Annotated in this window: 53 protein-coding genes and 2 pseudogenes (1 of these 55 running past the window's edge); 27 read left to right on the top strand and 28 right to left on the bottom strand. The window is 73.2% G+C overall.

What is annotated here, in order from left to right; translation table 11 throughout:
• Window positions 1–73, top strand: the 3' portion of a protein-coding gene (locus B056_RS0132015) for a DUF4394 domain-containing protein (RefSeq protein ID WP_035753540.1). 863 nt of this gene lie to the left of the window's left edge; only the last 73 of its 936 coding nucleotides appear in the window; its start codon lies beyond the left edge, outside the window; its stop codon occupies window positions 71–73.
• A 179-nt stretch (window positions 74–252) separates the two neighbouring features.
• Window positions 253–837, top strand: coding sequence for a class I SAM-dependent methyltransferase (locus tag B056_RS0132010; RefSeq protein WP_018505926.1), 585 nt, complete (start codon window positions 253–255; stop codon window positions 835–837).
• Window positions 838–894: 57 nt separating this feature from the next.
• Here B056_RS0132010 and B056_RS0132005 read toward each other — a convergent pair whose 3' ends face one another.
• The gene (locus tag B056_RS0132005) at window positions 895–1800 is read right to left on the bottom strand and encodes a TIGR03620 family F420-dependent LLM class oxidoreductase (RefSeq protein WP_018505925.1); all 906 of its coding nucleotides are present in this window, start codon (window positions 1798–1800) and stop codon (window positions 895–897) included.
• A gap of 143 nt (window positions 1801–1943) precedes the next feature.
• On the opposite strand from B056_RS0132005, the gene B056_RS0132000 reads away from it, so the two are divergent.
• Both B056_RS0132000 and B056_RS43280 read left to right on the top strand, forming a co-directional pair.
• Window positions 1944–2549, top strand: a complete 606-nt coding sequence (locus B056_RS0132000) for a TetR/AcrR family transcriptional regulator (RefSeq protein WP_018505924.1) — start codon at window positions 1944–1946, stop codon at window positions 2547–2549.
• A gap of 60 nt (window positions 2550–2609) precedes the next feature.
• A complete protein-coding gene (locus tag B056_RS43280) occupies window positions 2610–2759 on the top strand; it encodes a hypothetical protein (RefSeq protein ID WP_230203295.1) in 150 nt (49 codons plus the stop codon).
• 505 nt (window positions 2760–3264) lie between these two features.
• Here the strand turns inward: B056_RS43280 and B056_RS0131990 are convergent.
• Complete coding sequence (locus tag B056_RS0131990) at window positions 3265–4272, bottom strand: AraC family transcriptional regulator (protein ID WP_018505922.1); 1008 nt, start codon at window positions 4270–4272, stop codon at window positions 3265–3267.
• A gap of 87 nt (window positions 4273–4359) precedes the next feature.
• Here B056_RS0131990 and B056_RS0131985 point away from each other — a divergent pair, with 87 nt between their 5' ends.
• Window positions 4360–5082 carry an SDR family oxidoreductase gene (locus tag B056_RS0131985; protein WP_018505921.1) on the top strand — a complete coding sequence of 241 codons (723 nt, stop codon included), beginning with the start codon at window positions 4360–4362 and terminating at the stop codon, window positions 5080–5082.
• Between the two features lie 38 nt (window positions 5083–5120).
• Here B056_RS0131985 and B056_RS0131980 read toward each other — a convergent pair whose 3' ends face one another.
• Both B056_RS0131980 and B056_RS0131975 read right to left on the bottom strand, forming a co-directional pair.
• A complete protein-coding gene (locus B056_RS0131980) occupies window positions 5121–5987 on the bottom strand; it encodes a DUF4097 family beta strand repeat-containing protein (protein WP_018505920.1) in 867 nt (288 codons plus the stop codon).
• A gap of 65 nt (window positions 5988–6052) precedes the next feature.
• Window positions 6053–6619 (bottom strand): toxin-antitoxin system HicB family antitoxin, encoded by a 567-nt coding sequence (locus B056_RS0131975; RefSeq protein WP_018505919.1) that lies wholly within the window; start codon window positions 6617–6619, stop codon window positions 6053–6055.
• 78 nt (window positions 6620–6697) lie between these two features.
• Between B056_RS0131975 and B056_RS0131970 the strand changes: the two genes are divergently transcribed.
• Both B056_RS0131970 and rox read left to right on the top strand, forming a co-directional pair.
• Window positions 6698–8182, top strand: coding sequence for an ArnT family glycosyltransferase (locus B056_RS0131970; protein WP_020572823.1), 1485 nt, complete (start codon window positions 6698–6700; stop codon window positions 8180–8182).
• Window positions 8183–8486: 304 nt separating this feature from the next.
• A complete protein-coding gene (rox, locus tag B056_RS38830) occupies window positions 8487–9983 on the top strand; it encodes a rifampin monooxygenase (protein WP_035753536.1) in 1497 nt (498 codons plus the stop codon).
• Here the strand turns inward: rox and B056_RS0131960 are convergent.
• The gene (locus B056_RS0131960; protein WP_230203299.1) at window positions 9908–10318 is read right to left on the bottom strand and encodes a GNAT family N-acetyltransferase; all 411 of its coding nucleotides are present in this window, start codon (window positions 10316–10318) and stop codon (window positions 9908–9910) included. The two genes, rox and B056_RS0131960, sit on opposite strands and share 76 nt — an antisense overlap.
• A 223-nt stretch (window positions 10319–10541) precedes the next feature.
• Between B056_RS0131960 and B056_RS41325 the strand changes: the two are divergent.
• Window positions 10542–11173: pseudogene (locus tag B056_RS41325) on the top strand (phosphotransferase); the annotation flags it as partial.
• Here B056_RS41325 and B056_RS45105 read toward each other — a convergent pair.
• The 3 genes and pseudogenes from B056_RS45105 to B056_RS0131950 all read right to left on the bottom strand — a co-directional run bounded on the left by B056_RS45105 (window position 11081) and on the right by B056_RS0131950 (window position 13811).
• Complete coding sequence (locus tag B056_RS45105) at window positions 11081–11620, bottom strand: hypothetical protein (RefSeq protein WP_230203294.1); 540 nt, start codon at window positions 11618–11620, stop codon at window positions 11081–11083. The pseudogene B056_RS41325 and the gene B056_RS45105 overlap by 93 nt on opposite strands.
• A gap of 297 nt (window positions 11621–11917) precedes the next feature.
• Window positions 11918–12722 (bottom strand): annotated as a pseudogene (locus tag B056_RS46275) (DUF1731 domain-containing protein); the annotation flags it as partial.
• 159 nt (window positions 12723–12881) lie between these two features.
• The gene (locus B056_RS0131950) at window positions 12882–13811 is read right to left on the bottom strand and encodes a putative protein N(5)-glutamine methyltransferase (RefSeq protein WP_051105794.1); all 930 of its coding nucleotides are present in this window, start codon (window positions 13809–13811) and stop codon (window positions 12882–12884) included.
• On the opposite strand from B056_RS0131950, the gene B056_RS45595 reads away from it, so the two are divergent.
• Together B056_RS45595 and B056_RS0131940 are read left to right on the top strand one after the other, a co-directional pair.
• Complete coding sequence (locus B056_RS45595; RefSeq protein ID WP_268258405.1) at window positions 13810–13932, top strand: hypothetical protein; 123 nt, start codon at window positions 13810–13812, stop codon at window positions 13930–13932. The two genes, B056_RS0131950 and B056_RS45595, sit on opposite strands and share 2 nt — an antisense overlap.
• A gap of 311 nt (window positions 13933–14243) precedes the next feature.
• The gene (locus B056_RS0131940; protein WP_018505913.1) at window positions 14244–15476 is read left to right on the top strand and encodes a coiled-coil domain-containing protein; all 1233 of its coding nucleotides are present in this window, start codon (window positions 14244–14246) and stop codon (window positions 15474–15476) included.
• A gap of 31 nt (window positions 15477–15507) precedes the next feature.
• Here B056_RS0131940 and B056_RS0131935 read toward each other — a convergent pair whose 3' ends face one another.
• Window positions 15508–16254: a dienelactone hydrolase family protein gene (locus B056_RS0131935; RefSeq protein ID WP_026240381.1), complete on the bottom strand. Its 747-nt coding sequence runs from the start codon at window positions 16252–16254 to the stop codon at window positions 15508–15510.
• Between the two features lie 239 nt (window positions 16255–16493).
• Here B056_RS0131935 and B056_RS0131930 point away from each other — a divergent pair, with 239 nt between their 5' ends.
• The 6 genes from B056_RS0131930 to B056_RS0131905 all read left to right on the top strand — a co-directional run bounded on the left by B056_RS0131930 (window position 16494) and on the right by B056_RS0131905 (window position 21343).
• On the top strand, window positions 16494–17960 hold the full coding sequence (locus tag B056_RS0131930) for an MFS transporter (protein WP_018505911.1): 1467 nt from the start codon (window positions 16494–16496) through the stop codon (window positions 17958–17960).
• Between the two features lie 116 nt (window positions 17961–18076).
• Window positions 18077–18766: a TetR/AcrR family transcriptional regulator gene (locus B056_RS38820; protein WP_018505910.1), complete on the top strand. Its 690-nt coding sequence runs from the start codon at window positions 18077–18079 to the stop codon at window positions 18764–18766.
• Between the two features lie 50 nt (window positions 18767–18816).
• Complete coding sequence (locus B056_RS38815; RefSeq protein ID WP_035753533.1) at window positions 18817–19518, top strand: hypothetical protein; 702 nt, start codon at window positions 18817–18819, stop codon at window positions 19516–19518.
• Window positions 19519–19646: 128 nt separating this feature from the next.
• On the top strand, window positions 19647–19991 hold the full coding sequence (locus B056_RS0131915; protein ID WP_018505909.1) for a PadR family transcriptional regulator: 345 nt from the start codon (window positions 19647–19649) through the stop codon (window positions 19989–19991).
• Complete coding sequence (locus tag B056_RS0131910; protein ID WP_018505908.1) at window positions 19988–21016, top strand: hypothetical protein; 1029 nt, start codon at window positions 19988–19990, stop codon at window positions 21014–21016. Before B056_RS0131915 ends, B056_RS0131910 begins: the two co-directional genes overlap by 4 nt.
• Before the next feature lie 132 nt (window positions 21017–21148).
• Complete coding sequence (locus B056_RS0131905) at window positions 21149–21343, top strand: hypothetical protein (protein ID WP_018505907.1); 195 nt, start codon at window positions 21149–21151, stop codon at window positions 21341–21343.
• 21 nt (window positions 21344–21364) lie between these two features.
• Here the strand turns inward: B056_RS0131905 and B056_RS0131900 are convergent, their stop codons facing one another.
• Window positions 21365–21847 carry a winged helix-turn-helix transcriptional regulator gene (locus B056_RS0131900; protein WP_018505906.1) on the bottom strand — a complete coding sequence of 161 codons (483 nt, stop codon included), beginning with the start codon at window positions 21845–21847 and terminating at the stop codon, window positions 21365–21367.
• A gap of 54 nt (window positions 21848–21901) precedes the next feature.
• On the opposite strand from B056_RS0131900, the gene B056_RS0131895 reads away from it, so the two are divergent.
• From B056_RS0131895 to B056_RS0131875, 4 genes are all read left to right on the top strand, one after another.
• The gene (locus B056_RS0131895; protein ID WP_018505905.1) at window positions 21902–23320 is read left to right on the top strand and encodes an MFS transporter; all 1419 of its coding nucleotides are present in this window, start codon (window positions 21902–21904) and stop codon (window positions 23318–23320) included.
• 236 nt (window positions 23321–23556) lie between these two features.
• Window positions 23557–24318: a 3-oxoacyl-ACP reductase FabG gene (gene fabG / locus B056_RS0131885; RefSeq protein WP_018505903.1), complete on the top strand. Its 762-nt coding sequence runs from the start codon at window positions 23557–23559 to the stop codon at window positions 24316–24318.
• Between the two features lie 91 nt (window positions 24319–24409).
• Complete coding sequence (locus B056_RS38805; RefSeq protein WP_018505902.1) at window positions 24410–25669, top strand: magnesium and cobalt transport protein CorA; 1260 nt, start codon at window positions 24410–24412, stop codon at window positions 25667–25669.
• A gap of 75 nt (window positions 25670–25744) precedes the next feature.
• Window positions 25745–26980 (top strand): sensor domain-containing phosphodiesterase, encoded by a 1236-nt coding sequence (locus B056_RS0131875; RefSeq protein ID WP_020572820.1) that lies wholly within the window; start codon window positions 25745–25747, stop codon window positions 26978–26980.
• A 22-nt stretch (window positions 26981–27002) separates the two neighbouring features.
• Here the strand turns inward: B056_RS0131875 and B056_RS0131870 are convergent, their stop codons facing one another.
• Complete coding sequence (locus B056_RS0131870; RefSeq protein WP_026240380.1) at window positions 27003–27449, bottom strand: nuclear transport factor 2 family protein; 447 nt, start codon at window positions 27447–27449, stop codon at window positions 27003–27005.
• Window positions 27450–27782: 333 nt separating this feature from the next.
• Between B056_RS0131870 and B056_RS0131865 the strand changes: the two genes are divergently transcribed.
• Window positions 27783–28394: a choice-of-anchor P family protein gene (locus tag B056_RS0131865; protein WP_018505899.1), complete on the top strand. Its 612-nt coding sequence runs from the start codon at window positions 27783–27785 to the stop codon at window positions 28392–28394.
• Window positions 28395–28626: 232 nt separating this feature from the next.
• Here the strand turns inward: B056_RS0131865 and B056_RS0131855 are convergent, their stop codons facing one another.
• Genes B056_RS0131855 through B056_RS0131840 form a run of 4 tightly spaced genes read right to left on the bottom strand, consistent with a single transcriptional unit; the run spans window position 28627 to window position 31946 of the window.
• Window positions 28627–29100 carry an ester cyclase gene (locus B056_RS0131855; protein ID WP_018505897.1) on the bottom strand — a complete coding sequence of 158 codons (474 nt, stop codon included), beginning with the start codon at window positions 29098–29100 and terminating at the stop codon, window positions 28627–28629.
• Between the two features lie 43 nt (window positions 29101–29143).
• Window positions 29144–29920 carry an SDR family NAD(P)-dependent oxidoreductase gene (locus tag B056_RS0131850; protein WP_018505896.1) on the bottom strand — a complete coding sequence of 259 codons (777 nt, stop codon included), beginning with the start codon at window positions 29918–29920 and terminating at the stop codon, window positions 29144–29146.
• A 45-nt stretch (window positions 29921–29965) separates the two neighbouring features.
• On the bottom strand, window positions 29966–31030 hold the full coding sequence (locus B056_RS0131845; RefSeq protein ID WP_018505895.1) for an NAD(P)-dependent oxidoreductase: 1065 nt from the start codon (window positions 31028–31030) through the stop codon (window positions 29966–29968).
• Between the two features lie 16 nt (window positions 31031–31046).
• Window positions 31047–31946: a LysR family transcriptional regulator gene (locus B056_RS0131840; RefSeq protein WP_018505894.1), complete on the bottom strand. Its 900-nt coding sequence runs from the start codon at window positions 31944–31946 to the stop codon at window positions 31047–31049.
• Between the two features lie 460 nt (window positions 31947–32406).
• Here B056_RS0131840 and B056_RS0131835 point away from each other — a divergent pair, with 460 nt between their 5' ends.
• Window positions 32407–33807 carry an LLM class flavin-dependent oxidoreductase gene (locus B056_RS0131835; RefSeq protein ID WP_018505893.1) on the top strand — a complete coding sequence of 467 codons (1401 nt, stop codon included), beginning with the start codon at window positions 32407–32409 and terminating at the stop codon, window positions 33805–33807.
• Window positions 33808–33811: 4 nt separating this feature from the next.
• Complete coding sequence (locus tag B056_RS0131830) at window positions 33812–34366, top strand: flavin reductase family protein (protein ID WP_018505892.1); 555 nt, start codon at window positions 33812–33814, stop codon at window positions 34364–34366.
• A gap of 61 nt (window positions 34367–34427) precedes the next feature.
• Here B056_RS0131830 and B056_RS0131825 read toward each other — a convergent pair whose 3' ends face one another.
• The 10 genes from B056_RS0131825 to B056_RS0131780 form a co-directional block, all read right to left on the bottom strand.
• The gene (locus B056_RS0131825; RefSeq protein ID WP_026240379.1) at window positions 34428–35525 is read right to left on the bottom strand and encodes an LLM class flavin-dependent oxidoreductase; all 1098 of its coding nucleotides are present in this window, start codon (window positions 35523–35525) and stop codon (window positions 34428–34430) included.
• A gap of 43 nt (window positions 35526–35568) precedes the next feature.
• Window positions 35569–36504 carry a TauD/TfdA dioxygenase family protein gene (locus B056_RS0131820; protein ID WP_018505890.1) on the bottom strand — a complete coding sequence of 312 codons (936 nt, stop codon included), beginning with the start codon at window positions 36502–36504 and terminating at the stop codon, window positions 35569–35571.
• A gap of 67 nt (window positions 36505–36571) precedes the next feature.
• Window positions 36572–37630 carry an ABC transporter substrate-binding protein gene (locus B056_RS0131815; RefSeq protein WP_018505889.1) on the bottom strand — a complete coding sequence of 353 codons (1059 nt, stop codon included), beginning with the start codon at window positions 37628–37630 and terminating at the stop codon, window positions 36572–36574.
• A gap of 41 nt (window positions 37631–37671) precedes the next feature.
• The gene (locus tag B056_RS0131810; RefSeq protein WP_018505888.1) at window positions 37672–38436 is read right to left on the bottom strand and encodes an ABC transporter ATP-binding protein; all 765 of its coding nucleotides are present in this window, start codon (window positions 38434–38436) and stop codon (window positions 37672–37674) included.
• Window positions 38409–39317 carry an ABC transporter permease gene (locus B056_RS0131805; protein ID WP_018505887.1) on the bottom strand — a complete coding sequence of 303 codons (909 nt, stop codon included), beginning with the start codon at window positions 39315–39317 and terminating at the stop codon, window positions 38409–38411. Before B056_RS0131805 ends, B056_RS0131810 begins: the two co-directional genes overlap by 28 nt.
• Window positions 39318–39761: 444 nt before the next feature.
• On the bottom strand, window positions 39762–40592 hold the full coding sequence (locus B056_RS0131800; RefSeq protein WP_018505886.1) for a TetR/AcrR family transcriptional regulator: 831 nt from the start codon (window positions 40590–40592) through the stop codon (window positions 39762–39764).
• Window positions 40593–40684: 92 nt separating this feature from the next.
• On the bottom strand, window positions 40685–41323 hold the full coding sequence (locus B056_RS0131795; protein ID WP_018505885.1) for a TetR family transcriptional regulator: 639 nt from the start codon (window positions 41321–41323) through the stop codon (window positions 40685–40687).
• 135 nt (window positions 41324–41458) lie between these two features.
• Window positions 41459–43126 (bottom strand): CocE/NonD family hydrolase, encoded by a 1668-nt coding sequence (locus B056_RS0131790; RefSeq protein ID WP_018505884.1) that lies wholly within the window; start codon window positions 43124–43126, stop codon window positions 41459–41461.
• Between the two features lie 116 nt (window positions 43127–43242).
• Entirely contained in the window at window positions 43243–44844 is a 1602-nt protein-coding gene (locus B056_RS0131785) for a hypothetical protein (RefSeq protein ID WP_018505883.1), read from the bottom strand.
• Between the two features lie 71 nt (window positions 44845–44915).
• Window positions 44916–45530, bottom strand: a complete 615-nt coding sequence (locus tag B056_RS0131780; RefSeq protein ID WP_026240377.1) for a TetR/AcrR family transcriptional regulator — start codon at window positions 45528–45530, stop codon at window positions 44916–44918.
• 100 nt (window positions 45531–45630) lie between these two features.
• Between B056_RS0131780 and B056_RS0131775 the strand changes: the two genes are divergently transcribed.
• The 3 genes from B056_RS0131775 (at window position 45631) to B056_RS0131765 (ending at window position 48311) form a co-directional block, all read left to right on the top strand.
• The gene (locus tag B056_RS0131775; protein ID WP_018505881.1) at window positions 45631–46569 is read left to right on the top strand and encodes a daunorubicin resistance protein DrrA family ABC transporter ATP-binding protein; all 939 of its coding nucleotides are present in this window, start codon (window positions 45631–45633) and stop codon (window positions 46567–46569) included.
• Window positions 46569–47450 (top strand): ABC transporter permease, encoded by an 882-nt coding sequence (locus B056_RS0131770; protein WP_018505880.1) that lies wholly within the window; start codon window positions 46569–46571, stop codon window positions 47448–47450. The genes B056_RS0131775 and B056_RS0131770 overlap by 1 nt, the downstream gene beginning before the upstream one ends.
• A gap of 72 nt (window positions 47451–47522) precedes the next feature.
• Entirely contained in the window at window positions 47523–48311 is a 789-nt protein-coding gene (locus tag B056_RS0131765; RefSeq protein ID WP_018505879.1) for a Clp protease N-terminal domain-containing protein, read from the top strand.
• Window positions 48312–48318: 7 nt separating this feature from the next.
• Here the strand turns inward: B056_RS0131765 and B056_RS45590 are convergent, their stop codons facing one another.
• From B056_RS45590 to B056_RS0131750, 3 genes are all read right to left on the bottom strand, one after another.
• On the bottom strand, window positions 48319–50658 hold the full coding sequence (locus tag B056_RS45590; protein ID WP_018505878.1) for a serine/threonine-protein kinase: 2340 nt from the start codon (window positions 50656–50658) through the stop codon (window positions 48319–48321).
• Entirely contained in the window at window positions 50583–52883 is a 2301-nt protein-coding gene (locus B056_RS0131755; protein ID WP_018505877.1) for a protein kinase domain-containing protein, read from the bottom strand. Before B056_RS0131755 ends, B056_RS45590 begins: the two co-directional genes overlap by 76 nt.
• A gap of 79 nt (window positions 52884–52962) precedes the next feature.
• Window positions 52963–55518, bottom strand: coding sequence for an NHL domain-containing protein (locus B056_RS0131750; protein WP_018505876.1), 2556 nt, complete (start codon window positions 55516–55518; stop codon window positions 52963–52965).
• A gap of 566 nt (window positions 55519–56084) precedes the next feature.
• Here B056_RS0131750 and B056_RS0131745 point away from each other — a divergent pair.
• A partial coding sequence (locus B056_RS0131745; protein ID WP_018505875.1) for a carbonic anhydrase occupies window positions 56085–56717 on the top strand: 633 nt, incomplete at its 3' end.

The raw sequence follows: 56717 nt of genomic DNA, 5'->3' as shown, positions 1-56717 counted from the left end.
CAGAGCCCAATCCCTCGGCCGTTTTCCCGTGAACAGCCAGGTGTTCGACCTCGCTTTCCCGCTGAACCAGTAGCGGTCCCGCCCGCACCCCGACGGGAGGACACCACCCGCCACCTTCCGCCCGTCCCGGAAACGATCCTCGGGTTCTCCCTGCCCGCCGCCGACCGGCATGCCAGCCCGGTCGACGGCGGGGCCCCACCCGATCCCCCGGAAGCCCCGGCACCGCGGGCCCCCGTGGGCTAGAAAGGGCAGATGGCACAGCAGTACCACTTCGACCCGGCGACCTACCGGGACATGGTCATCGCCGAGGTACCCGCCTACGAGGACCTGCAGAACGAGGTGGCCCGGGCGAGCGCCGACACGGCGACCACGCGACTGCTCGACCTCGGCGCCGGCACGGGCGAGACCAGCCTGCGGGTTCTCGCCCGTCACCCCCACGCAGACCTGACCGCCCTCGACGAGAGCGCCGCGATGCTCGCCCGGGCCCAGGCGCGTCTCCCCGCCGCGCACCCGCACGTCAGCCGGCTGCAGGACCCGCTGCCCACCGGCCCGTTCGACCTGGTGGTGTCCGCGCTGGCCGTGCACCACCTCGACGGCCCCGGGAAAGCGGACCTGTTCATCCGGATCGCGGCGGTCCTGCGCCCAGGCGGCCGGTTCGTCCTCGGTGACGTGGTGATCCCCGACGATCCCCGCGACGCCCGTACTCCCGTCAACACCGACCATGACAAGCCCAGCGGCGTACCCGAACAGCTCGACTGGCTGCACGCGGCCGGTTTCCGCGCCGCGATCACCTGGCAGCGCCACGACCTGGTGGTCCTCACCGCCGACCTGCTCTGACCCGGCCCCACCCACGCCGTCACCCGCCCCGGGGCCGAGGCGGCCCCGGGGACACGGTCACACCGGGTCGACCAGCAGGGGAGCGAGCCGTTCCAGCTGGTCGACGGCCGCGGGAAGGTCCATCGCCGCGAACGGATTCACCAGCACATGATCGGCACCGGCGTCGAGATGCGCGGTCAGCCGTGCCGCGACGGCAGCCTCATCACCCCAGGCCAGAACATCGTCGACGAGCCGGTCACTACGCTGCCCCGCCAGATCCGCCTCGCTGTACCCGAGCCGCCGGTAGTGCGCGGTGTACGGCGAATCCGCGGCCCCGACACCCAACGCGAAGATCGCCCGCAGCCGCCCCCGGGCCGCGTCCGGGTCGGTGTCGAGCACGACCGCCTGATGGGGGATGACCAGAGCGTCCGGGCCGACGGCCACCCGGGCCGCCGCCGTGTGCGCCACCGGCTGCAGGAACGGATGCACACCGTCCGCGCGCTCCGACGCCAGCTGATGGGCCCGCGGCCCGAGCGCGGCGAACACCCGCGGATAGGCCGGTAGCCTCGTCAGCGTCCCCGCCGACCGGTCCATCGCGTCGAGATACTCCCGGAGCCGGGCCAGGGGCCGGGCACCGGTGTGGCCCCCCAGACCCAGCACGAACCGCCCCGGATACGCCTCGGCCAGCGTCGCGGCACCGGTGTGCATCGCACCCGCCGTGCGGATACCGATGTTCGCGATACCCGTCCCGACGACGATCCGCTGTGTCGCCGCGAGCATCAACCCGTGCTGGGTGAACACCTCCCGGCTCCCCATCGGCGCACCCGGCGGTGTCTCCCCACTCCACAGCGAGCCGTACCCGAGCCGTTCGATCCGGGCGAACTGCTCACGCTGCACCGCCACCGGGGTGTCGAGCAGGGTGAACGGGGCCACCCACACCCCGAACCTGCCCAGCCGCCGTCGGGTCTGCGTCACCGCCACCATCGCTACCCACTTCCCTCCCGCCACCCCCACACCGAAACGGAGGCTGCCTCCTGTAGGCGGCCACACCGTAACAGGAGGCGGCCTCCGCATGTGCGCGCGGGGTGGAGGTAGCCTCCGATCCTCGACAGGGGGAGGGAACGGCGGTGAGTGGAGCGACCCGGGCACGGCCCCTGCGCGCCGACGCCCAAGCCAACTACGAGCGGCTGCTGACCCAGGCCCGGCTCGCCTTCGCCGAAGCGGGCACCGGGGCGTCCCTGGAAGACATCGCCCGACGCGCCGGTGTCGGCACCGGCACGTTCTACCGCCATTTCCCGTCCCGGGAAGCCCTGCTCGAAGCCGTCCTCCACGACCGGTTCGACCAGCTCACCGCCCGCGCCGACGAACTGGCCGCCGCCACCACCCCCGAGGCGGCACTGACCCGCTGGCTCGGGGAGTTCCTCGAGGCCACCAGCGTCTACCGGGGGCTCACCGCCACGCTGACGCAGACCCTGCGCGACCCCTCCACCGCGCTGCACGCCGCCTGCGTGGCCCTGCGCGCGGCCGGCTCGGCCCTGCTCACCGCCGCCCAGCGCGCCGGGGACATCCGCTCCGACCTGACCGCCCTCGAGCTGTTCACCCTGGTCGGCGGCCTGGCCTGGAGCTGCGAGCAGGCCTCGGCGGCCGTCCCCGGCGGTGTCACCGTCGACCGGCTGCTGGCACTCACCCTCGACGGCCTCAGGGCGACCGACACAGCCCGCCGATCGGACTGATCCCGCCGGGCTCACAGAAGGTGTCGACGACGACGGGTGCGGTTCCGCCAGGATCGGCTGGTGGTCGACGAGCTTCCCGGCGGCCTGGTGATGCGCCATCCCCACGCCGGCGATCAGCGGCGTGTCCTTGAGCGGTACGCCAGTCTCTGCGCAGCGAAGGACGTTCCCTACGCCAGCGTGTTCACCGCGCCGGCAGAGCAGCCGTCCTGACAGCGGGGGATCACCGACAGCGCGTCACCGCGACCGGCGTCGAGATCGTTCGACGATCTCGACGCCGGTCCCGCCGCGCGGCACCCGGACACCGGGCGGATCTCACCTCTCGCCGGAGCGCGCCGCCACCCCCGTGCCACCCGCGGCCGTACCACGCGGCCACCCCCTCTCCGACATCGTTACGTATCGAAGTAACGTCACCACACGACGAAAAACGAAACGAAAAAGGTCGGCTCGACACCCGACGTAGCCGCCACTCCCCCGATTTCTGACGCCCGAGAAGGGAGGCTTATCGGGCGTCAGGATGTGGGGGAGTCCTGGTAGCTCTACGTATCCACCCCCGTCGTTCCGTTCCATTTTGTTTTGTTTCCGCAACGGAACGGAACGGAAGAGGGTGGGTGGCGATGATGATCGGCCCCCGCCCGACCCCGGACGAGATCGGGACGGAGGAACCCGTGGGGTACTGAGGCGTGGCCCTGGGCCGCGTCACCGTCCCGGGCGGTTCCTACTCCGGCGGGAGGACGAGACCGCGCCGCGCGAGGCCGGCCGCACCCTGTTCGACCCCGCCATGCCACCGGCGCGATCCGGTACCGCTCCCGCGCGCCGTCTGCCGGTAGCGCCCCGGCGGGGCGCCACGGGCCCGACGAAACGCGCGGCTGAACGCGTAGACCGAGCTGTACCCGACCGACCGGGCCACCACGTCCAGCGACTCCTCGGTGTCCCGCAGACGCAACGCCGCCAGATCCATCCGCCACCGGGTGAGGTAGACCCCCGGGCTCTGCCCGAGCGCGGCGGCGAACCGCCGGGCCAGCGTCGCCCGCGACACCACGACCACCCCGGCCAGGCTCGCGGTCGTCCAGGCCCGCGCCGGATCGGCGTGCAGCTCCCGCAGCGCGGCGGCGACCACCGGATCACCCAGCGCGCCCAGCCACGACGTCCGCGGACGGTCGGGGGCACCGGCGAGCCAGACCCGCAGCAGCTGCACGAGCAGAACATCGACGAGACGGTCCAGGACCACGGCACCGCCGATCCGCGGATCGGCCAACTCCCGACCCAGCAGCCGCACCGTGTCATCCAGGCCGGTCCCGCCGGGACACCCACGGATGTGGACGATCTCCGGCAGCAACCCCAGAACCTGCGTGGTGACCGCCGGATCATGGGTGTAGTGCGCACACAGGATGTGGGTGCGGACCGGACCCACACCGATCCGCACCGTCCCGTCACCGGCCCGTTCCCACGAGTCGGAGCGATGATCACCACCACGGGCCGCGATCCGCTCGTCACCGGCCAGCAGATGCTCCGTCCCGGTCGGGAGCAGGACGACGTCACCGGGCAGCAGCTCACGCGGCGGCTGCCCGGGCAGACCCAGCCAGGCGGTTCCCGCGGTCACGGCGTGGAACGCGGCCCCGCGGACGTCCCGCGCCCACCATCCCCACGACGACCCGGCCCTGATCCGGGCGGCGACCGTGCCACGCACCCCGGACACCGCGAGAACATCCGCCAGCAGATCCATGACAGCGACCCTAGCGAGTCAGACGGATATGAATCTGACTCACAGACGCATCGACCGGCGCATCACCGGCTCCCTACGGTCGTAGGCATGGAAATCGCCGGAAGCATCGCGCTCGTCACCGGAGCCAACCGCGGGATGGGCCGCCACTTCGTCACCCAGCTCCTCGACCGCGGCGCGGCCAAGGTCTACGCCACCGCCCGCACCCCCGAGACGATCACCAGCCGCCGGCCCGGAGTCGTCGCCCTGCCCCTGGACATCACCGACCCGGCGTCGATCACCACCGCGGCCGCCACCGCCACCGACGTCACCCTCATCGTCAACAACGCGGGGATCTCCACCCGCACCAACCTCGTCACCGGCGACCTGCCCGCGATCCACCGGGAGATCGAGACGAACTACTTCGGGCCGCTGCACGTCATACGCGCCTTCGCCCCCACCCTCGGACGCAACGGCGGCGGGGCGATCCTCACCATGCTCTCCGCCCTGTCCTGGATGTCCCACGACGGCGCCAACGCCTACGCGGCCGCCAAAGCGGCGGCCTGGAGCCTGACCAACGGTGTACGCCTCGAACTCGCCAGCCAGGGCACGCTGGTCAGCGGCCTGTTCGTCGGCTCCGTCGACACCGACATGATGGCCGGCTGGGACGTGCCGAAAAGCGACCCCGCCGCGGTGGTACGCACCGCGCTGGACGGCCTGGCCGCCGGCCGGCTCGAGATCCTCGCCGACGCGGGCACCGTCGCCCTCAAAGCGGCACTGAGCCAGGACCCCCGCGCCCTGTACCCGCAGCTGTCCACCCTCGGAACCACCTGAGGGATCCGCCCGGCCGGCGCGCCCACCGGGCGCGGCGCTCACCCGAGGGTCTTCACCACCGCGGGCGCCGCCCGGCGGATCACGATGTCACCATGGCCGGTGCGGGCATGCACGGCGACGGTGTCCTCGTCCGCGCCGGGCCCGTCGGTCTCGGTCAGCTCGTTACGGACCCGCCCGTGCCCGGACAGCAGATCCACCAGCGCCGCGGTGCCCGCCCGGATCCCGACCTCCAACCGGCCGTGACCGGAGGCGAGCGTGACCGTGCCGGCGGCGACCTCCCCGAGGTGGATCGCGGCGTGCCCGGTGCGGGCGTCGACGTCACCACCGGCCCGGTCGACGGTGATCGGCCCGGCGCCGCTGGCGACCCGCACCGGGCCGTCGACCTGCCCGAGGTGGATCTCCCCGCGGCCGGTCCGGACCCGCGCGCCGCCCACGACCCGCCCGATCCGCAGCGGACCGCGGGCGGTGGCGATGTCGGCGTCGCCGTCCACCCTCCCCACCGACACGGCGGCGTGAGAGGTTCGCAGCCGCAGGGCACCGGTCCACTCGACGCTCACCTCACCGGCGGCGTGCAGCTGGCAGTCCCCGAGCCGGCCGCTGGTGGTGAGGGCGGCCGCGGTGCGGGCCTCGACACCCGACCCGGCCGGCAGGCTGATCGTCACCTCCACCGCGCCACCGGCACCGAACAGCGACCGCACCCGCTGGACCGGGCCGCGGACCACCAGCCGGCCGTCGGTGTACTCGACGGTGGTCGCTTCGGCGGCCCGGGTGTCCTGGTCGCTGCCCGGGTCGCGGGGGTGGACTGTCACCACGGTGTCCGCGCGGTCCTGCGCGTCGATCCGGACGGTGCCAGCGCCCACGTCGAGCACGGCGCGGATCGGGGTCGGGGTGTCGAACGTCGCCATGGCAGGTCTCCTCATGAGGGGGGTGGGGGGACAGGTGTGTGGGAGGGGGTGGGTCGGCCGACGGGTCAGCGGACCCAGCCGCGGTAACGGTGCCCTCGCGGCGCCTCGGCACGCGGTGGCCTGACGGCAGCCGGATCGAGGGCGGTGGTGAGTGCCTGCACCAGCCAGGTGTTCACCGACAGGCCCGCCCGGGCGGCGGCCTCGTCGATGCGGGGTTTGAGATGCTCCGGCACCCGCAGCGTGACCCGCGCCGTGCGGCCGTCACCGGCACCCGGCACCTCCGCGCCCGGGCTCGGGCTCGGGCTCGTCGTGCCGGCCCCGGGCGGCACCGCGGGCCCGCCGGCGGCGCCCGCACCACCACCGGTGTCACCGGTGACGTCGTCACCTGGCCATGGTGACGTCACGACGAAATCGGGGTCGCTGCCCCGCAGCCGCACATCCACCGAACCGGGCGCCAGCTCGCAGCTGATCTCCTCCGCGGCGGCCGCGAGCGCCTCCAACAAGACAAGCCGGGCCGCCGACTCCAGGGGGGCGACGAGCCGTTCCGCCAGCGCCAGCGCCTCCTCTCCTCCCGCTTCCGCGGCGACGGCGAGGTCCCGGCGCAGACTGTCGACATACGACGCAAGCTCCATGACGCCATTGTGGCGTCACAGTGACGTCATTTGCAAGAGGGGTGTCGTCATCGGTCCCTGCCGTGGCACGATGAGCCGGTGCGTTCCGCGGCACACCACCTCGAAGTACCCCACCAGCTCCGCCCCGCCGCCGCATACCGTGGATTGGCGGCACTCGCGCTCGCCGTCGTCGCGTTGCTGCTCGCCGTCAGCGGACGCTACGGCTACCACCGCGACGAGCTGTACTTCATCGCCATCGGCGCCCATCCCGCCTTCGGCTACGTCGACCAGCCACCCCTGGCCCCACTGCTCGCCCACGCCCTCGACACCGCCCTGCACCACAGCCTGGTCGGGCTACGCACCCCCGCCGCGCTCGCCGGCGGCACCGTCGTCGCCCTCACCGGCCTGATCGCCCGCGAACTCGGCGCACCGCCACGCGCCCAACTGTTCGCCGCCGCCTGCATGACCGCCGGCGGCACCCTGACCGCGATCAGCCACCTCGCCACCACCTCGGTCTACGACCTGCTGTGCTGGACGGCGCTGAGCTGGCTGATCCTGCGCGGCCTACGCGACGACGGCCCGGTGTGGCTCGCCACCGGCGCCGTCGCCGGCCTCGCCCTGCAGAACAAGACCCTGCCCGCCTTCTACCTGTTCGCGCTCCTGATCGGCGTCCTCGCCGGCGGGCCCCGCGAGGTGCTGCGGTCGGGCTGGCTGGGGGCCGCCACCACGATCGCCGCCCTGGCGTGGTTCCCGAACCTCCTCTGGCAGGCGACCCACGGCTGGCCGCAGCTCACCCTCAGCCGCGCGATCGCCGCCGGGGCGTCGGGCACGAGCCAGCCACGCTGGCAGTTCCTCCCGATGCAGTTCCTGCTCCTCGGCCTACCCCTGGCCCCGGTGTGGATCACCGGGCTGATCCGCCTCGCCCGCTCCCCGTGGCGACTGTTCCCCCTCGCCTACGCCGTGCTGGTCGTGCTGTTCCTGGCGACCGGAGGCAAGCCCTACTACCTCGTCGGCATCTACCCGGTGCTGTTCGCCGCCGCCGCCGAACCCACCCTGCGCTGGGCGGCACACCACACCGCCCGGACCGCGCTCCTCGGTGCGGCCGTCGTGCTGTCGTTCGTACCATCCATGATCGTCACGCTGCCGATCGTGCCGGTGTCCGTCCTGCACGACACCCCGATCGCGGCGGTGAACTACGACGCGGGGGAAACCGTCGGCTGGCCCGCCTTCGCCGACACCGTCGCCGCGGTGGCACGTACCCAGCCGACCGGCACCGTCGTGGTCACCGCCAACTACGGCGAGGCCGGCGCGCTCCTCCGTTTCCGCCCGGACGTCGGACCCGTCCACGCCCGGCAGAACAGCCTGTGGGATCAAGGGCCACCCGCGGACACCGCGACCGGGGTCATCGTCATCGGTTTCACCCCACGCGACCGCGACCGCTGGTTCAGCGACTGCCACGAAGCCGCCCGCATCGACAACACCGTCGACGTCGACAACGACGAACAGGGCCGGCCCGTCGACGTCTGCGCCGGCCCCCGCCAGCCATGGTCCACGCTGTGGCCGCGGCTACGCCGCTACGGCTGACCCCACGCCGACGCGGCACCACACACATACACCGGCCGCCCGGCCGCCGCGGCGAAACTTCTCCCACCCACGACGGCCCAGGAAAGACAAAAGCAGGGAGGTTCACCCACTCCCCGCCACTTTCAAGATATAGCACACCGGGGGGCTTGCGGCAAGACCCGGGTCATGCCGCAGAATCTCCAGCCGAAGCCAGGACCCGCGGAAAAGGAACCGCGAAGCATCCGCGGATACACGGACACGCAGACGCGCGACCGACCTCCGCGACACATCTGGCCGAAACGGCACTCCCGGTGAATGAGGATTCATGATCGATGTGATAGTGGTGGGCGGCGGACCGACCGGACTGATGCTCGCCAGCGAACTGCGCCTACACGGCGTCGACGTGCGGATCCTCGAAAAGGACCCCGAACCGACCCCGGTCGTGCGCTCCCTCGGCCTGCACGCCCGCAGCATCGAGATCATGGACCAGCGTGGCCTGCTCGACCGGTTCCTCGCCCTCGGCACCCGACACCCCGTCGGCGGTTTCTTCGCCGGCATCAGCAAACCCGCACCCGACCAGCTCGACACCGCACACCCCTACGTCCTCGGTATCCCCCAGCCCACCACCGACCGCCTCCTCGCCGAACACGCCACCGCCCTCGGCGCCGACCTCCACCGCGGCCACGAACTGGTCGGACTCGACCAGAACGACGACACGGTCACCGCGCACCTGGCCGACGGCACCCACCTCCACGCCCGCTACCTCGTCGGCTGCGACGGCGGCCGCAGCACCGTCCGCAAACTGCTCGGCGTCGCCTTCCCAGGCGAACCCACCCGACACCAGACGCTCCTCGCCGAAGTGGAACTGACCGCCCCACCGGAAACAATCAACGCCATCGTGACCAAGGTCCGCGAAACCCACAAACGATTCGGCGCCGGCCCGCTGGGAAACGGGCTGTACCGCCTCATCGCACCCGCCGACGGCGTCGTCGAGGACCGCACCCCACCCACCCTCGACGAACTCAAACAGCGGATGCGCGCACTCGCCGGCACCGACTTCGGCGCACACTCACCCCGCTGGCTCTCCCGCTTCGGTGACGCCACCCGCCAGGCCGAGCACTACCGCACCGGCCGGGTCCTGCTCGCCGGCGACGCCGCGCACATCCACCCACCGACCGGCGGCCAGGGACTCAACCTCGGCGTGCAGGACGCGTTCAACCTCGGCTGGAAACTCGCCGCCACCATCAACGGCTGGGCACCAGCCGGACTGCTCGACACCTACCACACCGAACGACACCCGGTCGCCGCCGACGTCCTCACCAACACCCGCGCGCAGATGGAACTGATGTCCCTCGACCCCGGCCCGCGGGCGGTACGCCGACTCCTGACCGAACTGATGGACTTCGACGACGTCAACCGGCACCTCACCGAGAAAATCATCGCGATCGGAATCCGCTACGACTTCGGCGCCGGCCACCGGCTGCTCGGCCGGCGGATGCGCGACATCGCACTCAAACACGGCCGCCTCTACCCGCTGATGCACCACGGCCGCGGACTGCTCCTCGACCAGACCGGCCAGCTCTCCACCGCCGGCTGGACCGACCGTGTCGACCACGTCATCGACGTCAGCGACGAACTCGACGTCCCCGCCGCGCTCCTACGCCCCGACGGCCACATCGCCTGGGTCGGCGACGACCAGCACGACCTGCTCCACCACCTACCCACCTGGTTCGGCACCGACACCGGTCAGCCGAGAGCCCGCCCGAACCGCACCATCCTGTCCCGGACAGAACCATCCGGCTCCCACCCCAGACCCGAGTAGAAACGCATCGCCCGCGTGTTCACCGCCAGCACCCACAACACCGCGGACGTGCAACCAGCCGCACGCAGCCCACGAACCGCGGCCGCCATCAGACAACCCCCGACATCCCGCCCCCAGCAGGCCGGCAGAACATAGAACGCGGTGATCTCACCCACCCCCACCGCACCCAGATCCCCATCCCGCGCGGGACACAGCTCCACGAAACCGACGACAACCCCCGCATCGTCCGCGACCAGAACACCCCGCCCCGGCCATCCCGCCTGCCGCACCGCCTCGGCCCACCGGGGCACCCGCTGCGCCGGCCGCAGACCGTCGAGCAACGGCTGCGGCAACATCCCCCGATACCCGGCCCGCGACGACAGCACATGGACCCGCGCGATCCCCTCCACATCGGCCACCGCAGCCCGCCGGACATCCACCCGACGATCATCCCACCGAAGCGCCCACCGGCCAGCCCTGATCAATACACTCCATCGTCTCCTACGCGAGCAGCGCGACCACCCTGCGGACCACCGCGACCGCGCAGTACCCACACGGCCCAGGAGAGGCGGAGGCACCATGTCCGAGCCCGACCGGAGAACGCACACCCACGAGGTCATCACCAATGCGCTGGTGGGCCGATTGATCGCCGCACAGTTCCCCGCGTGGGCAAGCCTTCCTCTCCAACCGGTCCGCTCCACGGGCACTGACAACGCGATCTACCGCCTTGGCGTGGACCTGGCGGTACGGCTGCCCCGCACCCCCGCAGCGGCCGGGCAGACAGACAAGGAACACCACTGGCTGCCGCAGCTCGCGCCACTACTACCACTGGACATCCCGGTCCCACTCGCGACGGGTACACCCGGCGAGGGCTATCCCTGGCCCTGGTCGGTCCACCAGTGGCTGGAAGGCGAAGACCTACTCACCGAGCCCGCCGCCGACCCACACCGCCTGGCCATCGAACTGGGAAACTTCCTCACAGCCCTGCAACAGGCAGACTCCACCGGGGGACCACCGCCGTATGGGACACGGCCGTGCGCGCACCCCGCTGGCACGGCACGCCAGTATGGATCCACGGCGATCTCCTCCCCGGGAATCTACTCACCCACGCCGGCCGTCTACAGGCCGTCATCGACTTCGGCGGCCTGGGCGTGGGAGATCCGGCCTGCGACGCGATGGCCGCCTGGACCCTGCTGCCCGCCGAAGACCGCGAAGCGTTCCGAAACACGATCGGAGCCGATGACGCGACCTGGGCACGAGGCCGCGGCTGGGCGCTGTCCTTCGGACTCATCGCCCTGCCCCACTACCAGAACAGCAACCCCACCCTCGCCCGCATCGCCCGGCGCACCATCGACGAGGCCCTCACCGACCCATCGCGGCCACCGCTCAGCGACACCAGCGAAACTCACCCGGCGAAATCCAAACCCATGACCACCGATCATGCCGCGATACCGTCTCGCGACCACGTCGTGGACGCACTCGCCGACCTGCTGACCAGCACCCACCCGGACCGGATACTGCGCGTCGCGATCGACGGCCCGGACGCCACCGGCAAGACGACCCTGGCGGACGAGCTCGCCGCCACACCCCCGGCCCGGGACCGGCCCGTCATCCGCGCCAGTGTCGACGACTTCCACCAGCCCCGGGCCGTCCGCCACCGCCGCGGGTCCCTGTCCCCGGACGGCTACTTCCACGACGCGTTCGACTACACCGCCCTACGCCGCCTCCTCCTCGACCCACTCGGCCCGGATGGTGACCGGCGCTACCGCACCACCAGCCTCGACCATCACAGTGACGCCCCGCCCGAGGGCCCCACCCGCGCGGCGGCCGGCAACGCGGTGCTGATCGTCGACCCAGGACCACGCCGACGTGCTGATCGACCACGAACGCCCAGAAGCTCCCCGCGTTCTGCGCTGGCCAAGGCGACCAGGCCCCTGACCAGTCCGGCCACAGCCCTACCGGGCGGCGCGCCGCCCGGCCCCCGCCCGGCTGCGAGCCACCAGATCCGCGGCCGCCTCGGACCAGTCGGGCAGGTCGAAGGTGAACCCCGCGTCGAGCAGCCGGCCCGGCACCACCCGCCGGCTCTTCAGCAGCAGCTCGGTGTCGCTGCGCATCGCGAACGCCCCCAGCTCGGCCATCCACGCCGTCGCCGGCGACCCCACCCGCACCCCGACCGCCGACCGCAGACCCGCGACGAACTCCCGGTACGGCAGCGGGTTCGGCGACGCCAGATTCACCGGCCCCACCAGATCGTCACACTCCACCAGGAACATCACCGCCCGGGCGAAATCACGGTCGTGAATCCACGACATGTACTGCCGGCCCCCCGCCACCGGCCCACCGAGACCCAGACGGGTCCATCCGCCACAGCACGTCGAACGCGCCACCCCGGCCCGGAGCCATCACGATGCTCGTCCGCAGCGCCACTCGGCGGGTGGCCGGCGTCGCCGCCCGCGTCTGCGCGGCCTCCCACCGGCGGGCGATGTCGACGCTGAACGCCCAGTACGCCGGCACATCTTCCTCGCCACCACCGACAATTCCCGACGCCTCGTCGTTGGCCCGGTCGAAACCGTGCGCGTAGATCGTGGCGGTGCTCATCTGCAACCACACCCGCGGCGGACGGGCCGCCCCGGCGATCGCCGCCCCCACCACAGCCGCGGAATCCACCCGCGACGCCATCATCTCCGCCAGATTCGCCTTGGTGTACCGGCAGTTCGCACTGCGCCCGGCCAGGTTCACCACCGCATCCGCGCCATCCACCTCCGAATTTCCCTGTGGTGTTTTTAGGTTGTCAAGTGACTTTGAAGATCAAAATGCGGTGAGGCGCGCGGTCAACGTTGTTGATTATCTTGACGATGCGGGGCTACGGGCTGGCTGTCCGGTCGGGCTCGTGACCGGACAGCCAGCCCGCGAGCATGGTCAGGCCCCCGGTGGGCGCCGGCCGGAGATGACGGTGGCGCTCAGGTCCTCGCAAGTCGCGACCGTGGTGACGAGGCCGGCGCACCGGAACGTCTCCCCCGCCCGCGGCGCCTGGGCCCGGCTGGTCTCGACGAGCACACTCCCCCCGGGCGCCAACCAGGCCGTGGCCTCGGTGGCCACCCGGCGCAGCACGTCCAACCCGTCCGAACCACCGTCGAGGGCCTCGCGTGGCTCGTGGACCCGCGCCTCGGGGGGCAACAGCCCCAACCGGCCCGTCGGAACGTACGGGACGTTGGCCACCAGGAGGTCCACCCGCCCGCGCAACACCGACGGCAGCGCCGCGAAAAGATCACCGGTGTAGACCCGGGCCGGTGCCCGGGTGACCCGCGCCGGCCCGGTCAGGTTACGTCGGGCGCAGGCGACCGCGACCGGGTCGACGTCCGCCGCGTGCAGGTCGACCGGCCCGTCGACGGCGCCGGCGAGCGCCGCGCCGACCGCGCCCGACCCGCAGCACAGATCGACGACCATCCAGCCCGCCGCCGTCCGGGGCCGGTCCCCCACAGTCATCGCGGCGCTCAGGATCGCCGCGGCCCGGTGGACGAGGAACTCGGTGCGGCGGCGAGGGACGAACACCCGCTCGTCGACGGCGACCCGCAGGCCGCAGAACGACACCCAGCCCAGCACATGCTCCAACGGCAGCCCGGACACCCGGCGGGCGACCATCTCGGCGAGCTCGTCGGGTGTCCGCGCGGCGGACAGCAGCAGCGCGGCCTCCTCCTCGGCGAACACACAACCAGCCCCGCGCAGCCCCGCCACGACGGCCGACCGGTCAGGGCAGGAACACGACGAACCCGAGACAGCGAGCGAAGGAGAAGGCGCAGGAGACGACGAAGACGAAGACGAAGACGGAGAAACGATGGAACCCGACATGAGGACCTTCCGGAACACCGAGAGCGCACTGCACGGCGCACCGGTCCCGCGCACGGCGCCGCCCGGCGCCGGACGCCTCAGCGGGCGGCGCGGTGAGCGGGTCGGCCGGCGGATCTGGTGAACGCGCGAGGAGAGCGCCCAGCCTGCGACAGCGGGATCGGGCTCACCTCCCCGGATCGGGCGGCACCCGGGTCGCCTGACGACCCACGGCACCGGCACGGGCGCGGACACCGCCGGTGCCGGAAGGGCAGCCGATCCACCTCAGCGGCCTCGTCAGCGGCTCCAGCCGTCACCAGCGCGTTCTCAGGTCCCGTTCCTACCGCGTCCACCCCGCCGCGTCCACCCCGCGCGCACGGGTCACCCGCCGTTTCCCCGGCCGCCACCCGGGTCGCGCACGATCCACTTCGGGGTTCGTCCGGTAGAACCGGAGGCATGAGCTCGGCCGACGATCCCGGGACGACACCGGCAGACGACGATCCCAGCGCCACGACCCGGACAGGTGGTGTCCAGACCGCGCCATCACCGGCACCGCGGTGCGTCTTCCCCGGCTGCGAGCGGCCCACCGCACCCGCCGACCGGCCCGGACGGCCGCCGTCCTACTGCGACGACCCGGCCCACAACCGGCTCGCGGCCTACCGGCGTCGCCGCGACCTCGCCCGCCGGGAGAACACCCCACCCCTCGGCGGGGATCCGACGGCGGCCCACCCACCGGTCGCCCGGCCGATCGCCGCCGGACGGTTGCGCGCCGACGAGCTCGCCGCGCAGATCCGTGCGCTCGCCGCCGACCTGACCCGTTCCCTGGACGGCTTCTCCCGGGAGATGGCCGGCCTGGGTGATGTCGCCCGCGCCGAGGCGCAGGTCGAGGCGGCCGAAGCCGACGCCGCCGAACGGGTCGCGGAGGCGGTGGCCCGGGCGGTACGCGGCGAGCAGGCCGCCCGGGCCGAGCAGGCCGCCCGCGCCGAGGCCGAGGCGGTCGCCGCCGAAGCGGTCGCCGCCCTCGAGGACGCCGAGCGGCGCCTGGCCGCCGCCGAGACGGCGCACGCCGACGCGCTCGCCGCGGCCGTGGCGGCGTCCCACGCCGACGCCGAGACCCGCCTCGAGCAGGAACGGGCCCGCGCCGACGCCGAGATCGAGCGGGCCCGGCGGGAGGCGGCCACCGAGATCGGCCGGGTCCGCGCCGACGCCGAACGGGTCCGTGCCGAACTGAGCGCGGAGACCGACCGGCTCACCGTGGCGTTGCAGGCCGCGGAACGGGCCGCCGAGCGTGACGCGGCGGCCCTCGGCGAGCTGCGGGTGGACCGCGACCATCTGCGGGCCGACCGCGACCGGATCCGCGACGACGCCCGCCGCGAACGCGACGAACTGGTCCGCGCGCACGCCGACGCCCAGGCCGAGACCGCCCGGGTCCGCGCGGCCGCCGCCGAGGACCTCGAACGGGAACGGAGCAGCGCCGCCGACCAGCGGGAACGGGCCCGGGCCGAGGCGGCGTCCCGGCTGGCGGCCGAGCAGCAGGCCGCCGCCGAGCGGCTCGCCGTGCTCACCGACGCCCGCGCCGAGGCCCGGGTCCGCGCCGAACGCGCCGAACGGCAGGTCGACGAGCTCACCGCCGAGCTGCGCGCCGCCCGTACCCCACCCCCGGCCGAACCGGCGGTGGGGCCGCGGTGAACCGGGCGGCGCGCAGGCCCACGGGCGAAGGTCAGGCCGCCGGGTGCAGGGCGCGGGCGAACAGCGCCAGCGACCTCTCCCAGTGCCGCTCCGCCGCGGCCTCGTCGTACACCGGGAAGTCGACGAGCGCGAACCCGTGCCGAGCCGGGAGGATCTCCGTCTCGTAGTCCACCTTCGCCTCGTCCAGCGCCGCCACCAGCCGGGCGTGGTCAGCGGCGGTGTGGTGGGGGTCGTCGGTGGCGATCGCGATGTACAGCGCGGCGCGGATCCGGTCCGCCGCCAGGTACGGACTGGACGGATCGTCGCTGCCCAGCCCACCACCGTGGATCGACGCCGCCGCCGCGACCCGCTCCGGGTGCGCCGTCGCCGCGGTGAACGCCATCCGGCCGCCGATGCAGTAGCCGATGGTCCCCACCGGGCCGTCCAGCGCGCCCGGCTCACCGGCCAGGACGTCCAGCAGTGCGCCGGTGTCGGCCATCACCCGCGGCGGGGTCGCCTGGGAGGTGACCCGGCCCAGCCAGGCGCGCTGCTCCGGATCGGCGAAGTCGATCTTCGCCGGTGGCGTCGCGTCGGCCCCCGCGCGGTGGAACACGTTCGGCACCGCCACCAGGTAGCCCGCCGACGCCAGCCGCGCCGCCATCCGATGCACCGTGTCCCGGACGCCGTAGGCGTCCGGGTACATGATCACAACCGGGGCCGGAGCCCCGCCCTCGGGGGCGTGGAGATAGACGTCCATCGGCCCGTCTGCCGTCGGGACGTCACGTCGGGACACCGCCATCGGATCACCTTTCACTCGCACCGGCCGCCGACACGACGGCCTGGACAAAGCATTCACCAGCCCCCCTCGGCGGCGTCGAGGAGGGCACGGGCGGCCAGGGCGACACCGGAGGCCGGGAGGGGCCCGCCCGGCCGGTACGGCGCGGCGGGCGACGGCCCGCGCCTCGGCGGGAACGGAGGATCCGCTCCTGTTACGCTCCTTGCGGAGCGGAGCCTCCGCTCCGCAAGCCTGGAGGGTCCATGATCCAACCCGCCCGCAGAACCCACCACCAGGTCACGTTCGCCGTGCTCGCACTCGCGGTGGCCACCTACGCGCTCCTGCAGTCCCTGGTCAACCCCGTACTACCGACGATCATGGTCGCCCTGCACACCAACCAGACCACGGTCACCTGGGTACTGACCGCCTACCTGCTCTCCGCGTCGATCTTCACCCCGATCATGGGCCGCATCGGAGACAGCGTCGGCAAGAAGAAAATGCTGCTGGTCGCCCTGGCCGCCCTCGCGATCGGCTCAGCCCTGGCCGCCCTCGCCACCGGAATCACCCTGATGATCATCGCTCGGGTGATCCAGGGGGTGGGCGGAGGCGTCCTCCCGCTGGCGTTCGGCATCGTGCGCGACGAGCTACCCCCCACCAAGGTCTCCAGCGCCATCGGGGTCCTGGCCGCACTGACCGCGGTGGGCGCCGGCCTCGGCCTGGTCCTCGCCGGGCCGATCGTCGACCTGCTGGACTACCACTGGCTGTTCTGGGTTCCCCTGATCATGATCCTGATCGCCGCCGCGGCCGCCGTCGTGTTCATCCCCGAATCCGCCATCCGCACCCCCACGCGCATCAGCATCCCGCCGGCGCTGCTGCTGTCCGCCTGGCTGGTCTGCCTACTGCTCGGCCTGTCCGAAGGCCCGGACTGGGGCTGGACCTCCGGCGCGGTGATCGCCCTGCTCGTCGGCGCCGTGCTGCTCGGCGCGACCTGGGCCCTCGTCGAGGCCCGCTCCGCCGCCCCCCTCATCGACATGACCATGATGCGCCTGCCGGCGGTCTGGACCGCCAACCTCGTCGCCCTGCTCGTCGGCGTCGGAATGTACGCCTTCATGGCCTTCCTGCCGCAGTTCGTCCAGACACCCCCCTCCGCCGGATACGGCTTCGGAGCGACCATCACCGAATCCGGGCTGATCCTGCTGCCCCTCAGCGTGACCATGTTCATCGTTGGTATCGCCTCCGGCCCGCTCGCCGCCCGCTTCGGCGCCAAGGCGGTCGTCGTCACCGGCGCCGCGGTCACGATCGCCTCGTTCTCCCTGCTCGCCTTCGCCCACGACGACAAATGGGAGCTCTACATCGCCGCCGCGGTGATGGGCATCGGCATCGGCCTGACCTTCTCCGCCATGGCCAGTCTCATCGTCGAATCCGTCCCCGCCACCCAGACCGGCGTCGCCTCGGGCATGAACGCCAACATCCGGACCATCGGCGGCTCCATCGGCGCCGCGCTGATGGCCACCGTCGTCACCTCCGGCGCCGCGCCCGGCGGCCTGCCCCGGGAGGCCGGCTACACCCACGGCTTCCTCATGCTCGCCGGCGCCACCGTGCTCGCCCTGCTCGCGGCCCTGGCCATCCCCGCCGCCCGGCGCGGCCACCCGGCGACCGCCGAGGACCTGCCGCACCCCGAACTCGGGCTGGTCCCCGGCGGCACCCTGCTCGGAGCCGACCCGGAATGAGCAGACCCGCGCTACGCCGACCAGACCCGGACTGTCCGGTCAACCACGATCCGTCGGCTCACCCGGTTAGGGTGATAGCCCGATGATCGGGTGACGATTCTGAGGCGGACTCGACTGTGATCTCCACGGCGACCGGCGGTGCCAACCGGAACACCGGGGACGGCACCGCCACCGAGGCGGGTCCACGGCTGCGCCGCGACGCCGCCGCCAACCGCCAACGCCTCATCACCACCGCCATCGAGGTCTTCAACGACGAGGGCATCGAGGCCGGCGTCGAACACATCGCCCAACGCGCCGGCCTCGGGATCGGCACCCTCTACCGCCACTTCCCCACCAAACAGGCCCTCATCGAACACCTGATCCACGCCATCCTCACCGAGATGGGCGGAGCCGCCGACACCGCCCGGGCCACCCCCGACGGACACGGCCTGGAACGCTACGTCCGCGCGGTCGCCAACACCATGGCCGCCCACCGCGGCTGCCTCGCCCGGCTGTGGGAACGCGCCCCCGCCCCCGAACAGGCCAAGATGCGCCAGGCCGCCGCCGACCTGCTCCACGACGCCCAGCAGGCCGGCGCCATCCGCGACGACGTCACACTCACCGATGTCCTGATGACCCTGCGCTCACTGCGCGGAATCGTCGAGGCACCCGCCGGCGACGACGACCCCGCCCCGGCCTGCCAGCGTCACCTCGACTTCATCTTCGCCGGGATGCGTCCCACCCGAAGCCAGCCGGCCGCCGGCACCGGATCCGGGCCCGGTGGCACCGCGCGTCCAGGCGTGTCTAAGCAGCCGACCGTCACCTGATTCGACATACGATCTAACTCCTGGTAATGATCGGGAGAGGCTGTCTGATCATGATGCGCGAAGTACAGGAACGGACAAGCCCCGCACCCGACCCCTCGGCCACCGTCCCACCACCCCGCACCCACCCCACGGGCGAGCAGCCACCCCACCCCGCACCCACCGGGCCGCCACCCGCGCCGGCAGCCGCCACCGGGACGACCACCCCGGCGCACGACCCCGTCGCCAAGGCCGCCAGCCGCTACCGGCGCAGCCGCCGCCTGACCGGCATCACCATCGGCGCCCTTCTCCTCACCCCCGGCTGGACACTGGCAGCCGTCGTCGCCACCCGCTACCTCACCGGAACCCACCTGGGCACCCCCTGGTACACCACCACCATCGCCCTGGCCGCCACCGGCACACTCATCCACACCCTGATCTTCGCCAGTCCGACCGGAGCCCTGCTCCGAGAACGCCCCCCTTACGACCGGGTCGACGACCTCGCCTACCACTACCTACGCGTAGGCCACGCCGCCAGCACCGAAAGCACCACCCCACCCACCCCCGAACTCCTCACCGCCGCCGGCCGAGCCGCCCGCCGGCTGAGCGTCACCTGCCCCCACAGCGCCTCCCGCCTCAAAGCGGCGATGCTCGCCCAGCGCTACTTCGACACCGCCGCCAGCACCACCGCACCAGGCCGGCCGCCCAGCGCCACCGACCTCGCCGAAACCCTCGAGACCACCCACCGCCTCCTCACCTCCCTACGCCCCGTCTGACCACTCGACACCACCCGAGTCGCCACCGAGGGAACACGGCGGCCGTCGATCATGAGGTTCCGCGGAACCCCCACTCCCTACACGACAGCCATCGACCCATATAAAGATCATATGAATATGATGGTCAAATGGGTATCGAGGACATACGCGAGCCGACCTTCCTGGTCCTCGCGGCTCTCGCGGACGGGGCCAAACACGGATACGCGTTGATCCAGGAGGTCGACGCCATCTCCGACGGCCGGGTGACCCTACGAGCCGGCACCCTCTACGCGGCCCTCAGCCGGCTCGCCGACCAGGGGCTGGTACGCCGGACCGGCGAAGAGGTCGTCGACGGTCGCCTGCGGCGCTACTACGACCTCACCGACGCCGGCGCCGAGGTTCTCACCGAACAGGCCGCCCGGCTGCGCGCGAACGCCGCCGAGGCCGACCGCCGGCTACGCTCACGGACCCGGCCGCGCGCGGCACAGGCATGACAGCCCCGCACCTCGAGAGCGCCTACCGCCGACTGCTGCGGTGCTACCCCCGCAGCTGGCGGCAGGCGAACGAAGACGAAGTCCTCGCCACCCTGCTGGACATCGCGGACGCCCGCGGACGCACCGGACCGAGCCCCGTCGACGCCGCGGACCTCATCGTGCACGGCCTCGCCGCCCGCTTTGGTGTCACACTCGGCCTGATACCCGCAGCGGTTCGGCACCGCATCGCGATCCTGGCGCTGGCCTCCACTGCCACGCTGTCGATGTTCCTGCTCGTCGTCGCCGAAGTACTGCCCGAACCGTTCCCGGACAACCACGGCTACGAGCCGTCCAGCACCGGCCTGACCTTCGGCCCCTTCGTCACTCTCGGCGTTGTCATCTACCCGATCCCGGTCCTCGCGTTCACCGCCGCCGCACTCGGCGCCCGCCGGGTCGCCCGCGGACTGCTGGGGATCACCTGCCTCGCGGTGTGTGCGGTGGTGCCGGCGGCCGCGCACACCGCCGCCGAACGGCCACAGATGTACCTGCTCATGGTCCTGGGCCTGCTCGCCGGAATGGCTGCCGCCGGCATGCCACCAGCAGTCCGCCGCCGCGACCTCTTCACCGCCGCGGCCGCGTTCGTCCTGCTCCTGTCCATCGCGACCGCCCGCAGCGCGCTGTTCCTGCACCGGACGTACATCGGCGCCAGCTGGAACTGGCCGTTGACCGCCTACCGCTCCCCAGGCGGACTCCTCGACACCGTCGAGATGGTCGTGCCGGCCACCGTCGCCGTCGCCGCCCTCGTGGCGACCGCGGCCAGCCCGCGACGACCCGGCTGGGTCGTGACAACCTTTGTGATCGGTGGAACATGGTCACTGATGCCGGTCGCGCATTCACTCCGCTACGGCCGCTGGGGCCGGGAGGACAACGTCACCGGAGCGACGTTCGCCCTCGCGTTCAGCCTCATCACCGTGGCGGCCGTCATCGACCTTTTCCGCGTCGCCGGGCTACGCGTCGTGTGGCGCTCGGACCCGCCAAGCCGCTGACCCCGGCCGTCACTAGCGGCGCGCTGCGGCCGACGAACCGTGGGTCCCTCCCGGCCAGGTGGAATGGATCCATCGGAAATGAAACAAGATCACAACGGGCCGGCGGCGACGTCAACACTGTTGACTATCTTGGTGAGTGACGGTTCCCCGCCGCGGGCGACTCACCAGAGCGCCTGGTCGAGGCGATGTTCGACGCGGCGGCCAACGGCCTGGTGGCCCCCCTCGGCCCGCGCGCTGGACCTGCCCGGCATCCTCAACCTGCGTGACGTCGGCGACTACCCGACCCGCCACATCGTCGACGCCTTCGTGCGTTCGGGCCTGCGCTGAGTTTCAGGGCCTCGCCGAGGTTCAGGCCCGCGCCACGGGGCCGGGCAGCAGATCCGCGCTGCCCCCGGGGCCGACGGCGGCGCGGACGTCGGCCGGGCCCACCGGCTCACCGCACTGCGAGCAGGTGGGCACCGTGTGGAACACCTCGCCGCAGCCGCGGTGCCGCACAATCACCGGCGGGCCCGCGGGCGCGGCGTGCCGGTCGCCCCACTGCCGCATCGCGGACAGCACCGGCCACAGGTCGCGGCCCTTGTCGGTGAGCCGGTAGTCGTAGCGCGGCGGGTGTTCCCGGTAGGCGGTCCTGGTCAGAACGCCGGCCTCGACCAGGCCGGCGAGGCGCTGGGTGAGCACGTTGCGGGAGATCCCGAGCCGGCGCTGGAAGTCGTCGAAGCGGCTCACCCCCAGGAAGGCGTCGCGCAGGATCAGCATCGTCCACCACTCGCCGACGACCTCGAGGCACTGCGCCACCGAGCAGTTCATGTCCGCGAAGCTCTTGCGCTCCATGCCCCCACGCTAGTCAGTTGCGTGATGGAACGCCAGCGCCCTATGGTCAGTTGCATGACAGAACTCCTGCTGGACCGGGGCGTCTCGCCCGCACGGCGCCGCGAGGCGTCCGGGCGCGAGGTTCTGCTGATCGTCTGCACGGGCGTGATCCTGGCGAGCCTCGACCTGTTCATCGTCAACGTCGCGCTGCCGCAGATCGCCCACGATCTCGGCGAGACCGACCTGAGCCGGCTGTCCTGGGTGCTCAACGGGTACGCGGTCGTCTACGCGGCGCTGCTCGTCTTCTTCGGCCGGCTCGCCGACCGCTACCGCCGCGACCTCGGCTTCCTGCTCGGTGCCGCGGTGTTCACCGTCGCGTCGGCGGCCTGCGCGGCGGCCACCAGCGTCGACATGCTGATCGGCTTCCGGCTCGTGCAGGCCGCCGGGGCCGCGCTGGTCACCCCCACCTCACTCGCCCTGGTGCTCGCCGCGCACGAACCCGCGCGCCGCCAGGGCGCCGTGCGCACCTGGACCGCCGTCGGCGGGATGTCGGCGGCGATCGGCCCGGTCGTCGGCGGGCTGCTCGTCGCCGCCAGCTGGCGCTGGGCGTTCCTGGTCAACGTCCCGGTCGGGCTCGCCGCCCTCGTCGTCGGCTGGCGCCGGCTGCCGCGGCTGGCCGGACAGCCCACCGAGCGGCCCGACGCCGTCGGCGTGCTGCTGGCCACCGGCGGCGTCGGCCTGCTGACCGCCGGGCTGGTCCGCGGCCCGGACTGGGGCTGGTCCTCGGCGGCCCTGGTCGGCTCGCTCGGCGGCGGGGCCGTCCTGCTCGTACTGTTCGCCGCGCACTGCGCGACCAGCCGCAACCCGCTGGTGCACCCGTCCCTGTTCGCCTCCCGACAGTTCACCGGCGCCTCGGTCGTCGCGCTGTTCTTCTCCGCCTCCTTCGGCGCGATGCTGCTGTCGATCGTGCTCTGGGAGCAGGGCCAGTGGGGCTGGTCCGCGCTGCGGGCCGGCCTGGCCATGGCGCCCGGGCCGTTCATGGTCCCGCTCATCTCGTTCGGCCTCACCGGCCGGCTGATCGCCCGCTACGGGCCGGCGAGCGTCATCGGGCTGGGCAGCGCCGTCTTCGGCGCCGGGATCGCCTGGTGGGCGCTCGCGATCACCACCGAGCCGAACTACGTCTCCGGCGTGCTCGGCGGCATGATCCTCACCGGGATCGGCGTCGGCCTGACCCTGCCCACCATGATGTCGACGGCCGCCGGATCACTGCCCCCGCAGTCGTTCGCGACCGGCTCCGCGGTTGTCAACATGGTGCGCCAGACCGGCATCGCCCTCGGTGTCGCCCTCACCATCGCGGTGCTCGGCGAGTCGTCGGTGGGCAGCGGCATCCCGCTGCACCTGTTCACCCGGGTCTGGTGGGTCACCGCCGCCCTGTCGTTCGCCGCGATCGTGCCCGCCGTGGCCCTCCTGCGCCGCCCGGCCCGCGCCGACTGAGCACCCCGGCGCGGTGCGCCGCCGCCGGTCACCACCAGCTCCACAACGGGTCGACGGCGGCGGTCGACCGGTGGCGTCCGGGGCCGCGAACCGGTTGACTTCAGATCGTCGGGCCGGTGTGGGCCCGGTGCCGGCGGTGGTCCGGTCGCACCGGCGACTCGCCCGCGGTGGACGGCTGCCGGCCGTGTCCGATCGCCACGCCGTCGCGCGTGGCGTCTGGTGTGAGGAGCCGGTCCGTGCCCGAAGCCCCGTCCCGCGTCGCGATCGTCACCGGAGCGGCCCGCGGCATCGGTGCCGCCATCGCGCAGCGCCTGGCCCGCGACGGCCTGGCGGTGGCCGTGCTCGACCTCGAGGAGTCGGCGGCCAAGACCACCGTGGACGCGATCGCGGCCGCCGGAGGGAAGGCGATCGCGATCGGCGCCGACGTGTCGGACGCCGCCGCGGTCGACGCGGCCGTCGCCCGGGTGGCCGCCGAGCTCGGCGCGCCGACGGTGCTGGTCAACAACGCCGGCATCACCCGCGACAACATGCTGTTCAAGATGACCGAGGGCGACTGGGACGCGGTCATGGGCGTCCACCTGCGCGGCTCGTTCCTGACCGCCCGGGCCACCCAGAAGTACATGGTGGACGCGAAGTGGGGCCGAATCGTCAACCTGTCCAGCATCTCCGCGCTGGGCAACCGCGGTCAGGCGAACTACTCCGCCGCCAAGGCCGGCCTGCAGGGCTTCACCAAGACGCTGGCGATCGAGCTGGGCAAGTTCGGCATCACGGTGAACTGCGTGGCGCCCGGGTTCATCGTCAGCGACATGACGCGGGCGACCGCCGAGCGCCTGGGTGTCGGCTGGGAGGACTACCTGGCCGCGGCGAAGTCGAAGATTCCCGTCGCCCGGCCGGGCGAGGTCGACGACATCGCCCACGCCGTGTCGTTCTTCGTCGGTGAGGGCGCCGGTTTCGTCTCCGGCCAGGTTCTCTACGTCGCCGGCGGCCCGAAGGCCTGAGCCCGCGGGCCGCCACCGTTCGTTCCGCCGCGGTCACAGCCGCGGGCTCAGGGTTCAGCCGGGGCCGGAGCCGTCACCGCCGTCCGCAAGGATGGACGCCGGGCCGGACAGGGGCCGCAGCGAGCTCGCGGAGGGGAACGGCGTGAACGGGCACGACGAGGACGGCACCGGCGGGCACCACGGGCACGGGCGTCCGCACGGGCACGACAGCGGGCTCGGCGACAACGGGCTCGATCTCGAGCACGGCGGCGGGTCGCTGCGCGACCTGCTCGCCGGGGCCCTGGCCCGCCCGGTGTCGCTGGTGCGCACCCGGCCCAAGCGGCCCCCGACGCCCACCCCCGAGCAGGTCCGCTCCGGGCAGGTCGTCGCCTGCCACGTCTACGCCGACGGCCAGCGGGTCCCCGACGGGTCGAACCTGCTGACCGCCGCGCACATCGCCCGCCGCCACCACGGCGCGTTCGCCTGGCTGGGCCTGTTCGAGCCCACCGACGCCGAGCTGGAGTCCATCGCCGACATCTACGGCCTGCCCGCGCTCGCCGTGGAGGACGCCGTCGTCGCCCACCAGCGACCCAAGATCGAACGGTACGGCAGCACCCTGTTCGTGGTGCTCAAGACCGCCTGCTACGTCGAGCACGGCGAGCTGACCGCGGACACCGAGGTCGTCGTCACCGGCGAGGTGATGGTCTTCATCGGCTCCGACTTCGTCGTCACCGTCCGCCACGGCAACCACGGTGGGCTCCAGCAGCTGCGCGGCGAGCTGGAGGGCCGTCCGGAGATGCTGCGCCACGGGCCGTCGGCGGTGCTGCACGGGGTGTGCGACCGGGTCGTCGACGACTACCTGGCGGTCGTCGACCGCATCGAGGCCGACGTGGACACCGCCGAGGCGTCGGTGTTCGAACGCTCCGCGCGGCCGTCGGTGGAGAAGCTCTACCAGCTCAAGCGGGAGATCCTCGAGTTCAAGCACGCGGTGACCCCGCTGACCGCCCCGCTGCGGTCGTTGTCCGACACCGCCCTGCCGATGATCGACCCGCACGTGCGCGACCACTTCCGGGACGTCTTCGACCACCTCGTGCAGGCCACCCAGCGGATCACCCACCTCGACGAGCTGCTCTCCTCGATCCTGCAGGCGACGCTGACCCAGGTGACCATCGCGCAGAACGAGGACATGCGCAGGATCAGCGCCTGGGTGGCGATCGGGGCCGTGCCGACCGCCGTCGCCGGGATCTACGGGATGAACTTCGACCACATGCCCGAGCTGCGGCAGGTCTGGGGCTACCCGGCCGTGCTGGTGACGATCGCGCTCGCCTGCCTGTTCCTGTACCGGGCGTTCCGCCGCAACGGCTGGCTCTGACCCCGGCGCCTCTGACCCCGGCGCGGGGTGTGTGCCGCACCGGCCTGGGCATGCCGTAGCGGGGAGGTGGTGCCCATGGCGCGTCCGGCGTCACCCCTGGGCCCACCGATCGAGGTGGTGGAACCGGACCCCGCGGTGGCCGACCTGCTCGGGGTGCTGCGCCGCCACCTCGGCATGGATCTCGCCTGGCTGGGCCGGGTCGAGGGCGACCTGCTGGTGCTGCAGGTCGTCAACGGTGACGCCGCCGGCTTCGGTCTCGCGCCGGGCAGCACCATCCGCCGCGAGGCGGCCCTCTACACCCAGGTGCTCGCCCACGACCAGCCGGTCATCGTCCCCGACACCCACCGCGACCCGCGGACCGCCGCCGCGGGCACCGTCCGGGCGCTGGGCATCGGGGCGTACGCGGCGACGCCGGTCTACGACAACGACAACGACATCTACGGCATCCTCGGCTGCCTCGCCCATCAGCCCCATCCGCAGCTACGGGAACGCGAAGGCCGGTTCCTCAGCCTGCTGGCCGCGTTCCTCAGCGACGCCGTCATCGATCTGCACCGGGTGTGGGAGACCCGCAGCCGGGTCTCCCGGGTGATCAACGATCTGATCGACGCCGGTGGCCCGCAGATCGTCTTCCAGCCGGTCGTCGACCTCACCGAGGGCCGCGTGGTGGGAGTCGAGGCCCTCTCCCGTTTCCCGGGGTCGACCGACGACCCGGAGGGCTGGTATGCCGTGGCCAGCAGCGTCGGCCTGGGCACGGACCTGGAGCTGGTGGCCATCCGGCGCGCGTTGACCGTGCTGTCCGAGCTGCCCCGCCCGGTCACCCTCGCGGTGAACGCCTCGCCGGCCACCATCACCTCCGGTCTGATCGGCCTGCTGGCCTCGTTCCCGGCGTGCGAGCGGCTGATCGTCGAGATCACCGAGCACGAGTACTTCAGTGCCGACCCGGTGGTCATGCGTGGCGTCCACGCGCTGCGCGCGCTCGGCGTCCAGATCGCGGTGGACGACATCGGCACCGGCTACGCCGGCCTCGAACAGCTCATCCATCTGCGACCCGAGATCGTGAAACTCGACTACCTGATCACCCACGGGATGGACCACGACCCGGCCCGGCGTGCCGTCGCCGCCGCCATCGTGGACGTCACCGCGGAGATCGGCGGCTGCGTGATCGCCGAGGGTATCGAGAACGCCGCCGAGCTGCGGGTCGCCATCGACGTCGGCGTCGACTTCGGCCAGGGCTACCTGCTCGGCGCACCCGCGCGCAGCGCCCGCGCCGCCTGCGCCCCGGCCGTCGCCCTCGCCGACCGCCGCGGCTGACCCCCGCCGTCCAGCGGCCGGTTCAGGGGTGGCCGGTCTCCGGCAGGTCGACGGTGTTGCGCCGGTGGTGGATCTTCCAGCCGTCCGGGGTGCGGATGTGCCGGCTGTGGTGGTGGCCGAACCAGATGACGCGGGTCAGCCCGTCGTCCTGGGTGCGGCCGACTCCGTAGAGCGCGGTGGAACGGGCGGTGTCACCGTCGACGGTGACCCGCGGATTGATCTCCATGTGGACCACCGCCGGCGGGTTCTTCGCCATCACCGCGGCCAGCATCTCCCTGATCGCGGTCCGCCCGAGCGCCGTCCGGCCCGAGCTCATCTCGAACTCGCCGTCCTGCGCCCACAGTTCCGCCCAGGCGTCGAGGTCACGGGCGTCGAGCAGCTCGCCGTAGTCGATCAGACTCTGCCGGATCTCCTCCCGGTCCTCCAGCAGCCGCACGCGCTCTTCGAGGCTCATCTCGCTTCGACTCATGGCGAGTAGCTTGGCCTGAGAATTTACACTCAGTCAAGATAATCTCCGCGGCGGCCCGCCCGCGCGCCCCGGCGGGAGGTTCCCGCGCCCGGCCCGCGGGGCCCACGAGGCCCGCGGCCGATCGCGGCGGCGGATACGCGCCGAAAGGAAGCCCGTCGCGTCTTCGGCGGTGAACCTCCATTTCCCGGTACGAGGCCGGGGTTCCACCAGGGGCGCACGTTACTTTCTGCCGGAACAAAGTCACGACAGTTCCCGGTGAGCTCCTGGATAGCACGGTGATTCGGCCGGTGATGCCGTGCCGACCGTTCCCGACCCGGCAAACAGGGAGCAGCCATGAGAAAACTGGCACAACGCACGGCCCGGTGTCTCGGCGTACTCGCCGTCGCCGGCGGCGTGGCACTGGCGACCACGACACCCGCCACCGCGGCGGCGCCGAACATCGCGGTCGGCCTCCGGGCGAGCGGGGCCGTTCCCAGCGGCCCGGCCGTCGTCAGTACCTTCCCCGGTACCCCGCAGAACCACCGGGTGGGCCTCAGCATCCCGTCGCTGATCAGCGTCGGCGTCATCGACACCGCCGCGGGCCCGACCAGCGCCAGCGCGACGGTCGGCGGCGTCTCCGCCGGCCTGTCGGGGGTCGCGACCGTGAGCGTCGACTCGATCAGGTCGGGCTGTGTCTACAACCCCTCCACCGGAACGGTGACCGGGAGTACCGCCATCACGAACGCGCGGATCGCGCTGCTCGGAATACCGGTCCTGATCCAGCCGAACCCGGCACCGGACACCACCATCGCCCTGCCCGGCGGCCTGGGAACGCTGCTCCTCAACCACCAGACCCTCACCCCCGACGGCACGCTGACGGTCGACGCGGTGTCGGTCAGTCTGCTCGGAGGTCTCGAGAGCGCGGTCGTCGCGACGTCGGTCTGCAACAAGGCCGCGCTGTCCTAGCGTCGGAGGCCATCGCGAGCTTCTGAGCCCGACGACCCGACGGCCGCGACCTTCGCGTGCGAGGTCGCGGCCGTCGGGCCGTACTAGCCGTGGGTCTGTTCGACCGGCGTCGTGGTCACCGGTGGTCGGCCCACCCTTTCGCCCGCGCCGACCTGGCAGTGCAACGACGCCGGCGGCGGCTTGCCGTGGAACAGCCGATGGACGTGCCGGTGTATCACGTAGCCGGCGCGCATCACGATGAGCCACTCGGTCGCGATGGCTGATCTTCGCCTCCCGTCGGGGTACCGGTGACCGCGACGGCGCCGACCTGGCGAAGGATGGTGAGCCGGTCGGGGAGCACCGAGTAGTTCACGATCTGACCGTCGCGGAAGGTGATGAGGCTGACGCTGGTCGCGTCGATGCGCCTACCGGTCGCGGGCGCGCCGAACAGCTCACCCTGGTGCGTTCCTTCGATCCGCCAGAAGACCACCACCCGGTTGTCCTCGGCGACCAGCTCCGTCACCGTGCTGCGCACGTCCGGAACGGACGCGCGCAGCCACTCGACGTGCTCACGGAAACCGGCACGGCCGATGGACCAGCCGGCGTGCCGGCGGGTGGCGTCGTCCGCGTCGTCCGCGACGAACGTCTCCAGCAGTTCCACCTTTCCCTGGTTGACGACGTCCTCGTAGAGGCGGCGCGCGATGTCCTTGTTGGCCTCTGTGCCCATGGCGTTCCTTTCCTGGCCGGGCGGGCGGCAGTGCTTCGCCCACCTACCGCGGCGGCTCGCCGTGGTAGGTGGGCGGCAGCAGGATTCCGTTCGAGGCGGTGAGCCCGCCGTCGACGGGGATGGTGACGCCGGTGACGTACGACGCCGCCGGTGACGCCAGGAACCAGATGACCTCGGCCTGTTCGCGGGCCTGAGCCCAGCGCTGCATCGGGATCCGTCGGGTCAGCGCCGCGGCGAGGACCGGGTCGGCGCGCTGACCGGCGGTGCGGGGTGTCTCGGTGAGACCGGGGGCGACCGCGTTGATCCGGATGCCCTCGAAGGCGTAGTCGAGCGCGGCGGAGCGCACCAGGTTGTTCGCCGCGGCCTTCGTGGTGTTGTAGGCCCAGGTGTAGGGATCGCCCCGCAGCCCGGCGCCGGAGGATGTCACGACGATCGCCCCGCCGCCGGTGGCCCGCAGTGCCGGGACGGCGGCGCGGATCCCCAGCACCAGGCCACGGACGTTCACCGCGTAGATCGCATCAAGGCTTTCGACGGCTCCCGGTGCCTCGATCGGTGGGGCGCCCCCGAGGCCGGCGTTCAGCACAGCGGCGTCGAGGCGGCCGAAGCGTTCGACGGCCAGGGCCACCATCGCCTCGTTGGCCGCCGGGTCGCCCGCGTCACCCACGAGGGTGACGACGTCAGGGTGCCCGGCGAGCTTGCCCAATCCCTCCTCGGACACGTCGGACGCGACGACCCCGAACCCGCGCTGCGCGAACAGTTCGACGCACGCCGCTCCGATCCCGGCTGCGGCGCCGGTGACGACGACGGATCCGCTGACCATGCCGGCTCCTCCTCCCCGCACGTTTCTCGGCTGTGGGCGCAGGGGTCAGTAGCCGGCGTCGACGTCGACGACGCCGTGCAGCGGCCGACCCGTGCGCCAACGGCGCAGGTTGTCGGCGAAGAGGCCGAAACCGCGGTTGAGGCCGCCGGGAGCCGACCAGGACACGTGCGGCAGGATCCGGACCCGGGGGTCGTGGCGCAGCGGATGGTCGGCCGGCAGCGGTTCGGGGTCGGTGACGTCCAGGCTGGCACGCGACACCGTCCCGGCGGCCAGCGCCCGGACCAGCGCGTCGGTGTCGACGATCCGGCCCCGGGCGACGTTGACCAGGTGCAGGCCGGGCTTGGTGACGGCGAACGCCGCGTCGTCCAGCAGCCGGTCGGTGTCCGGCGTCAGTGGGGCGGCCACGACGAGGTGGTCCGCCGCGCCGAGCAGCTCGGGCAGGGTGCGCACCACGGTCACGGCGGGCTGTTCGGCCGGGCGTCCGCTGCGGCGCAGGGCCAGCAGCCGCGTGTCGAACCCGTCCAGCCGGCGGCCCAGTTCCTGACCGATGGACCCGAACCCGAGCAGCCCCACCGTCCGGCCGACGAGGGTACCCAGGGGCTCGGCGAGGAACGGCTCGATCGTCGCGGCCTCCCAGATCTGCGGGATGCGCTTCTCGGCGGCGAGCAGCAGGCCGACGGTGAGCTCGGCGATCGCCGAGCTGTTCGCCCCGCGGCCGCAGGTCACCGTACGGCCGGCGAGACGGTCGAGCGGGAAGCCGTCGACACCGGTCGACAGGAAGTGCACCCAGTCGGCCCGCTCGACCGCCGCCAGCACGGCGTCCGGTGGCGAGTCACGCAGCAGCGCGGGCATCACCAGCGCCGCCACCGGCGCGGACGAGTCCGCCGGCACGCCCTGCCCACCGAGAACGTCGACGACGTCGAGATCGGCGTTCTCGGTGTCGCCGTCCTCGGCGCCGGCGTCGCCGGGCGACCCGGTGCCGAGCAGGGAGCGGACCCGGTCGACGAACGGGCCCGGCACCACGGCCGCGATCACCACCGGCGTGGCCGGGCGGGTGCGGGGCACGGCGCCGGGGACCGGTGCGGCCCCGGGAATCGAGGTGAGCGACATGGTGCGCTGGCTCCCGTCAGGCTCCGGTGGCGAGTTCGAGCCGCGCGGTGTTCCGCTCGGCCGACAACCGCCCCAGCGCCTGCCGCAACCCCTCGACGACGCACTGCGAGGTCTTCGCGGGAAGACCCTGCCTGGCCCAGAGGGCCATCGGCAGCGGGGCCGGTTTGGGCAGGTCGTCGCGGGCGACGAGGCCCTCGGGGGTCTGGCCGAACGTGGCCATCAACGCGATCCCGAGACCGGCCCCGACCGCCGCCTGCACGCCGGCCAGCTGGATGGCCTCCGCGCCGATCACCGTCTCGATCGCGTGCAGCGACAGTGTCTCCAGCGCCCGGGAGCGCAACGCGCAGGGCTGGTCGAAGGCCACCACCGAGATCGGCCGGGCCAGCGACGGCCGCCGCCAGGTCGGGGCGGAATACCAGGTCAGCTCCAGTTCTCCAACCGGCTGTGCGCGCGGGTTGTCGGCCGGGCCGAGCAGCAACGCCAGGTCGATCCGGCCGGCCTCGAGCCCTTCGAGCAGGCTGGCGCCCCGGTCGATGCGGAACCGCACACTGTGCTGAGGCAGCGACTGTCCCAGCACGTCCGCGAGGACCGGCAGCAGCTGGGCCGCGCCGTGCTCGGTCGAGCCGATGACCACGGCCTCCTCGGTCTCGGCCAGACCGAAGCCGTGCAGGGTCTCGTCGTGCAGGCTCAGGATCCGCCGCGCCTGGCCGAGCAGGTGCTCGCCGTCCCGGGTGAGCTGGGACCGGCGCCCCTGGCGCTCGACCAGGACCCGTCCGGTGGCGGTTTCGAGGCGGCGCACGTGCTGGCTCACCGCCGCCTGGCTGAGGTGCAGCGATGACGCGGCCCGCTGGAAACCGCCACAGTCCGCGACAGCGACGAAGCTGCGCAGGGGCGCGATGTCCAGGGTCCGCCTCACACCAGTCAGGCTACTTGCCCAACCCACTAATCTTCATCGGGATGATGAAGAATCATCACAAGACGTGATGGGTCGCCATCGCGAACCATCGTTGGACATCGGCGTCACGCGCATCGCATGCTCATCGACATGGCCCAGTCGACCACCGTGCTGCTCACGTGTCGTCGCTGGTTGGACCTTGCGCGCAGTCAGGCGACCCGCTGTCGCTGACCCGATCCGTCCACCGACCTGATCGGGTCACCGCCCGACCCCTCGTTGCCCTGCGTCACCGATGATCCGCACCATCGCCGGTCCGACCTGACCGGCGCCGCGCGGGGCGCCGACCGGAGCGCCCGGCGAGGTGGCCCGTCCAGATCCCGCCCGCCCCGTCAGCACACCCGTCAGGCCGACATCCGGCGCGATCCGGTGGACGGGGCCGTCCCGACGCGCTCGCCGCGCGATCACCAGGAAGGTTCCACCGATGTCTGCTCGCACGCTCAAGCTGGGTGCCGTTCTCATCGGGGTCGGCGGCCCCGGGCAGCACAACACCTGGCTCAGCCCCGAGATCCCGGGCAACGCCAGCGTGGACGTCCGCTGGTACATCGCCCGCGCGCAGCAGGCGGAGGCCGCGAAGTTCGACCACATCTTCATCGTGGACAGCCAGTTCATCACCCCGGACTCGCCGAACCACTACCTCAGCCGGCTCGAGCCGCTGACGCTGCTGTCCGCGGTCGCCGTGCACACCAGCCACATCGGCCTGGTGGGGACGATCACCACGTCCTACAACGAGCCGTTCAACGTCGCCCGCCGGCTGGCCTCGCTCGACCACATCAGCGGCGGCCGGGCCGGCTGGAACGTCGTCACCAGCGGTGACGGCGGCACGGCAGGCAACTACAGCCGCGACGAGCACTACGACTACGCCACCCGCTACGGGCGGGCGCACGAGCATGTGCGGATCGCGCAGGGGCTGTGGGACTCCTACGAGGCCGACGCCTTCCCCCGGGACAAGGAGCGCGGGGTCTTCTTCGACCGCGACCGCCAGCACGCGCTGAACCACTCCGGCGAGTACTTCTCGGTGGTCGGGCCGCTCAACCTGGAGCGCACACCCCAGGGCCAGCCGGTGATCTTCCAGGCGGGCGACTCGGAAGAGGGCCGCGACCTGGGGGCGAGCATCGCCGACGCGATCTTCAGCCACGCCCAGACCCTCGAGCAGGCCCAGGCGTTCCGCAGCGAGCTGCGGGCGCGGGCGGCGGCCAAGGGGCGCGACCCCGAGCAGCTGCTCGTCATCCCGGGGATCTTCCCGATCATCGCCGACACCGACGCCGAGGCCCGCGCCAAGGAGGACGCGACCCTCGGCGCCAAGAGCTTCGAGCGCGCGCTGGCCGAACTCGGCCGCCCCTTCGGCTGGCACGACTTCTCGCAGTACGACCTGGACGCACCGTTCCCCGAGGTCGGCGACGCCGGTGAGCGCAGCTTCCGGACCCAGGCGGAGGGCATCAAGAAGCTGGCCCGGGAGAACCACCTGACGCTGCGCCAGGTCGTCGAGCACCAGCTCAACGCGTTCCGCTCGCCGTTCGTCGGCTCGCCGCTCACCGTCGCGAACGAGATCGAGCGCTGGTTCGAAGGCGGTGGCTTCGACGGCGTCAACATCATGGTGACGGTGCCCAGCGAGTTCGCCCAGTTCGTCGACCAGGTGCTGCCGATCCTGCGGGAGCGGGGCATCGTCCGCAGCGAGTACGAGTCCACGACGCTGCGCGGCAACCTCGGCCTGCCCGTCCCGGAGAACCGGCACACCGCCGCCCGCCAGCAGCAGGCCACCGCCGACACCACGCCCGCCGCGTCCACCGCGTCCACCGCCGAGCCTGAACCGGCAGGAGTGTGAACCGATGACCTACCACCGCACCGCGCACCCGGCGCATCGCGGCGTACTCGACGAGGAACCGACCGGGGGGCGGGCCGCGACGCAGGTCTTCGACCCCGGGCGGCTGCGCAACGTCTTCGGCGCCTTCCCCTCCGGGGTGGCGGCGGTGGCGGCGCTGGTCGACGGTGTGCCGGTGGGGATCGCGGCGAGCTCGTTCACCTCGGTCTCCCTGGACCCGCCGCTGGTGTCGCTGTGCATCGGCCACACATCCGGCACCTGGCCCGCGCTGCGCGCCGCGCCGCGGCTCGGGCTGAGCATCCTCAGCGCCGAGCAGGAGCGGGCGGCCCACCAGCTCGCGGGCCGCCACGGCGACCGCTTCGCCGAGCTGCGCTGGCGGGTGACCGACGACGGCGCCGTCCTGCTGGACGGAGCCAGCGCCTGGATCGAGACCAGCATCGACCAGCAGGTCCGCGCCGGCGACCACGACATCGTCGTGCTGCGCGTGCACGACCTGGACGCCGACCACGACATCAGCCCGCTGGTGTTCCACGCCAGCCAGTTCCGCCGGCTCGAACGCTGAGCACCGCGCCGGATGGGCCGGGCCGGCCCGGAAGCCGCCCGCTTCCGGGCCGGCCCGGAAGCTACGCCGGCCGGGCCGCGACCTGCGCCGGCGGTGCCGGTGCCGGTGCCCAGACCGTGCTGGGAATCTCCGCGCGCAGGATCGGGGCCACCTCGGCGAGGAAACGTTCGAGATGGTCGCGGGTCGCGCCCAGCGCGTTCGTGTAGGTGGAGAAGAATCCCTCCACGCCGACTCCGAACACCTGGTTACCGAACTTCGCCTGCAGGTCGATGAGCTTCTCGGCTATCTGCTCCGCCGTTCCCACCAGCGCCGATCCGTTCCGCAGAAAATCCTCCAGGGAGTCGAACGGGAAGGCCGCCCGGTCCTGGAAATGCTCCCGTACCGAGGCCTCGTAGGCGGGCCGGGCGATCGCCAGCGCGTCCTGGGAGCGGTCGGTGATGATCGGCGAGTGGACACCGACCGCGATCAGCGCCGCGGCGGGATCATGGCCGTGGAAGGCGAGCCGCTCCCGGTAGTGGCGCACCAGGCCCAGATAGTGATCGACCCTGCGCAGCCCGTTGGCCGAGTACAGCGGATCACCCCAGCGCGCGGCGAGCTCGGTGGAGCGGGGGCTGGTCGCCGAGCCGTGCCACACCCGGGGAGCCGGCCGCTGCAGCGGGTGGGGCTCGACGGTCGCGTTGGTCAGCTTCGGGCGGAAGCGGCCCTCCCAGGTGACGTTCTCCTCCCGCCACAGCCGGCGGACCAGTTCGTAGCCCTCCTCCAGGCGGTCCCACAGATCGGCCTCGGCCACGTCGAAGACGCTCGGGGCCACCGGGTCGCCGCCCTTGCCGATGATCAGATCCAGCCGGCCGTCGCTGAGGTGGTCGAGTGTCGCGTAGTCCTCGGCCGACCTGACGGGATCGGTCAGGGAGAGCACGGCGACGGTGGTGACCAGCCGGATCCGGGTGGTCCGCGCCGCGATGTGCGAGAGGATCACCGCCGGCGACGAGGACAGCAGGGCCGGGTTGTGCCGCTCGCCGACCCCGAAGGCGTCGTAGCCGATCCGCTCGGCCCACAGCGCGAGATCCACGACCTCGCGGAACCGGTCGCGCTGGCTGAGCGGTGGACGCCCGGCGCCGGTGCTCTGCCTGGGCATTAGCGTGCTGGCCAGGAACCTCACGACCGACCACCTCCAGCCGAACGTGCGCGGACGCCGACAACGACTATCGAACCCAGACCGGGGCGATCGGCGAGTAGCTCGACGCGTCACCGGCCCGGACGACACTCGGGCGGCCGTCGGTGCCGACCGGGAGGTCGCCCGCCACCGTCACCCGGTGCACGATCCGCGGCTCGGTCGTGTAGTCGTTGACGGCGTAGTGCTGGGTCGCCCGGTTGTCCCAGATCGCGACGTCGCCGGTGTTCCAGTGCCAGCGGACCTGGTTCTCGGGCCGGCTGACGACCTCGGCGAAAATGTTCAGCAGCAGCTCCGACTGACTCTGCGAGACGCCCTTGAGCTGCTTGACGAAGCCGCCCAGCACCAGGGCCCGCTCACCGGTCTCGGGGTGCACCCGGACCACCGGGTGCTCCGCCTCGAACTCGATGGAGCGGAACTCCTCGAATCTGGCGATGAACTCCTCCGGCAGCCCTTCGAGGTCCTGGCGGCGCAGGCCGTAGTCGTGCTGGTTGGTGTGGAAGACCCGCAGGCTCTCGGCGAGCGTCTGGAGTTCGAGCGGGAGGTCGCTCAGCGCGGTGGCGGTGTTGCCCCAGACCGTGTCGCCGCCGGTCGCCGGGATCTCCACGCCGCGCAGCACCGAGATCGCCGGCGGGTTGACCACGAACGTGACGTCGGTGTGCCAGGCGCCCGCCCGGCCCCCCTTGGACGCGTCCAGCTCGTGGATGAGCGGGTAGCCGGCGAGCGACGCCTGGGTCGGGTGCGCCAGCGTGAGTTCCCCCAGCGTGCGGGCGAAGGCGATCTGGCTGTCGGGGTCCAGGTGGTGCTGCCCGCGGAAGAACAGCACCTTGTGCCTGAGCAACGCCTGGCGCAGGGCCGCCACGGTCGCGGCGTCGAGATCGCCGGACAGGCGGACGCCGTCGACGCGGGCACCGATGCGGAGGGTCAGCGGGGTGACGTCGAGGTCGACAACGGCCGGACTGGTCATGGTGCGGCTTCCTTCCGGGAGGAGTTACGACCGACGAGATCGGGGGCGGCGGCGCGCGGGACACCGGTCATGAGGCGGCCGGCGCTGTGGGACTGGCCGGCGCCGGCGGGGCCGAGGCCTGGACCGCGTCGTTGAACTGGTCGGTGACGAGGTCGGCCACCACCACCTCGCGGGGGATCAGGTCGGCCTCGGTGAAGGCGTCCGCCACCACCTGCAGCCGCTTGGCGACGTCGTCGTCGAGCGGGATCCAGGCCCGGTTCTCCCGGCCCAGCACCAGCGTCGCGATCTGGGTCGTCAGGCCGGTCTCGGTGGCCCACGCCCGCGCCCACGCGTCCGGGTTCTCGGTCGTCCAGGTGTAGGCCCGGCGCAGTCGGGCCAGGAAGTCCGCGATCGCGGCGTGCCGGCCGGGGTCGGCCACCGCCTCCGGGCGGGCGGCCAGGAAGGTCAGCCCGGTGCTGAGGCCACCCTCGCCGTTCACCAGTATCCGGGCGCCGAGATTCTGCTCGGCGATGGCGGTGTAGGGGTCCCAGATCGCCCACGCGTCCACGCTGCCGTTGTTGAACGCCGCCAGCGCGTCCGGCGGTTGGAGGTAGGCCGGGTCGATGTCGTCGAAGGTCAGCCCGGCCTTGTCCAACGCGGCGAGCAGGTGGTAGTTCCCCGACGAGCCCTTGGCGACGGCCACCTTCCTGCCCCGCAGGTCCGCGACGGTCCTGATCGACGAGGCGTCCTTGACCACGATCGCCGCCCCGGCCGGGTCACCCTCGTAGGCCGACACCAGGGTCAGCTCCGCGCCCGAGGCCGCCGCGAAGATCGGTGGGGTCTCGCCGACACCACCGAGGTCGATGGCGTCGGCGGCCAGCGCCTCGAGCAGCGGCGGCCCGGAGGTGAACGAACTCCACTCGATCGTGTAAGGAACATCGTCCAGCAGGCCGGCGGCGCCGAGCAGCGCCTTGGTGCCGGCCTTCTGGTCACCCACCTTGAGCGTGACCGTCGACAGGTCGACGGGGCCCGCCGCGGCGTCCGGGGTGGCGGTGTCGTCGTTCGACGAGCAGGCGGCGCCCAGCGCGAGCGCGGCGGCCAGTGGGACGGCGACCCACCACGGGCGGCGGCGGACGAGGGTGGACACGGGTGGTTCTCCTTCGGTTTCGGGTGGGCGCCGGTCCCGGCTCACACCGGGACCCCCAGCAGGGTGAGCAGTCGGGTGCGCAGCCGTCCGACCTCGGGGTCGTCGAGCCGGCGCGGCCGGTCGACCAGGACCGGGACGTCCTGGGCGATCCCGCCGTCGGCCAGCACGAGGACCCGGTCGGCCAGCAGCAGGGCCTCCTCCACGTCATGGGTGACCAGCACGACGGCCGGGCCGTGCCGCCGCCAGAGGTCCGCGATCAGCGCCTGCGTCCGCAGCCGGGTGAGCGCGTCCAGGGAGGCGCAGGGCTCGTCGAGCAGCAGCAGGTCCGGCGAGCGCACCAGGGCGCGGGCCAGCGCGGCCCGCTGCGCCTCCCCACCCGACAGCGTCAGCGGCCAGGCGTCGGTCCGGTGCTCGAGGCCCACTTCGGCGAGCGCGGCCAGCGACCGGGGGCGCACGTCGGGTCCGGTCAGGCCGAGCGCGACGTTGCGCCACACCTTCTTCCACGGCAGCAGGCGTGGCTCCTGGAAGGCGACGGAGCGTCTGGTCGGGACGATCACGTCGCCCTCGACCTCGCGGTCGAGGCCGGCCAGGATCCGCAGCAGGGTGCTCTTGCCGCAGCCGCTGCGACCGAGCAGCGCGACGAACTCACCGGGGGCCACCGTCAGGTCGAGCCCGTCGAGGACGGCCCGCGTTCCACCGGCCGGGTCGGGGAACACCCGGCGCAGGCCCCGGACCGTGACGGCGCCACCCCGGGCGTGCGCGTCGGCGGTGTGTCCGTTCACTGGCCCGAGAATCCGCGCCGCCATGACAGCGCCCCTTTCTCCAGCAGGCGGACGATCACGTCGGTCAGCAGCCCGAGCAGGCTGTACACGACGAGACAGACCACGATCACGTCGGTCTGCAGGAACTCGCGGGCGTTCATCATCAGGTAGCCGATGCCCTGGTCGGCGTTCACCTGCTCGCCGATGACCAGGGCCAGCCAGGAGAAGCCGAGGGCGTAGCGCAGGCCGACCAGCATGCCCGGCAGCGACCCCGGCAGCACGACGTGCCAGACCAGCCGCCAGCGGTTGAGCCCCAGGGTGCCGGCGGCCTCCACCAGGCGTTCGTCGACGTCCCGGATGGCCGCGTAGGTGTTGAGGTAGAGCGGGAAGGCGACCGCCAGCGTCACCAGCGCGATCTTCGGGGCCTCGCCGATCCCGAACCAGATGATGAGCAGCGGGATGAGGCCGAGGAACGGAACGGTGCGCAGCATCTGCATGGGCGCGTCGATGAGGTCCTCACCGAGCCGGAACAGGCCGGAGAGCAGGCCGAGCACCAGCCCCGCGAGCCCGCCGAGGAACAGGCCGTAGCCGACCCGGCGCAACGAGACCGCCAGCGCCTCCGGCAGCGAACCATCGACGATCATGTCCCAGCCGGTGCCGGCCACCGTGCTCGGAGCCGCGATCGTGTCCGCGGGCAGGTAACCGACGACCGAGCCGACCTGCCAGACCGCCACCAGCAGGATCGGGCCGAACAGCCGGCGGACCGGCCGGGGCAGGCCGCGCCGCCGCCGCAGGCCGGCCCCGGACAGCCTCTCGACGGCGGGCCCGGGCCGGGCCGTCTCCCCCGGCGGGTCCGTGCCCGGTGGGTCGACGGCCGGCGGGTCCGCCGCCTCGACAAGCAGGTCCGACGCGTCGGGTGGTGACATGTCAGCCTTCCGTTGCTGCGCTGGTGCTGTGATGTGGCCCGAGCCCGGGGCCGCGCCGTCACCCGGCCGGGAACCGGCGTCAGCGGGAGGCCTGGCCCGTGGGCCGGGCGGGTCGCCGATGGCCTGGCGCGACCGGGAACCCGCGACTCCGGGACCGTCGGATCATCGAGTGCGCGGCGGCGAACTTTGGAGGAGCGGGGCCACGGGGGCGGGCGGAGACGTGCGCGGAGTGGGCGGCAGGCTCAGCGGCAGCGCGGACAGAGGGCGCTGGCTACCCGCCCGTAGTCGACGTGCGGGCGGTCGACCAGGACCGCCTGACCGCTCATGTCAGGGACGGTACCGGCAGCCCGGAACCATGTCTACCAAACCAGTGGATAAAGCAAAGAAGACAAGTGAGGAAGGCGCGGTCGACGGTCGCGCCGGCACGATCGACGAAAGGCCGGATCAGGCCGCCGTGGCGTTCGGTGGCAGGGTGTCGGCGATGCCGGACAGCAGCCAGTCCAGGCCCTGCGCGAACGCCCGGTCCGCGTCCTCGCCCGAGAGGATGAGCGGTTCGGTCAGCACCTCGGCGAGCGCGGGGTGCCGCCCGCTCGCCGCGAGCCGGTGCAGATGCTCGACGACGGCCTGCCAGCGCGGATCGGCGGCCGGCCCGCCGGCGGCCGATCCGTCGGCGGCGGGGCCACCAGCGGCGGGGCCGTCGGCGCACAGGTGCCGGCCCGCGCGCTTGCGCGCGGAGACCTCGCCGAGGATGTGACCGACCACGAACGTGTCCACCGCCCGCAGAATCTCGATCTTGCGGCTGGTCGGCACCCGCAGGCCGGTGAGGGCCTCGAACGACTGCTCGATGTGCCGCACGGCGTTCGGGCCGATGTGGCCGCGGTTTACGACGGACCGCAGCATCCACGGATGGCGCAGGCCCACCTCCCGGCCGCGGGCGGCGATGGCCGTCATCGCGGCGCGCCAGTCCACCGGCAGCGGCCCGGCCAGGACCGCCTCCCCCGCCACCCGGTCGGTCATGAGGTCGAGCAGGTCGTCCTTGCTCGGGACGTGCGTGTAGAGGCTCATCGGCCGGGCGCCGAGCACGGCCGCGACCCGGCGGATGGAGACCGCGTCGAGCCCCTCGCGGTCGGCGATGTCGATCGCGGCGCCGACGATCGCCGCCCGGGTCAGCCCAGGTCGCGGCGGTGCCGGCGGGTTCTCCCACAGCGGGCCGGGCGCCGGGCCGGGCCCGGTCTCCCCGCCCGCGGCGCGCGGTCGCGGCTGCCGGTCATCCACCCGTCCAACAGTAGCGGCGCGCGGGTTCGACCAGGTGCGAGGCGAAACGTCCGCCACGGCGGCTCACGCCGCGCCGAGCGGGGACGCCGGCCTCATCCCGTCGCGCCGGGCCGGCCCGGGACGACGGTGTCGATGACGGTGAGGGCATCGCCGATCGTCGCCGCCAGGTCGCCGCCGAGCAGGTACCAGCGGGTCTGCGCGGCGATGATGATCCCACCCGCGGCGACCGCGAGCATCGCCGGCTCCAGGTCGTCGGGTGCCCGGCCCAGCCGCGCGCCGAGGAACTCGGCGAGGACGCCGTTGAACTCCAGGATGCTCACCCCGAGCATCACCCGGGTGGCGTACAGGCTGGCCTCCACCACCCGGACCCACCGGGCGACCTGGGTCGGGTCCTCGGCGGCGACGACGTCCTGGACGGCCCGGCGGACCGAACGCATCGGCGCCTCGTCCGGTGGCCGGGCGGTCAGGGCGGTCGCGACGGCCTGGGCCCGGCGCCGGACGACGGCCCGCAGAACGTCGTCCTTGGCCGGGAAGTAGCGGTAGAAGGTGCGGACGGAGATCCCCGCGGCGCCCGCGATGTCGTCGACCGTCACCCCGTCGAACCCGCGGAGTTCGAACAGCCGGAGCGCCGCCGACTCGACGGCCCGGGCCGCGGCTTCCAGCCGGTCGGCCCGGGCCTGTCGCACACTCGGCGACGTCCGGTACGGCCGCTTCGTGCCGTCCCCGGCCACTCGCCCTCCCGCCCGCGCGCCCATGACGGTGGATCGGACCGTCCAGCATCAGGCTAGGCGCCGGGCAGGCCCCCGCGGGCTCGGGGCCGGGTCAGGATCAGGGCCGGGTCAGCGCGGCCCTGATCCTGATCAGAGTCAGGCGACGGTCGGGAGGGTCAGGGTGGAGCCGCCGACACCGGTGGCGATGGTGACGTCGACCGGAGTCGGGTTCTGGGTGAGCATCGTCGGGACGCCGCCGGAGACCCGCACGGCGATGCGGTGGCCGGCCCCGAACTGCCAGTCGTCGGGCCGGATCGACACGGTGAGGGTAACGGGTACCCCGGTCGGCACCGGGGTCGGAACGACGCTCGAGATCCGGTGGCTGGCCCGGAGGAAACCGTTGTTGACCAGCGTCTCGGTACCGTCAGGTCCGACGTCGAGCAGTTCGGCGTAGAGGTTGGCGTCCGGGCCGGACAATCTCGCCCGCAGTGTGAGCGTCGGGCGGCCGAACAGCGCCGTCGGCGTGGTGAGCGGGCCGGTCTGGAACAGGACGGACCCCCCGGCGGTCGACGGGTCCTGCGGCTGGTGGAACGTCCTGGTTCCGAGGGTCGGGCCGGCCGCGCCGAGCGAGCCGTCCGCGTTGAGGGCGAACGCTCGTGTGGTGGTGCCGGTCGGCCGGTAGCCGACGATCTCACGCCATCCCGAGGAGTTCGTGGCGGGGCTGGCGCCGGCGTAGCTGACCAGGGTCGGCCGCGGGGGGATCGGGACGCCGGGAAGCCGCATCACCCAGTGGTCGAACCAGGCGAGCGTGATCCCCGGGGACAGTCCTTCGGGGTTGCACAACCCCGGGCAGTTCGGGTACTGCAGCGGGGCCCGGTGCGGCCACTGACCGTAGACGGCCCACGTGCGGCCTAGAGCTCCCTCGATGTTGGTGAGCTGGCCGGAGCGGAAGTACTGGTCGACCCAGCCACCCATGGCGAAGATCGGGACGTTGATCTCGTCGTAGTGGCCGACGAAGGTCCGCGACTGCCAGTAGCTGTCGTAGGTGGGGTGGGCGCGGTTGGCCGCGTACTCGGCCGCGGCGTTGATCGCCCCACCGCTGATCAGCTGGGCGGTGTCGGGCCAGTTGTCGATGGTGCCGCCCTCGGTGGACTTGATGCCACCCGGGTAGATGACGTCACGGTAGAGGTCGGCCGGGGACTGCAGCGGGGCGATGGCGACCAGGTGCGGCGGCCGGTTGATGGCGGCGGCGTAGGTCGTGTCACCGCCGTAGCTCTCGCCGGTCATTCCGATCCGGCCGTTCGAGTAGGGCTGGACGGCCAGCCATTCGACCAGGTCGCGGGCGTCCTTGCCGTCCTGGGACGACATGGCGTTCTGCCAGGTGCCCCCCGATCCGCCGGTACCCCGCAGGTTGCAGACCAGGGCGTTGTAGCCGTGGGTCGCGAAATAGGTGGCCTCACTGGCGACATAGGTCGTGCGTAATACCGCGTACGGGGTGAACTCGACGACCAGGCCGGGAAAGGTTCCCGCGGCCGGCGCGCCGTCGGTCGCCGGCCGGACCAGGGTGCAGCTCAGCGGGGTGCCGTCCCGGGTCGGAACCGTGGTCTCGGTGGAGATGGTCTGGTATGTGGCCGGACGGTCGTAGTTCCACCAGGCCTGGGTGCCGGCCGATAAAGGCCGGGCTACGACGGACGTGGGCGGGGATGTCGCCGGGGCGGCGATCCCGGCCGAGGCGGACAAAGCCGAGGCGGACAAAGCGGCGGCGACCGCCAGAGCGGCGACCGGAGCGAAGCGGCGGATGAACGGTGGCTCACACCTGGCCATGAGGCTCCTTCCCAATCAGATGGCAGATGCTGCCATACAATTTGGGAAAGGTCACGAATGTCCTGAATCCCGCGCACCGAATTCCCGGGCGGCCAGCCCGAAGCCGGCGGGCGGGTTCACCGGGGCAGTCCGGTCATGCGGGCGAGCAGCCGGGCCAGGAAGAGCGTGTGGCGGTGCAGCAGGTCCCGGTCGAGCTTGTCGAGGTTGTCTCCCGGGGTGACCTGCAGCAGGTAGGCCGGCCCGGTGATCATGGCGATGGTGGGCAGGCCGAGGCGGTGGGCGAAGGTCCCCTCGCCGTAGAGGCCGTCCTGGAACGGCTTCTGGATGCCGGTGCGGGCCAGGTCGTCGCGGCGGACCTCGTCGGTGGCCAGCCGGCGCAGCGGCTCGCTGTTGCCCACCGCGACGGCGACCGGCTCGGTGCGGCCGGTGGCCCGGTAGGGGCCGGTGCCGCCGTCGTCGTCCCAGGCCATGGCGCCCAGGTGCTCGGCGACCAGTGCCATGTCGACCCCGGCCGTGATCTCGGGATGCGCGCGCAGCCACTCGTCCGGCTTCACCGTCGCCGTCTCGGCGGTCATGTGGCTCGGGGAGAACATGAACAGCAGGTCGCGGGGACGGGTGGCGGCCGGGAAGCGGCTGAAGTACTCGGCGAGCGCGAGCAGCGCCGGCCCGCCGTTCTCCTCGACGGCGTTCTGCCCGTCGGTGTGGGTGGCGACGAGCACGGATCGCGGGTCCCGGCGCGGACCGGCTCCGGGCAGCCGGGCCAGCAGGTAGTCCACGGTGGTGTCGTCGCGGTCCGCCTCCAGGACGAGGGTGGCGCGCACGGGGCCGCGGGCGAGCAGGCCCCGCAGGACGGCGCCCTGCTCCCGGTCGACCCGCAGCGCCGGGAGGCCGGCGTGCTCCTGCTGGTGCGGGGTGTACTGCCCGGCGGCGAGCGCGGGCGACATGTCGGAGATCTCGATCATGCCGACGGCGCCGTCGGCGCGGGCGGCGGCCAGGTCCGGTGCCGGCGGGACCCCGAGCCAGACCCGGGAGTAGTCCTCCGCCGCGAACTCGGCGCGGGCCCCCGGCGGGTACACCTCGTACGCCAGGTCGGCGAGCACCGAGGCGCGCAGGCGGGCCACCGGGGCGTCGACCAGCACGATCGCTCCGGCCGGTGACTCCGCGACCTGGCCGCTCAGAGCATGCGGGGTGCTCAGGTCGCCCAGGTCGCGCAGCGGGCCCTCGACGCCGGCCGGACCGGTCTCCCCCGAGTACGGCCGGTAGCAGGCGACGGGCACCGACCGGGTGGCGCCGGTGGCGTCGGTGATCCGCAGCGACCAGGACCGGGCCAGCCACCGGGCCAGCGGGGTCGGATGGCGGGTCACCTCGAGGCCGTAGTCACGCAACTGGCGCTCGAGGTCGTCGATGTGGCGCCGGTGCGCCGCGGAGCCGGTGAACCGCGGCCCCACGGCGGTCATCCGCTCGACCCAGCCCCAGAGCGTGTCGACGTCCACCAGATCGGTGGCGGTGATCGGGCCCGGCGAGCCGGTGGCGAAGGGCCGGGGTGTGGCGGTGGCCCGTGGCGGGCCGCCCGGACCGCTCGGACCGGTCACCGGGCCGTCGCAGCCGGCGGCCCCGGCGCCGGTGACCGCGGCGAGCCCGCCGGAGGCAGCCAGCCGCAGCGTCGTGTCGAGGAATTCCCGCCGGCTCGCCGGCTGCCGCCCGTCCCGAGCCGTCATGGCCCCGGATCATGACAGCGACCATCGCCGGCAGTGACCTATCGACTACCGCACGGCGTGGCGGGGTCCGGTCAGGAGGTGCGGGTCGGCTGCGCGAGGGCGGCGGCCGGGGACATCAGGTCACCGACGGCGGCACGCAGCATCCGGCCGAGGTCGGCGTCCGGGACGTCGGCGAACACCTCCCCGCCGAGCACGAACCCGCCGGCGATCGCGCCGAGCGCGCACATCAGCCGCACCCGCAGCTCCACCGGGACGCTCTCGTCGGTGAGGATCCGCTGGAACCGTTCCTGCAGGTCGGCGTGGCCGGGGTCGTGGCTGTGGCTGTGCAGCCGCTCGAGCGCGCTGTGGTTGCGGATGTGGAACAGGAACAGCGACCGGTTCGCCAGCATGGTGTTGACGACGAGGTCGAGCAGCTGTGGCCAGCGCTCGGGGCGGGCCAGGTCCGCCTCCAGGTCGTCGAAGCCCGCCCGGCCGAGATCGTGCAGGCGCAGGTGCAGCGCGAGCAGGATGTCGTCCTTGCTGGAGAAGTGGTAATAGAGCGCGGCTTTCGTGAAGTTCATCCGCTCCGCGATCTCGCGCAGCGACACCGCTTCGTACCCGGCGGTGCTGAACAGCTCCAGGGCCACGTCGAGGATCCGTTCCCGGGTGCTCTTCTCCCCCTCGGCGGGCATGGACGGTCTGGGCATGATCTCAACCTACTTGACGACCCCGCGCGATGTTGCTTACCTTGCGACAGGTAAGCTTACTTACCTGTCAACAGGTAAACACGCACACGGCGGAGGCCGCATGGACCAGATCATGATCGAGGCGACGGACCTCGCGAAACGCTACGGCGACACCCAGGCACTGGCCGGGGTCGACCTGAGCGTCCCCGCGGGAACGGTCCTCGGTGTCCTCGGCCCGAACGGGGCGGGCAAGAGCACCGCCGTGCGGATCCTGACGACGCTGGCCCGACCGGACGCCGGTCACGCCCGCGTCGCCGGCTACGACGTGGTCGCCCAGGCCGGCGAGGTCCGCCGGCGCATCGGCGTGACCGCCCAGGACGCCACCGTCGACGAGGCGCTGACCGGCCGGCAGAACCTGCGGATGGTCGCCGAGCTCAGCGGCCTGCGCCGGGCGGCGTCCGCCACCCGCGCCGACGGGCTGCTGGAGCGGTTCGAGCTGACCGGTGCCGCCGACCGGGTGGTGAAGGGCTACTCGGGTGGGATGCGCCGGCGCCTGGACCTCGCCGCCAGCCTCGTCGCCGACCCGGCCGTGCTGTTCCTCGACGAGCCGACCACCGGGCTGGACCCGACGAGCCGGGCGCGGATGTGGGACGTCGTGCGCGAGCTCGTCGCGGCCGGCACGACGATCCTGCTGACCACGCAGTACCTGGAGGAGGCCGACGCGCTCGCCGACCACATCGTGGTGATCGACCACGGCCGGGTCGTCGCCCGGGGTACCGCCGGCGAGCTGAAGGCGGCGATCGGCGGGCACCGCCTGGAGGTCACGCTGAGCGCCCCGCACCACGACGCGCTCGCCGCGCTGGAGCCGCTGGTCGAGGGCCGGGTCGACGTCGACGCGGACGGGCGGCGGCTGCGGGCCGGAGTGCGCAACGGCTCCGGGGTGGCGACCGAGGTGATCCGGGCCCTCGACGGGGTGGGCGCGCTCGTCGACGACGTCGTCGTGCACGCCCCGTCCCTCGACGACGTCTTCTTCGCGCTCACCGGCCAGGGAGTGTCCTGATGCCTCAGCTCACCGTCGCGACCGGCGGCCCCACCCCGGTCGCCCCCATGACACCCGTCGCGCCCGCGGCACCCGCGCGGTCCGGCTCGGTCGGCCAGGCGGTGCGCGACGTCGTCGTGCTGACCCGCCGCAACCTCGTGCACGTCGCCCGGGAACCGCTGCAGCTGTCCGACGTGACCATCCAGCCGGTGCTGTTCACGCTGCTGTTCGTGTACGTGCTCGGTGGCGGCGTGGCCGTCGGGGGCGGTGACTACAAGCAGTTCGCGATCGCCGGGCTGATCTCGCTGAACCTCACGACCGCCTCGATCGGCACCGCGGTCGGCCTGAGCACGGATCTGGGCAGCGGGGCCGTCGACCGGTTCCGCACCCTGCCGATGTGGCGGGCGGCCGTCCTCGTCGGCCGGTCGCTGTCCGATCTGCTCTCGTCGCTGGTGTGCATGTCGATCGTCGTGCTCACCGGGCTGGCGATCGGCTGGCGGCCGCACACCTCGCCGGCCCGGTTCGTGGCGGCGTTCGCGATCCCGCTGTTGTTCGCCTACGCGCTGGCCTGGGCGACGGCGTGCCTGGGCATGGTCAGCGAGGGGCCGGAGAGCGCGCAGGGGATCGGGCTGGTGCTGCTGTTCCCGCTGGCGTTCGTCTCCAACGCGATGGTGCCCACCGCCGGCATGCCGGCCGCGGTGCGGGCGATCGCCGAGTGGAACCCGGTAAGCGCGGTGACGGCGGCCGCGCGGGACCTGTTCGGCAATCCGAACCCGTCCGCGGCCTCGGACGCCTGGCCGATGCAACATCCGGTGCTCGCCGCCGTGCTGTGGTCGATGGGGATCGTCGCGGTGTGCGCGCCGCTGGCCGTCGCCCTCTACCGGCGCCGCACCACCGACTGACCCGGACCCGGCCCGGATCTGTCGTCAACTCATGGTTGACGCCACGCGGAGCGTCAACCTAGAGTTGACGGCATGACGAACCCGAACCCGGTCACCCTCAACAACCCGGTCCGCCTCGACGACCTCATCGCGGCGATCAAGAAGGTCCACTCGGACGCCCTCGACCAGCTCACCGACGCCGTCATGGCCGCCGACCACCTCGGCGAGGTGGCCGACCACCTCATCGGCCACTTCGTCGACCAGGCCCGCCGCTCCGGTGCCTCCTGGACCCAGATCGGCGCCAGCATGGGCGTGACGAAGCAGGCGGCGCAGAAGCGCTTCGTGCCCAAGGGGCCCGGCGAGCCGGCCAGCCTCGACCCGTCGCAGGGGTTCAGCCGGTACACCCCGCGGGCCCGCAGCAGCGTCGCCGCCGCCCAGAACGAGGCCCTGGCAGCGGGGAACCGCGAGATCACCCCCGGGCACCTGATCCTCGGCCTGCTCGCCGACCCGCGGGGCCTCGGCCCGGCCGCCATCACCGCCCAGGGGGTCACCCTCGACGCGGTCCGCCAGGCCGTGACCGCGACCCTGCCCCCGCGGGTGAACGCCGTTCCCAGTCTCGTCCCGTTCGACGCCCCGGCCAAGAAGGTGCTCGAGCTCACCTTCCGGGAGGCGCTGCGGCTCGGGCACAACTACGTCGGCACCGAGCACATCCTGCTGGCACTGCTGGAGCTGGAGGACGGCACCGGCCCGCTCACCGCGCTGGGCATCGGCAAGGCCGCGGCCGAGGCCTACCTCGCCGACGTCCTCTCCCTGATCGCCGCCGGAGAGCCCACCGCCGGCCAGGGCACCGGAGACCAGGGCACCGGCGCCGACCCGGCCTGAGCCGCGCTCAGCCCGGGAACTCGGTGATCATCCCGTCGGGGCCCACCCGGCGGACGGTGACGCCGCTCTCGCCGAGGTAGAGGACGCCGGCGGCGTCGACCGCGACCCGCTCGGGCCCCCACAGCCTGGCGTTGCGGGCGGGGCCGCCGTTGCCGTCGGTGCCGAGCTCGCCGGTGCCGGCGACCGTGGTGATGATCCCCCGGGTGTCGACCCGGCGGACCCGGTGGTTGAGCGTCTCCGGGAAGTACAGGTCGCCCGCCGCGTCGAGCGCGAGCGTGGACGGGTCGATCGACAGGTTCAGGTCGGCGGCAGGGCCCGGGCCGCCGTCGCCGCTGAAGCCCTGCCGGCCCGTGCCGGCCAGCGTGCGCACCGTGCCGTCCGGCTCGAGCACCTGGATCCGGTTGGTCTCGTAGTCGGCGACGTAGAGCCGCCCGGCCCGCGCCTCGACGTCCCCGATGCCCGCCGCGACGACCGGCACCCCCGCCTCGTCCGAGGCCGCCGGCTCACCGCCCGCGCTGCCGGTCCGCGCGATCAGCCGGATGGCGCCGGTGCGGTCGACCCGGTAGATCCGGCCCGCGCCGCTGAGATAGAGCTGACCGTCCAGGTCCGCGGCGATCGGACCGGAGACGAAGCTGAGCTCGACGCTCGTCGCCGGCAGGCCGTCGCGGTAGGGGGCCGAGCCGCCGCCGGCCACCGTCGTGATCATCCCGTCACGGCCGACCCGCCGGATCCGGGGGCCGCGGTCCTCGGCGAGGTAGATGTTGCCGGCGCCGTCGACCGCGACGTCCCGCACGCCACGCAGGCGGGCCTGCGCCGCCGGTCCCCCGTCGCCCGTCGACCCCGGCACACCGGTACCCGCGACGAGCGACACCTTCCCCGCCGGGTCCAGGCGCAGCAGCCGGGTGCCGGCGGAGTCGACCGCGTAGAAGCCACCGGACGGCGCGACGGCCCAGGCGGCGATCTGCTGCAGGGTCACGACTGGTGGAGTCCGGGCGGGCGCCGGCGTGGGCGGGCCGCCGGGCCGGCCGTCCGCGGCCGGGCCACCGCCACCGCCACCGAGCGCGAGCACCGCGGCGGCGATCACGGCGACGGCGACGGCCGCGACGAGCGCGACCGCGCCCGCCCGCCGTCCGGAGAGCCGGCCGCGCCGCCCGTACGGGGTGCCCTCGAACAGGTTCCGTCCCGGGGCGGTCGTGGTACCGGCCGGGACCGCGCCACTCCCGCCGGCCGGGCCGGGCCCCGGGTCCGGCCCCGCCCCGGCCGGAATCCCGGCCGGGGCGACGACGACCGGCGTCCCGGCGGCGGCGGGGCCGGCCAGCCCGGAACTCGCGACGCCCGCGCCCGGACCCGTCCCGCGTGGCGGCGGACTGAACCGGCGGATCGTGCCCGAGCCGTCACCGACGGTCGGCTCGTCGACGGACTCGGTGAGGCGGACGACCAGGCCGCTGCGGGCCCGCCACTGCGGGCCGAACAGCCCGGCCGCGGCCGCGGACAGGTCACGGACCAGCTCGCGGGCGTCACGCTGCCGCTCGGCGGGCACCTTGGCCAGCGCCCGCAGGACGACGGCGGCCACCGTCGGCGGCACCCCTGCCAGCGGCGGCGGGTCGACCTCGCACTGGTGGCGCAGCAGCTCCGGCACGGACAGCCCCGGGTCGAACACCGGCCGGCCGGCGACCAGCTCGTACAGGACGGCGCCGAACGCGTAGAGATCCGCGGCCGGGCCGACCGGCCCACCGGTGATCTGCTCGGGGGCCATGTACTTCGGGGTGCCGACGATCCCGCTCGTCGTCCCCGGCCCGCCCTCGAACAGCCGGCCGATGCCGAAGTCGGTCAGCTTGGGCTGCCCCGTCTCGGTGAACAGGATGTTGTCGGGCTTGATGTCGCGGTGCGCCACCCCGTGGGCGTGCGCGTGGGCCAGCGCGTCGGCGACGGCCACCCCGACGGCCAGGGTCGCCTCGGCCCGCAGCCGGTGCTGGGCGAGGCTGCCCCCACCCAGCAGCTCCATGATCAGCAGGCAGAGGTCGTCCTGGGCGACGTAGTCGTGGATCCGGACGATGTGCGGGTGGTCCAGGCGGCTGAGCAGCCGCGCCTCGGCCCGGAAGTCGGCCGCGAGCGTCGCCGACAGCACCTTGATCGCGACGGGGCGGTCGAGGTCCTGGTGGTGCCCGGCGATGACCAGGCCGAACGAGCCCGAGCCGAGCTGGTCGCCGAGGGTGTAGCGGGGCAGCGCCCGGGCGATCCGGGCCCGGTCGACGGCGGGCACGCCGGCCCCTACGCCGCCGCGCCCGGGACGGGCGGGGCGGGCGCCGAGGCCGTCGAGCCCGGGGAGGCCGAGGGGGTCGGGCACGGCGCCGCGGCGCAGCTGCCCGGCGGCAGCCGCAGGGCGCGCACCCGGCCGTCGACACCGTCGGCGATGTACAGGTTCCCGACGTCGTCGAGCGCGAGACCACCCGGGTACACCAGCTCGGCGGCGGTCGCCGGGCCGCCGTTGCCCGAGTACTCCGACGTGCCGGTGCCCGCGATCGTGGTGATGACGCCGTCGGTGCCGATCCGCCGGACCCGGCTGTTGCCCGGGTCGGAGAGGTAGACGACGCCGGCCGCGTCGACGGCGAGGTCGGCGCCGATCGTGTTGAGCTCGGCCTGGCCGGCCGGGCCGCCGTCACCGGAGAAGCCCATCGTCCCGGTCCCGGCGAACGTGCTGATCGTCCCGTCCGGGGCGAGGCGGCGGACCCGGTGGTTGTCCTGGTCGGCGACGTACAGGCTGCCGTCGGGGCCGCGGGCCAGCGCGCTCGGGTAGCTCAGGCGCGCGGAGGTGGCCGGGCCGCCGTCGCCGCCGAAGCCCTCCGCGCCGGTGCCCGCGATCGTGGTGATGATCCCGTCCAGGCCGATCCGGCGGACCCGGTTGTTCTCCCCGTCCGCGACGAGCAGGCTCCCGTCGGGCTCCATCAGGACGGTGTTCGGGTAGTTCAGTTTCGCGTCCACCGCCGGCAGGCCGTCGCCGGAGAACCGCAGGCCGTCATCGCTCACCTCGCCGGCGAACCCGAAGTCGTCCTGGCCGGCGATCGTGGTGATGATCCCGTCCAGGCCGACGCGGCGGATCCGGTGGTTGTGCGTGTCGGCGATGTAGAGGGTGCCGTCGGGGGCCACCGCGACGCTGTCCGGGCTGTCGAGCTGCGCGTCGGTGGCCGGGCCGCCGTCGCCGGCGAAGCCGTCCGTGCCGGTGCCGGCGACGGTGGTGATCGTGCCGGTCCGGTCGATGCGGCGGATCCGGTGGTTGTCGGTGTCGGCGACGTAGACGTAGCCGCGCGGGGTGTCGACCGTCAGGTCGTCCGGGGTGTCGAACTCGGCCTGGGCGGCGGGCCCGCCGTCGCCGGAGAAGCCCTCCGAGCCGGAGCCGAACACCGTGGTGATCGTGCCCGTGGCCAGCACCGGCTGCCACGCGGGCGGTGGGGCCGGCGGGGCGGGGGGCGCCGGTCCCGGCCGCCCCCACACCACCCAGCCGGCGCCGCCGCCCGCGACGAGCGCGAGGACGACGGCGAGCGCGGTCACCGCCAGCGGCACCCGCGCGCCGCGGCCCCCGGCGAACAGGCCGGCCGGCAGCCACCCGCCCAGCCGGCCACGGGGCCGGCCGTTCCGGGCCGGTCCGCCGCCGCCAGGCCACCCGTGCTCCTCGGCGCCCGGCGCCCGCCCGAACCTGCGGGTGGTGACCTGGCGGACGTCCTCGGCGAGGTGGATCGGGATGCCGGCGCGGTCGAGCCAGTGCCGCCCGAACACGGCGGTGGCCGCGCGGGCCAGGTCGAACGCGAACGCCCGGGCGCTGGGATGGCGGTCCTCGGGCCGCTTGGCCAGGCTGCGCATCAGCACCTGCGCCAGCGGAGCCGGCACTCCCGGCGGCGGGGGCGGCACGACCTCGGTGTGATGGCGCAGCAGCACCGGCAGCGGCAGCGACGGCGGCGCCAGCGACGACCCGGTGAACAGCTCGTAGAGCACGACACCGAGCGCGTACAGGTCGGTGGCCGGGCCCAGCCGGTCGCCGGTGATCTGCTCGGGGGCCATGTACCGGGGGGTGCCCACCACCCGGCTCGCCGTCGACGCCGACCCCTCGAACACCTTCGAGATCCCGAAGTCGGTGATCTTCGGCTGGCCGGCGTCGGTGAACAGGATGTTCGCCGGTTTGATGTCACGGTGCAGCACCCCGTGCGCGTGCGCGTGGGCGAGCGCGTCGGCGACGGCCAGACCGACCGCGCAGGCGGCCTCCGGGCGCATCACCCGGTGCGTCAGCGTCCCGCCGGGCAGCATCTCCATCACCAGCAGGCACAGGTCGCCGCGGGTGACGTAGTCGTAGGTCCGCACGATGTGCGGGTGGTCGAGGCGGCTGAGCAGCCGGGCCTCGGTGCGGAAGTCGGCCGCCGCCTCCGCCGCGCCGCTGGCGAGCACCTTGACCGCGACCCGCCGGTCGAGCTCCTGGTGGTAGCCGGCGAGCACGAGCCCGAAGGCACCCGACCCCAGCTCACCGCCGATCCCGTAGCCCGGGAGCGCGGCGGCGACGCGGGCGCGGTCGACGACTGGCACGGCTCCCCTCCCGTCCTGGTCTGCCCTCTGCTGGCTGTCTGGTCGTCCGTTGGCTCTGGTCGTCCGTTCGGGCGCGGCGCTACCCGGGGCCGGTCAGCGTCACGTGGAGCACCCGGTTGTGCCGCCGGTCGGCGACGAACACGTCCCCGGTGGGGTCGAGCGCGACCGGCCCGTCGGGACTCATCGCGTCCGGGTCGACCGACTCGTCCCGGCCCGGGTGGGCGGTACCCGCCACGGTGGTGATGATCCCGGACGGGTCGACGCGGCGGATCCGCCGGTTGGTGCGGTCGGTGACGAAGATCGTGCCGCGCGCGTCGACGGCGACCCCGCGCGGGGAGCGCAGCGTGGCGCGGGTCGCCGGCCCGCCGTCGCCGGAGTAGCCGGGCAGGCCGGTGCCGGCGACGGTCTCGATCACCCCGTCCAGCCCGATCCGGCGGACCCGGTTGTTGCCGGAGTCGGCGATGTAGAGCCGGCCGGGACGGTCCATCGCCACACTGATCGGGAACGCCAGCAGCGCGTCGGCCGCCGGGCCGCCGTCCCCGAACGCGCCCTCGCCGTCCCCGCCGGCCACCGTCTGGATGATTCCGTCGGTGCCGACCCGGCGGATCCGGTTGTTGCCGCTGTCGGCGATGTAGATGTTGCCGGTCGGGTCGGCCACCACCCCGCCGGGATACCAGAGGGTGGCCTCGGTCGCCGGCACACCGTCCCCGCCGAACCCGCGGTCGTCCTTGCCCGCCACCGTCGTGATGATCCCGGCCGGGTCGACACGGCGGATCCGCTGGTTGAACGTGTCGGCGATCAGGATGTTGCCGGCCGCGTCGAGCGCGACGGCCGCCGGCTGGCGCAGCTGTGCCCGGGTGGCCGGCCCGCCGTCCCCGGAGAAGCCCGCCTCGCCGGTCCCGGCGACCGTGGTGATCGTCCCGTCCGCCGTGATCCGCCGGACCCGGTTGTTGTCGAAGTCGGCGACGTAGATGTTGCCCGCCCAGTCCGCGACCATCCCGAACGGGCCGTTGAGGGCCGCCGAACCGGCGGGGCCGCCGTCGCCGGAGAACGCCGCCTCGCCCGTCCCGGCCACCGTGACCACCGGGTACCGCGGTGGTGGCGGCAGCGGTCCGGGCCGCTGCGCGGAGGCCGCCGGCCCCGGCCCGCTCAGCGGGCTGGCCGCGGCGGCGCCGGGGACCGCCGGACCGTCGTCGGTGACCCGCGGGACGACCAGCGCGGCCACGACCGCCAGCACCGCCGCGACGGCGGCGCCGACCAGCCACACCCGCCGCCGCGACGCCCGCCGGCCGGCCGGCCCCTCGGGTCCGTCAGGCCCGCCGGGGCCATGGGGATCAGCGGGGTCGTCCCGGCCCGGGCGGGCCGGCGGTCCCCCGGCGGCCGGGCCGGTCTCGGTGGCGCTGGTGGCCCCGGTGCCGCCGGGCATGTGGCCGGCGGGCCCGGCGCCGCCACCGGCCGGACCGCCCGGCGCTGCCAGGGGGAAGGCATCGGGGGGACCCGTCGGCATGGGTTCCAGGAGCAGGGAGGTCACCGGCGGCAGCGGCGGGTCCAGCCTCGTGGTCCGGTCCGCCGGATCGTCCTCAGCCCCTGTGTGGTGACCGGTACCGGGAGCGGCGGTGCCGGGTGGGGCCAGCGCCGGGTGGGGTCCTGACCCCTGTTCGCGCAGTCCGTCACTGACCGCCAGTGGGACGTCCGCCCGTGCCAGCCAGTCGCCGCCGTACCCCAGCCGCGCGGCGGCGGCGAGATCCATGGCGAACTGCCCGGCGGTGCGGTGCCGCTCCCCCGGCGCCTTCGCCAATGCCCTGGCCAGCACCGCCGCCACCGGCGGCGGGACGCCCGGCGGCGGGGCCGGGACGACCTCGCAGTGATGGCGCAGCAGGTCGGGAGCGGTCAGGCCGGCGCCGAACAGCGGCGTCCCGGCGAGCAGCTCGTACAGGGTCGCGGCCAGCGCGTAGACGTCCGTCGCGGGCCCCAGGCGGCCCCCGGTCACCTGCTCGGGCGCCAGGTACTGGGCCGTCCCGACGATCCTGCCGGCGGTGAGCGGTGTTCCGTCGACGAGCCCGACGACGCCCAGGTCGGTGAGGGCCGGCCGGCCGGCCGCGGTGAACAGGATGTTGGCGGGTTTCACGTCGCGGTGCAGGACGCCGGCGGCGTGGGCGTGCATGAGCGCGTCCGCGACGGCGAGCACCACCGCGCAGGCCGCCGGCGGGGTCAGGCTCTGGCGGACCAGCGTCCCGCCCGGCAGCAGCTCACTCACCAGCAGCCGCAGCCCGTCGACAGGCACGATGTCGATCATCTGGCACAGGTGTGGATGGCCGAGCTGGGTGAGGATCCGGGCGTCCTGGTCACGGTCCGGCGGCGCGGCGGAGGCAGGGTCCGAACCGAGTACGAAGGTCGCCGCGGACAGCCCGCCGCTGCCGTCCGCGGCAGGCCCACCGGCCAGCCCCAGATCGAGGATCTTGACGGCTACGTCCGTCGCGCCGCCGCCGGCCGGGGCGCCGTCGACTCCGAGGCCGGTGGCGGGTGGGAGCCGGCGTCCGGCGATCACCAGGCCGAACGCCCCTGCGCCCAGCTCCCGGCCGAGCACGTACCCGGGCAGTACCGCGGCCACGCGAGCCCGGTCGATGACCGACACAGACCGACCTCCTGGTCGCCGTCCCGCAGAAGGACGGTGCGCGAGCCACGCCCGCTATCGCCACCCGTGCCCCTTTCGGGCACCCCTGGAGTGCCGGATGTTAGCAAAGCGCGATCGATCCTGATCCGGCAGTGATCCGTGCGCCCGGGTGGGCGCACGAGCGGCGCCCGAGCTCATGGTGAGGCGCTGACCTGCGAAGACCCGATGAATGACGCCTGAGGCGGTCGACCACTGTGCCGCGGGCCGGAGCACCCGCTGACGTCTATCCGACAACGGATCAGTCGGACGGAGTCCGCGTCGCCGGCGCGGACGACACCGCGGAGCAGCCTGACGTCGAAGGGAGATCATCAGCGAAGGGACAGGCCGTCAACCTCGTTGACTATCTTGAGTGTGGGATGGCGGGCCGCGGTCGAGGGGCGGACCGGGCGTGGGGCCGGGCATAGGGACGCCCCGGTACGCGGAGATACCCCGACGACGGGCCTTCGCGGGCGCCCGGCCTGGGCGGTTGCCGGCCGCGTTGCCGCAATCGGGCTCGATTAGGCGCCTGACCAGGTAGGTTGCTGCGCGTGCCCGATTCCGATCTCGCTGTCTCCTCGCCCGCCGAGGCGTTCGCGGCCCTGAGAGAAGGCAACGCGCGCTTCGTGCGCGGTGAACGGCTGCACCCGAACCAGGACGCCGACCGTCGATCGGCGGTGGCGCCCAGACAGCATCCGTTCGCCGTGCTGTTCGGATGTTCCGATTCCCGGCTGGCAGCTGAGATCATCTTCGACCGGGGGTTGGGGGATCTCTTCGTGGTGAGGACCGCCGGGCACGTCGCCGGGCCTGAGGTGCTGGGCAGCATCGAGTACGGCGTCAGCGTGCTCGGCGCGCCCCTCGTCGTCGTTCTCGGCCACGACTCGTGCGGCGCCGTCACCGCGGCGTCCGAGGCGGATCGCGACGGGACCGCCCCGGCGGGCTATCTCGGGGACGTGGTCGAACGGGTCATGCCCAGCGTGCTCTCGGCGCGGGCGGCCGGACACACCGATATCGACGCGTTCGTACGCACGCACATCCGGCGGACGGTCGACGGCCTGGTCGGCCGGTCGGTCCTGCTCGCGGCCGAGGTCGCCGCCGGACGATGCGCCGTGGTCGGCCTGTCGTACCGGCTCGCGGAGGGCACCGTCGGCGTGGTCACCAGCCACGGACCGGTACCCGCAGCC

This window comes from Parafrankia discariae, assembly GCF_000373365.1.
In the GTDB taxonomy this organism is placed as follows: Bacteria; Actinomycetota; Actinomycetes; order Frankiales; family Frankiaceae; genus Parafrankia; species Parafrankia discariae.
The sequence above is the reverse complement of the archived record's forward strand: the minus strand, read 5'-3'. Positions and strand labels throughout refer to the sequence as shown.

Excerpts from the sequence above, each read along its gene's own strand:
- B056_RS0131855 (WP_018505897.1), bottom strand. The coding sequence starts at position 29,100 with ATGGGCACAGAGGCCAACAAGGACATCGCGCGCCGCCTCTACGAGGAC.
- B056_RS45595 (WP_268258405.1), top strand. The coding sequence starts at position 13,810 with ATGAGGACCTTCCGGAACACCGAGAGCGCACTGCACGGCGCACCGGTC.
- B056_RS0131865 (WP_018505899.1), top strand. The coding sequence starts at position 27,783 with ATGAGAAAACTGGCACAACGCACGGCCCGGTGTCTCGGCGTACTCGCC.
- B056_RS0132005 (WP_018505925.1), bottom strand. The coding sequence starts at position 1,800 with ATGGTGGCGGTGACGCAGACCCGACGGCGGCTGGGCAGGTTCGGGGTG.
- B056_RS0131845 (WP_018505895.1), bottom strand. The coding sequence starts at position 31,030 with ATGTCGCTCACCTCGATTCCCGGGGCCGCACCGGTCCCCGGCGCCGTG.
- B056_RS0131875 (WP_020572820.1), top strand. The coding sequence starts at position 25,745 with ATGGCGCGTCCGGCGTCACCCCTGGGCCCACCGATCGAGGTGGTGGAA.
- B056_RS0131975 (WP_018505919.1), bottom strand. The coding sequence starts at position 6,619 with ATGGAGCTTGCGTCGTATGTCGACAGTCTGCGCCGGGACCTCGCCGTC.
- B056_RS38815 (WP_035753533.1), top strand. The coding sequence starts at position 18,817 with ATGATGCGCGAAGTACAGGAACGGACAAGCCCCGCACCCGACCCCTCG.
- B056_RS0131895 (WP_018505905.1), top strand. The coding sequence starts at position 21,902 with ATGACAGAACTCCTGCTGGACCGGGGCGTCTCGCCCGCACGGCGCCGC.
- B056_RS0131950 (WP_051105794.1), bottom strand. The coding sequence starts at position 13,811 with ATGTCGGGTTCCATCGTTTCTCCGTCTTCGTCTTCGTCTTCGTCGTCT.
- B056_RS0131900 (WP_018505906.1), bottom strand. The coding sequence starts at position 21,847 with ATGGAGCGCAAGAGCTTCGCGGACATGAACTGCTCGGTGGCGCAGTGC.
- B056_RS0131810 (WP_018505888.1), bottom strand. The coding sequence starts at position 38,436 with ATGGCGGCGCGGATTCTCGGGCCAGTGAACGGACACACCGCCGACGCG.
- B056_RS0131835 (WP_018505893.1), top strand. The coding sequence starts at position 32,407 with ATGTCTGCTCGCACGCTCAAGCTGGGTGCCGTTCTCATCGGGGTCGGC.
- B056_RS0131915 (WP_018505909.1), top strand. The coding sequence starts at position 19,647 with ATGGGTATCGAGGACATACGCGAGCCGACCTTCCTGGTCCTCGCGGCT.
- B056_RS0131850 (WP_018505896.1), bottom strand. The coding sequence starts at position 29,920 with ATGGTCAGCGGATCCGTCGTCGTCACCGGCGCCGCAGCCGGGATCGGA.
- B056_RS0131990 (WP_018505922.1), bottom strand. The coding sequence starts at position 4,272 with ATGGATCTGCTGGCGGATGTTCTCGCGGTGTCCGGGGTGCGTGGCACG.
- B056_RS0131935 (WP_026240381.1), bottom strand. The coding sequence starts at position 16,254 with ATGGCGGTGTCCCGACGTGACGTCCCGACGGCAGACGGGCCGATGGAC.
- B056_RS0131785 (WP_018505883.1), bottom strand. The coding sequence starts at position 44,844 with ATGACGGCTCGGGACGGGCGGCAGCCGGCGAGCCGGCGGGAATTCCTC.
- B056_RS0131770 (WP_018505880.1), top strand. The coding sequence starts at position 46,569 with ATGCCTCAGCTCACCGTCGCGACCGGCGGCCCCACCCCGGTCGCCCCC.
- B056_RS0131985 (WP_018505921.1), top strand. The coding sequence starts at position 4,360 with ATGGAAATCGCCGGAAGCATCGCGCTCGTCACCGGAGCCAACCGCGGG.
- B056_RS0131820 (WP_018505890.1), bottom strand. The coding sequence starts at position 36,504 with ATGACCAGTCCGGCCGTTGTCGACCTCGACGTCACCCCGCTGACCCTC.
- B056_RS0131780 (WP_026240377.1), bottom strand. The coding sequence starts at position 45,530 with ATGCCCAGACCGTCCATGCCCGCCGAGGGGGAGAAGAGCACCCGGGAA.
- B056_RS0131830 (WP_018505892.1), top strand. The coding sequence starts at position 33,812 with ATGACCTACCACCGCACCGCGCACCCGGCGCATCGCGGCGTACTCGAC.
- rox (WP_035753536.1), top strand. The coding sequence starts at position 8,487 with ATGATCGATGTGATAGTGGTGGGCGGCGGACCGACCGGACTGATGCTC.
- B056_RS0131790 (WP_018505884.1), bottom strand. The coding sequence starts at position 43,126 with ATGGCCAGGTGTGAGCCACCGTTCATCCGCCGCTTCGCTCCGGTCGCC.
- B056_RS38805 (WP_018505902.1), top strand. The coding sequence starts at position 24,410 with ATGGACGCCGGGCCGGACAGGGGCCGCAGCGAGCTCGCGGAGGGGAAC.
- B056_RS0131960 (WP_230203299.1), bottom strand. The coding sequence starts at position 10,318 with ATGTTGCCGCAGCCGTTGCTCGACGGTCTGCGGCCGGCGCAGCGGGTG.
- B056_RS0131870 (WP_026240380.1), bottom strand. The coding sequence starts at position 27,449 with ATGAGTCGAAGCGAGATGAGCCTCGAAGAGCGCGTGCGGCTGCTGGAG.
- B056_RS0131775 (WP_018505881.1), top strand. The coding sequence starts at position 45,631 with ATGGACCAGATCATGATCGAGGCGACGGACCTCGCGAAACGCTACGGC.
- B056_RS0131910 (WP_018505908.1), top strand. The coding sequence starts at position 19,988 with ATGACAGCCCCGCACCTCGAGAGCGCCTACCGCCGACTGCTGCGGTGC.
- B056_RS0131805 (WP_018505887.1), bottom strand. The coding sequence starts at position 39,317 with ATGTCACCACCCGACGCGTCGGACCTGCTTGTCGAGGCGGCGGACCCG.
- B056_RS0131940 (WP_018505913.1), top strand. The coding sequence starts at position 14,244 with ATGAGCTCGGCCGACGATCCCGGGACGACACCGGCAGACGACGATCCC.
- B056_RS0132010 (WP_018505926.1), top strand. The coding sequence starts at position 253 with ATGGCACAGCAGTACCACTTCGACCCGGCGACCTACCGGGACATGGTC.
- B056_RS0131980 (WP_018505920.1), bottom strand. The coding sequence starts at position 5,987 with ATGGCGACGTTCGACACCCCGACCCCGATCCGCGCCGTGCTCGACGTG.
- B056_RS0131930 (WP_018505911.1), top strand. The coding sequence starts at position 16,494 with ATGATCCAACCCGCCCGCAGAACCCACCACCAGGTCACGTTCGCCGTG.
- B056_RS0131765 (WP_018505879.1), top strand. The coding sequence starts at position 47,523 with ATGACGAACCCGAACCCGGTCACCCTCAACAACCCGGTCCGCCTCGAC.